Source organism: Streptomyces sp. NPDC090994, assembly GCF_044768905.1.
GTDB lineage: Bacteria > Actinomycetota > Actinomycetes > Streptomycetales > Streptomycetaceae > Streptomyces.
The window spans coordinates 194,688-243,021 of sequence record NZ_JBIVWS010000011.1 but is presented as its reverse complement, the minus strand read 5'-3'; the positions used below and the strand labels follow the sequence as shown (position 1 = coordinate 243,021).

44 protein-coding genes, 1 tRNA gene and 2 pseudogenes (1 of these 47 running past the window's edge) are annotated in these 48,334 nt (G+C 71.9%); 34 read left to right on the top strand and 13 right to left on the bottom strand.

The annotated features are described in order from the left end of the window. Positions 1–55: 55 nt before the first annotated feature. Positions 56–325 carry a hypothetical protein gene (locus ACIQR3_RS23570; protein ID WP_403541998.1) on the bottom strand — a complete coding sequence of 90 codons (270 nt, stop codon included), beginning with the start codon at positions 323–325 and terminating at the stop codon, positions 56–58. A 242-nt stretch (positions 326–567) separates the two neighbouring features. On the opposite strand from ACIQR3_RS23570, the gene ACIQR3_RS23565 reads away from it, so the two are divergent. The 4 genes and pseudogenes from ACIQR3_RS23565 to ACIQR3_RS23550 form a co-directional block, all read left to right on the top strand. Next, on the top strand, positions 568–1,014 hold the full coding sequence (locus ACIQR3_RS23565) for an ATP-binding protein (protein WP_403541995.1): 447 nt from the start codon (positions 568–570) through the stop codon (positions 1,012–1,014). 211 nt (positions 1,015–1,225) lie between these two features. After that, on the top strand, positions 1,226–1,423 hold the full coding sequence (locus ACIQR3_RS23560) for a hypothetical protein (protein ID WP_403541993.1): 198 nt from the start codon (positions 1,226–1,228) through the stop codon (positions 1,421–1,423). 90 nt (positions 1,424–1,513) lie between these two features. Then, the gene (locus ACIQR3_RS23555) at positions 1,514–1,693 is read left to right on the top strand and encodes an FxLD family lanthipeptide (protein WP_403541992.1); all 180 of its coding nucleotides are present in this window, start codon (positions 1,514–1,516) and stop codon (positions 1,691–1,693) included. A 218-nt stretch (positions 1,694–1,911) separates the two neighbouring features. Further along, positions 1,912–2,751 (top strand): annotated as a pseudogene (locus tag ACIQR3_RS23550) (lantibiotic dehydratase); the annotation flags it as partial. Positions 2,752–3,087: 336 nt separating this feature from the next. Here ACIQR3_RS23550 and ACIQR3_RS23545 read toward each other — a convergent pair. Continuing rightward, positions 3,088–4,161, bottom strand: a complete 1,074-nt coding sequence (locus ACIQR3_RS23545; RefSeq protein WP_403541989.1) for a hypothetical protein — start codon at positions 4,159–4,161, stop codon at positions 3,088–3,090. 390 nt (positions 4,162–4,551) lie between these two features. Continuing rightward, a tRNA-Gly gene (locus ACIQR3_RS23540) sits at positions 4,552–4,622 on the bottom strand. 510 nt (positions 4,623–5,132) lie between these two features. On the opposite strand from ACIQR3_RS23540, the gene dcd reads away from it, so the two are divergent. Both dcd and ACIQR3_RS23530 read left to right on the top strand, forming a co-directional pair. Next, positions 5,133–5,708 (top strand): dCTP deaminase, encoded by a 576-nt coding sequence (gene dcd, locus ACIQR3_RS23535; RefSeq protein WP_215168023.1) that lies wholly within the window; start codon positions 5,133–5,135, stop codon positions 5,706–5,708. A 14-nt stretch (positions 5,709–5,722) separates the two neighbouring features. Next, positions 5,723–6,220, top strand: a complete 498-nt coding sequence (locus ACIQR3_RS23530; RefSeq protein WP_215168022.1) for a phosphoribosyltransferase — start codon at positions 5,723–5,725, stop codon at positions 6,218–6,220. An 81-nt stretch (positions 6,221–6,301) separates the two neighbouring features. Here the strand turns inward: ACIQR3_RS23530 and ACIQR3_RS23525 are convergent, their stop codons facing one another. Both ACIQR3_RS23525 and ACIQR3_RS23520 read right to left on the bottom strand, forming a co-directional pair. Continuing rightward, on the bottom strand, positions 6,302–7,321 hold the full coding sequence (locus ACIQR3_RS23525) for a Yip1 family protein (RefSeq protein WP_403541986.1): 1,020 nt from the start codon (positions 7,319–7,321) through the stop codon (positions 6,302–6,304). 26 nt (positions 7,322–7,347) lie between these two features. Beyond that, entirely contained in the window at positions 7,348–7,587 is a 240-nt protein-coding gene (locus tag ACIQR3_RS23520) for a GntR family transcriptional regulator (protein ID WP_403541984.1), read from the bottom strand. A gap of 167 nt (positions 7,588–7,754) precedes the next feature. Between ACIQR3_RS23520 and ACIQR3_RS23515 the strand changes: the two genes are divergently transcribed. Then, positions 7,755–8,036, top strand: coding sequence for a hypothetical protein (locus ACIQR3_RS23515; RefSeq protein ID WP_403541981.1), 282 nt, complete (start codon positions 7,755–7,757; stop codon positions 8,034–8,036). 72 nt (positions 8,037–8,108) lie between these two features. Here ACIQR3_RS23515 and ACIQR3_RS23510 read toward each other — a convergent pair whose 3' ends face one another. Then, the gene (locus tag ACIQR3_RS23510) at positions 8,109–10,391 is read right to left on the bottom strand and encodes a heterodisulfide reductase-related iron-sulfur binding cluster (RefSeq protein ID WP_403541979.1); all 2,283 of its coding nucleotides are present in this window, start codon (positions 10,389–10,391) and stop codon (positions 8,109–8,111) included. Positions 10,392–10,840: 449 nt separating this feature from the next. On the opposite strand from ACIQR3_RS23510, the gene dnaK reads away from it, so the two are divergent. The 4 genes from dnaK to ACIQR3_RS23490 are packed head-to-tail and all read left to right on the top strand — an operon-like array spanning position 10,841 to position 15,032. Next, entirely contained in the window at positions 10,841–12,691 is a 1,851-nt protein-coding gene (gene dnaK, locus ACIQR3_RS23505) for a molecular chaperone DnaK (protein WP_403541978.1), read from the top strand. Further along, the gene (gene grpE / locus ACIQR3_RS23500) at positions 12,688–13,362 is read left to right on the top strand and encodes a nucleotide exchange factor GrpE (protein WP_403541976.1); all 675 of its coding nucleotides are present in this window, start codon (positions 12,688–12,690) and stop codon (positions 13,360–13,362) included. Before dnaK ends, grpE begins: the two co-directional genes overlap by 4 nt. A gap of 33 nt (positions 13,363–13,395) precedes the next feature. After that, a complete protein-coding gene (gene dnaJ, locus ACIQR3_RS23495; protein ID WP_403541973.1) occupies positions 13,396–14,574 on the top strand; it encodes a molecular chaperone DnaJ in 1,179 nt (392 codons plus the stop codon). A 5-nt stretch (positions 14,575–14,579) separates the two neighbouring features. Next, positions 14,580–15,032, top strand: a complete 453-nt coding sequence (locus tag ACIQR3_RS23490; RefSeq protein ID WP_403541970.1) for a heat shock protein transcriptional repressor HspR — start codon at positions 14,580–14,582, stop codon at positions 15,030–15,032. A 120-nt stretch (positions 15,033–15,152) separates the two neighbouring features. Here the strand turns inward: ACIQR3_RS23490 and ACIQR3_RS23485 are convergent, their stop codons facing one another. Next, entirely contained in the window at positions 15,153–17,585 is a 2,433-nt protein-coding gene (locus ACIQR3_RS23485) for a PA14 domain-containing protein (RefSeq protein ID WP_403541967.1), read from the bottom strand. Positions 17,586–17,880: 295 nt separating this feature from the next. Between ACIQR3_RS23485 and ACIQR3_RS23480 the strand changes: the two genes are divergently transcribed. Together ACIQR3_RS23480 and ACIQR3_RS23475 are read left to right on the top strand one after the other, a co-directional pair. Beyond that, complete coding sequence (locus tag ACIQR3_RS23480) at positions 17,881–18,984, top strand: sugar ABC transporter substrate-binding protein (protein ID WP_403541964.1); 1,104 nt, start codon at positions 17,881–17,883, stop codon at positions 18,982–18,984. Positions 18,985–19,064: 80 nt separating this feature from the next. Then, the gene (locus tag ACIQR3_RS23475; protein ID WP_403541963.1) at positions 19,065–20,072 is read left to right on the top strand and encodes a LuxR C-terminal-related transcriptional regulator; all 1,008 of its coding nucleotides are present in this window, start codon (positions 19,065–19,067) and stop codon (positions 20,070–20,072) included. Positions 20,073–20,136: 64 nt separating this feature from the next. Here the strand turns inward: ACIQR3_RS23475 and ACIQR3_RS23470 are convergent, their stop codons facing one another. Then, positions 20,137–21,123 carry a LuxR C-terminal-related transcriptional regulator gene (locus tag ACIQR3_RS23470; RefSeq protein ID WP_403541960.1) on the bottom strand — a complete coding sequence of 329 codons (987 nt, stop codon included), beginning with the start codon at positions 21,121–21,123 and terminating at the stop codon, positions 20,137–20,139. A 20-nt stretch (positions 21,124–21,143) separates the two neighbouring features. Further along, on the bottom strand, positions 21,144–22,130 hold the full coding sequence (locus tag ACIQR3_RS23465) for a helix-turn-helix transcriptional regulator (RefSeq protein WP_403541958.1): 987 nt from the start codon (positions 22,128–22,130) through the stop codon (positions 21,144–21,146). Between the two features lie 189 nt (positions 22,131–22,319). Between ACIQR3_RS23465 and ACIQR3_RS23460 the strand changes: the two genes are divergently transcribed. After that, positions 22,320–22,451, top strand: coding sequence for a hypothetical protein (locus tag ACIQR3_RS23460; RefSeq protein ID WP_403541956.1), 132 nt, complete (start codon positions 22,320–22,322; stop codon positions 22,449–22,451). A 5-nt stretch (positions 22,452–22,456) separates the two neighbouring features. Further along, positions 22,457–22,792, top strand: a complete 336-nt coding sequence (locus ACIQR3_RS23455; protein ID WP_215173044.1) for a hypothetical protein — start codon at positions 22,457–22,459, stop codon at positions 22,790–22,792. A gap of 127 nt (positions 22,793–22,919) precedes the next feature. Here ACIQR3_RS23455 and ACIQR3_RS23450 read toward each other — a convergent pair whose 3' ends face one another. Further along, the gene (locus tag ACIQR3_RS23450) at positions 22,920–23,315 is read right to left on the bottom strand and encodes a TIGR03618 family F420-dependent PPOX class oxidoreductase (RefSeq protein ID WP_403541954.1); all 396 of its coding nucleotides are present in this window, start codon (positions 23,313–23,315) and stop codon (positions 22,920–22,922) included. 154 nt (positions 23,316–23,469) lie between these two features. Between ACIQR3_RS23450 and clpB the strand changes: the two genes are divergently transcribed. Beyond that, the gene (gene clpB, locus ACIQR3_RS23445; RefSeq protein ID WP_403541953.1) at positions 23,470–26,067 is read left to right on the top strand and encodes an ATP-dependent chaperone ClpB; all 2,598 of its coding nucleotides are present in this window, start codon (positions 23,470–23,472) and stop codon (positions 26,065–26,067) included. A gap of 45 nt (positions 26,068–26,112) precedes the next feature. Here clpB and ACIQR3_RS23440 read toward each other — a convergent pair whose 3' ends face one another. Next, positions 26,113–26,631: a hypothetical protein gene (locus tag ACIQR3_RS23440; RefSeq protein WP_403541951.1), complete on the bottom strand. Its 519-nt coding sequence runs from the start codon at positions 26,629–26,631 to the stop codon at positions 26,113–26,115. Between the two features lie 118 nt (positions 26,632–26,749). Between ACIQR3_RS23440 and ACIQR3_RS23435 the strand changes: the two genes are divergently transcribed. Together ACIQR3_RS23435 and ACIQR3_RS23430 are read left to right on the top strand one after the other, a co-directional pair. Then, a complete protein-coding gene (locus tag ACIQR3_RS23435; RefSeq protein WP_215173038.1) occupies positions 26,750–27,280 on the top strand; it encodes a YbjN domain-containing protein in 531 nt (176 codons plus the stop codon). Between the two features lie 204 nt (positions 27,281–27,484). Continuing rightward, entirely contained in the window at positions 27,485–29,599 is a 2,115-nt protein-coding gene (locus ACIQR3_RS23430; RefSeq protein ID WP_403541948.1) for an acyltransferase family protein, read from the top strand. Positions 29,600–29,661: 62 nt separating this feature from the next. On the opposite strand, the gene ACIQR3_RS23425 is transcribed toward ACIQR3_RS23430, so the two are convergent. Together ACIQR3_RS23425 and ACIQR3_RS23420 are read right to left on the bottom strand one after the other, a co-directional pair. Then, entirely contained in the window at positions 29,662–30,846 is a 1,185-nt protein-coding gene (locus ACIQR3_RS23425) for a pyridoxal phosphate-dependent aminotransferase (RefSeq protein WP_403541945.1), read from the bottom strand. A gap of 125 nt (positions 30,847–30,971) precedes the next feature. After that, positions 30,972–31,274, bottom strand: coding sequence for a WGxxGxxG family protein (locus ACIQR3_RS23420; RefSeq protein ID WP_403541943.1), 303 nt, complete (start codon positions 31,272–31,274; stop codon positions 30,972–30,974). 1,171 nt (positions 31,275–32,445) lie between these two features. Here ACIQR3_RS23420 and ACIQR3_RS23415 point away from each other — a divergent pair. From ACIQR3_RS23415 to ACIQR3_RS23340, 16 genes and pseudogenes are all read left to right on the top strand, one after another. Beyond that, positions 32,446–32,961, top strand: a pseudogene (locus tag ACIQR3_RS23415) (DUF2617 family protein); the annotation flags it as partial. Between the two features lie 155 nt (positions 32,962–33,116). Next, positions 33,117–34,760 carry a polyamine aminopropyltransferase gene (locus ACIQR3_RS23410; RefSeq protein ID WP_403541941.1) on the top strand — a complete coding sequence of 548 codons (1,644 nt, stop codon included), beginning with the start codon at positions 33,117–33,119 and terminating at the stop codon, positions 34,758–34,760. 203 nt (positions 34,761–34,963) lie between these two features. After that, entirely contained in the window at positions 34,964–36,130 is a 1,167-nt protein-coding gene (locus tag ACIQR3_RS23405) for a hypothetical protein (RefSeq protein WP_403541938.1), read from the top strand. Between the two features lie 32 nt (positions 36,131–36,162). After that, positions 36,163–36,954 carry an aldose 1-epimerase gene (locus ACIQR3_RS23400; protein WP_403541937.1) on the top strand — a complete coding sequence of 264 codons (792 nt, stop codon included), beginning with the start codon at positions 36,163–36,165 and terminating at the stop codon, positions 36,952–36,954. Between the two features lie 9 nt (positions 36,955–36,963). After that, a complete protein-coding gene (pyrE, locus tag ACIQR3_RS23395) occupies positions 36,964–37,512 on the top strand; it encodes an orotate phosphoribosyltransferase (RefSeq protein WP_403541934.1) in 549 nt (182 codons plus the stop codon). A 102-nt stretch (positions 37,513–37,614) separates the two neighbouring features. Then, entirely contained in the window at positions 37,615–38,646 is a 1,032-nt protein-coding gene (gene fbaA, locus ACIQR3_RS23390; RefSeq protein WP_403541933.1) for a class II fructose-bisphosphate aldolase, read from the top strand. 68 nt (positions 38,647–38,714) lie between these two features. Further along, positions 38,715–39,128 carry a DUF3151 domain-containing protein gene (locus ACIQR3_RS23385; RefSeq protein ID WP_403541930.1) on the top strand — a complete coding sequence of 138 codons (414 nt, stop codon included), beginning with the start codon at positions 38,715–38,717 and terminating at the stop codon, positions 39,126–39,128. 148 nt (positions 39,129–39,276) lie between these two features. Further along, the gene (locus ACIQR3_RS23380; RefSeq protein WP_403541929.1) at positions 39,277–40,092 is read left to right on the top strand and encodes a tryptophan 2,3-dioxygenase family protein; all 816 of its coding nucleotides are present in this window, start codon (positions 39,277–39,279) and stop codon (positions 40,090–40,092) included. Then, positions 40,085–41,296: a kynureninase gene (kynU, locus tag ACIQR3_RS23375; protein WP_403541928.1), complete on the top strand. Its 1,212-nt coding sequence runs from the start codon at positions 40,085–40,087 to the stop codon at positions 41,294–41,296. Before ACIQR3_RS23380 ends, kynU begins: the two co-directional genes overlap by 8 nt. Before the next feature lie 74 nt (positions 41,297–41,370). Beyond that, entirely contained in the window at positions 41,371–42,258 is an 888-nt protein-coding gene (locus ACIQR3_RS23370; RefSeq protein ID WP_403541925.1) for an alpha/beta hydrolase, read from the top strand. Between the two features lie 143 nt (positions 42,259–42,401). Next, entirely contained in the window at positions 42,402–43,385 is a 984-nt protein-coding gene (locus ACIQR3_RS23365; protein ID WP_403541923.1) for an alpha/beta hydrolase, read from the top strand. Further along, positions 43,382–44,575: an acyltransferase gene (locus ACIQR3_RS23360; protein WP_403541921.1), complete on the top strand. Its 1,194-nt coding sequence runs from the start codon at positions 43,382–43,384 to the stop codon at positions 44,573–44,575. The genes ACIQR3_RS23365 and ACIQR3_RS23360 overlap by 4 nt, the downstream gene beginning before the upstream one ends. Further along, on the top strand, positions 44,572–45,912 hold the full coding sequence (locus ACIQR3_RS23355; protein WP_403541919.1) for a sensor histidine kinase: 1,341 nt from the start codon (positions 44,572–44,574) through the stop codon (positions 45,910–45,912). Before ACIQR3_RS23360 ends, ACIQR3_RS23355 begins: the two co-directional genes overlap by 4 nt. After that, complete coding sequence (locus ACIQR3_RS23350; protein WP_403541917.1) at positions 45,909–46,574, top strand: response regulator; 666 nt, start codon at positions 45,909–45,911, stop codon at positions 46,572–46,574. The genes ACIQR3_RS23355 and ACIQR3_RS23350 overlap by 4 nt, the downstream gene beginning before the upstream one ends. Positions 46,575–46,669: 95 nt before the next feature. Continuing rightward, positions 46,670–48,007: a sensor histidine kinase gene (locus tag ACIQR3_RS23345; RefSeq protein WP_403541914.1), complete on the top strand. Its 1,338-nt coding sequence runs from the start codon at positions 46,670–46,672 to the stop codon at positions 48,005–48,007. Further along, positions 48,004–48,334, top strand: the beginning of a protein-coding gene (locus ACIQR3_RS23340; protein ID WP_403541912.1) for a response regulator. 335 nt of this gene lie beyond the right edge of the window; the window shows 331 of its 666 coding nt (coding positions 1–331); its start codon is at positions 48,004–48,006; its stop codon lies off the right edge, out of view. Before ACIQR3_RS23345 ends, ACIQR3_RS23340 begins: the two co-directional genes overlap by 4 nt.

The following is a 48,334-nucleotide window of genomic DNA, read 5'->3' as shown; positions in this document are numbered from 1 at the left end:
CCTCCGTGCGGTGCAGTCCTAGACAGCTCCACCACACCGGAGGTCTTCGCCATGATCAAGCCCCGTCGGCGTTAACAACGCTCGTGATCAATACAGCTAGGGCGATGGCGGATAGGCCGCTGACGTCCTCAAGTGCTCTGCGGGTAGCCGATTTGGGCCAGGTGACTCGGCCTGCTTTCCAGTCCCGGACCGATGAGCCGTCGAGGCCGCCGTGTCTCCCGGTCAGCTGCTCTAAGGCCCTGTTCACAGCGTCAGCGAGGCTGTTGGAGCTGTAGCCGTGTTCGGCCGTCCACGCCTCAAGAACGGTGTTGCGCGTGGTGTCCATGTCCGCACGGTAGCCCTCACTTCCCCTCTCTCACCAGGTAAAGGGGAAGCCAAATCACCCTAGTTCCTTCCAGCGGACGGATGGCTGATCGCCCTAATCACCCTGCGCAGAAAGCGAGTTGGGTTGTTGTCGGTCGCCCGCTACGCCCCACCGTACGGGCGGCTGTTGACGGCCCGACCCGCCCCCGACGTTCCCCCGCGGGGGTGGGTCGGGCGCCGAGACGACGCGAAGGCTCAACCTCAATGACGAGTCTCATCAAGGCAGTTCAGGCAGCCCTCACCGACCAACCCGCCTACAGCCAGACCTTCCCGTGCAAGCCGGCCACGGCCGAGCTCGGCCGCAAGCTCGTCCGTGACGTCCTCGCTCTATGGCGCCTCGACCACCTGGCCGACGTCGCCACGCTGATCATCTCGGAGCTGATTGCAAACGCCGTCAGGCACACCTCGTGCCACACGCTCCGACTGATCGTTGAGCGGCCGAGCGCGACGCGGGTGCGTGTTGCGGTGGTGGACCGGGCGCCCTTGCGCCTGCCGGTGCTCGGGAAGATTGGTGAGAACGACGAGTCAGGCCGTGGTCTGCTCCTGATTGACTGCACTGCCGGCCGCTGGGGCTATGACCTGCGCGGCCCGGGCGGGCGCCCATGGGGCAAAGAGGTCTGGGCCGAACTCTTCATGAAGGGTGACGAGTGAACCCGGCCGTGGCGACCTCGCCCCTACCGGACGTCGCCCACCTCCGTCCCCGCCAGCAGATGGCCATGGAGTGCGCACGCTGCGCCCGGTACCTGGGCGCGAGCGGCGAGATATTGGGCGATGTGCGGCATCGGGGCCTGCTTTTCCGGCTCTGGGTCTGCGGGCCCACCTGCCGGTCGCCCACACCTGGGCTGAGGACGGGAACCGAGACATGACCGCCGTGCAGGAGCACTGGGTCACCGGTGACTGCTGGCTCGGGTGCGAGCGCACCGCAGTGCCCGTGATCTGGCTGGGCCCTCTGCAGTGGGACGGGCAGCACGCCCCGGTCCACGCCTGCAAGCGGTGCCTCGACCGGCTCAAGGCCCAGGCGCTCGCCTACTTCCTGCAGCGGCGGCCGGCTGCCGTCTGACCAGACTCCCGCCTCCTGCCGTGCGGACTGTGCCGTACGGCAGGAGGCGGGCACCACCGCACAACATCCCTTCCACTCAGATGAGTTGGCATGACACGCAGCACCGTCGTACCGAGCAGCACCCACGTGAACCAGCGGACCCCGGGGGCGTCGGACGGCTTCGACCTGGATGTCTCCCTCGTCGAGGTCGCCGACCCGGCGTGCCTGGTCAACCTGACCGACGACAACTGCGGAACCACTTGCGGCGCCTGCACCACCAACGTCGCCTGACCTGGGGTTCCAGGTCTCTACGGGCTGGTGTCGTCGCGCCTCGCGGCGTGGCGGCACCAGCCGCCCGTCCCTCACCCACGGAGGTAGTGGTGGCTTCTCCGTTCCCAGCGTTCCGAACCGGCACGGCCGCTCTCGTACGAGCCGTTGCCCGGCCGACACTGCCTGGTTCTCCGCTCCCTGACTTTGCCGATCGCTCTCCCAACGGGTTGGCGGCCACTATCGCGTGGCTGCGCGGGGTATGGGCGAACGGCAACTTCGCCGAATCCCTGGAGCACGCGAGCCCAGTCCTGGCCGCTCAAGTACGGACCGTATGCACGGCCAAAGAGCCGTCCACGCGTGACGTGCGGCGTACGGCGCTGTCCGTGGCCCGCTACCTGCTGCGCTCCCAGCACCGGGCGACGCCGTTCGGTCTCTTCGCCGGTGTGACCACTGCGGAGTTCGGTCCGGAGGCGCACGTCCACTGGGGTGGGGAACACGTGGTCGTCGGGCATGCGGGCGCAGAGTGGCTGGCCGCCGTCGTGGAGCGGCTGGAGTCCTGCCCTGATCTCTTCGAGCGGTTGCCCGTGGTCGTCAACAACACCGTCACGAGCCGCGGCGACCGGCTCATCGTGCCGTTTCAATCCGACGCCCAAGACAATCGGACTCGTGCGGTTGAGGTGTCCCTGGCCTTGACCGAGCCCGTGCGCGCGATTCTCGCCGCGACGCGGGCGCCGATACGAGTCGGAGCGCTCGCGGACAAGCTCCGGGCGGAGTTCCCCGAGGCCGGGCCCGAGAAGGTGCGCCGGCTGCTGGTGGAGCTGATCCAGCGGTGCGTGCTGATCACGAGCCTGCACGCGCCGAGCACGGAGACTGACGCCCTCGGGTATCTACTTGACCAGCTCGACGCGATCGACGCCGACGCCCTTCCCGGGGTCGCGGATACGGTGCGTGAGCTGCGGGCGATCCGGACCGGGCTGAACGAGTGCACCTCGCGCGGCGGGCAGCACGGCGTTGCAGCGCGGATGAGGACCCTCGTGCCGGGCCTGCGCCGCCACCCTGTCGCGCTCGACCTGCGCCTGGCCTCCCCCAAGGAGGTGTGGTCGGCGCACCGTGCCCAGACAGGGATCACTCGACGCGAGTACGACGCCTATATGAGCGGTGCCACTCAAGCGAGCGGTCTCACCCTGGAGGACCCCGTGTCCTTCGACGAGCCGGTGACGCTCACTGCGCTGCGTGCAGCGGGAACCTTCCACCCTCCGCAGAGCTACCGCTACCTGAAGAGTGATGACCTGCGTCAGGTGTCGGAGGCCGGCCCTGCCGTGGGAAGTGCGCTACGGCGAGTCCTGCCAGACGTGGTGCACGCGTAGCAAGCCAGTGCTGCGGCTGCTCGGTCGTCGGAGTCCTTCAGCCACCAGTCACCCGCCGAACACTGCTTGGTATGCCTCCTGCCCCTGCTGCGCCAACATCGTGAGACCGGCTGTCGTCGTTGTGATCGCGCCCAGAGCCTCCTGCACACGCAGGTATGCGGCCCTGATCCGCCCGGGCTCTGGCTGCTCGGCGGAGGTTGCCTCCTCCAGCACTTCGGCGTCCTGGATCAGTGCTTCCTGCTGTTCCGGTGAGGCTCCGAGCGTCGGAGCGAACTGACGAACTAGGGCCGCGAATTCGGTGAGCGCGGAGGTGTCGAGGCCGAAGTTGTTGTTCTGCACCACGCTCTCTTGGGACCCGGCGACGATGCCGGAGGAGTTGTTGAAGTTGTACGTGTCGCCGGCGCGCTGCTGGCGGCTCAGGTAGTCGCTCACTGTTCCTCCGGACAGCACGCAGTCGGTGCCTGATTCAGTGACTTCGGCTTTGATCGAACTCGTGGCGCTTGGGTCCTCGGGCGCGCGACGGACAAGCCCCCGCTGAGCGAGGTGCTCCAGGGCGCCGAGGATCTCGTCCACGGACAGAGAGTCGCCCGCGAAGTACGAGCCCGGCGCCTCCACGAAGGCCATGACCTCCACGACTTCCCGGCCGCGACCAGTCTGGAACAGCCAGTACAGCAGGGCGTCGCACGCGTGGACGAATCGTGCGACCGAGTCAGCTTGCAGTGCCCTCAACTGTCGAGCCGCCAGTGTCCCCTCGTCGGTGAGGAAAACCTGGGAGTCACGGCCCGACAAGTCCCGGGAGATCTGGACTAGCCCCTGCTGCTCCAGTTGTAGCGCCATGGTCTTGGCCTCGGCTGCGGGAAGCCCTTCCGAGTCGACGTACGACGAGACTTCAGCGGCCGCTCCGGGTTGGAGGGCAGCCAGATCGTCAAGCCACACGAGCAGGCGTGAGAGATGCGGGTCCTTCTCGATACCTGCATTCGCCGGTGATGCGGACGGGATCTCTGGAGCGTCCACCTGTACCGGAACACGGATGGGATGCTTACGGGCCGCACGCTCGAATTCCTTCGCGATGTCTCGCTGCATTTTTTCGATGGCCCGCTTGTTGATCTTGAACCCGGCCATGCGCGGCCTCCTGTCGTCGGTGACAACAAAAAGCCTAAAGAGCACCACTGACAACGCGGCCGCGAAGAGCCGACGGGACTGAGGCAGGCGGCGAGGAGCGGCCATCTCCTCGCTGGACCCGGCAGGTGCACGCGTCGGTGTGCCCACCTGCTGCGAACTGCGGGTTTGCGTAGGCGACTTGCCCGTCATTTGCCTACGCTGTGACCCAGATCACTGAAAATGTGTCTCATTATCTGAGATGCTCGGGTGCTCTGGTGATCCAAATCTGCGCCTGGGTGCGCCTGAAGGGGCGGTTTACCTGGACTTAGGGCACGCGGAGGGCACGCAACGCTCGAATTGGACTAGACAACAAATAAACCCCAGGCCACTGACCTGGGGTTTTCTCTCTAGAGCGGGTGACGAGAATCGAACTCGCGCTCTCAGCTTGGGAAGCTGATGTTCTACCATTAAACTACACCCGCGTAAGCAACGGACCGCCGGTCGAGCCGGTGTCCCGGTGCTCGCTCACTCTACCTCATGACAGGCTCCCGGTGTTCGTGCCGTGGGGCCTGTCGGCGTTCTGTGGGTGGGAGGACGGGGCTGCGGGGGGCCGGAGTTGGGGCGTACGGTGGGGGCCGCCGGAGAGGGTCGGGTGGGGCGGAGTGCCGCCTGGAGGGCCGTTCCTTTCATCCCGTACTGTGGCTTTTGTCGCCAGGTGAACCTGGTCAGACGCGGCTCTTGGGGAAGGGACTTGAAGGACTTGATGGAGCGCACCGTCGTCCGCTGTGCCGATGGGCACGTGTTCAGCACCTCTTCGTTCCCGATGCAGCAGGCCGAGCGGCTCGGTCCCGGGCGGCTCGTCCGGTGTCCGAGGTGTGCGCGGCTACGCAGCGTCGTGCCGGTGAGTTACGAGAAGCGGTAGCAGCAGGAAGGCTCCGGCGCGCGGAGTGGCCGATTGTGGTCGCTCTGCGCGCCTTGCGTATCCTCGGGGCGTGCTTCTCTCAGACAAGGACATCCGGGCCGAGATCGACGCCGGGCGGGTACGGATCGATCCCTACGACGATTCGATGGTGCAGCCGTCCAGTGTTGATGTGCGTCTCGACCGGTTCTTCCGGGTGTTCGAGAATCACCGCTATCCGCACATCGACCCCTCGGTCGAGCAGGCGGATCTGACGCGGCTGGTCGAGCCCGAGGGGGACGAGCCGTTCATCCTGCATCCCGGTGAGTTCGTGCTGGCCAGTACGTACGAAGTGATCACGCTGCCCGATGATCTGGCCTCGCGGCTGGAGGGGAAGTCGTCGCTCGGGCGGCTCGGGCTCGTCACGCACTCCACCGCCGGGTTCATCGACCCCGGGTTCTCCGGGCACGTGACGCTGGAGCTGAGCAATCTGGCCACGCTGCCCATCAAGCTCTGGCCGGGCATGAAGATCGGGCAGCTGTGCATGTTCCGGCTCAGTTCGCCGGCCGAGCACCCGTACGGGAGTGAGCGGTACGGGTCGCGTTATCAAGGGCAGCGAGGGCCGACCGCCTCCCGGTCCTTCCTCAATTTTCATCGGACCCAGGTGTGAAAGCGGACATAGGTGTGAGTGACGTTCGGGAGAATCTCAGTTACGAGCAGTTCGGCGTCGCCGTCCGGGAGCTGGCGCAGGCCGTGGCGGACGACGGGTTCGAGCCGGACGTCGTGCTGTCCATCGCGCGCGGTGGGGTGTTCGTGGCCGGTGGGCTCGCGTACGCGCTCGACTGCAAGAACATCCATCTGGTGAACGTGGAGTTCTACACGGGGGTGGGGACGACGCTGGAGATGCCGGTCATGCTGGCGCCCGTCCCGAACGCCATCGACTTCTCCGACAAGAAGGTCCTCATCGCCGACGACGTCGCCGACACCGGCAAGACGCTGAAGCTGGTGCGTGACTTCTGCCTCGAGACCGTCGCCGAGGTGCGCAGCGCGGTGATCTACGAGAAGTCCCACTCGCTGGTGAAGTGCGAGTACGTGTGGAAGCGGACCGACGACTGGATCAACTTCCCGTGGTCCGTCCAGCAGCCCGTGGTGCGGCGGAGCGGGCAGGTGCTCGACGCCTGAGCCGGGTTGGCCGGCACGGCACGGCATGTGCGAAGGGGCTCCCTCGGGATGAGGGAGCCCCTTCGCGTGTGTCCGTGTGTCTCAGAACGTGCCCAGCTTCACGATCGACAGCAGGGCGACCAGCTGGATCGCGGAGGCGCCCAGCGCCTTCGGCCAGGGCAGGTCGTGGGAGCGGCTGACCATCAGGGTGAGCAGGGCGCCGGCCGCGACCCAGGTGATCCAGCCCAGGATCTGGACGAAGGGCGCGTCGCCGCCGGCGAACATGGCGACGATCAGGCGCGGCGCGTCCGTCAGCGACATGATCAGCATGGAGAGGCCGACCGTGGGCTGCCACGCCCCGTCGCCGCCGAGCTGGCGGGCGAGGGTGTGGGTGACGACGCCCAGGACGAAGGCGGAGAGGACCATGGCGACGGCCGTCACCAGGACGATCGGGATGGCGTTCGAGAGCGTCGCGTTGATCGCGTCCTCGCGGGCGCCGTCGAAGCCGAACACCGCGATCAGGCCGTAGACGAAGGTCACGATGAGGGCGGGGATCCACATCGTGTAGTCCCGCATCTGGAGGAAGGTCTGGTTGGGGCTGGTGACGATGCCCTTCAGCAGGTCCTTCCAGTGCAGGCGGGGGCCGACCGGGCCGGCGGGCGGCGTGGACGCCGTACCGGCGCGGTAGGTGTCGCCCTGGGTGTAGGGGTCCTCGCCGATCGAGAAGGCCTGGGTGTGGCCGGGGTTGTTGGCGGCGTACGGGTCGTGCGGGGCGGCGCCGGGCGGGCCGCCCTGCGGGTAGCCGCCGTCACCGAAGTACTCCGGCTCGCCGTGTCCGCCGGCCTGGCCGCCGTAGCCGCCGCCGTTCGCCTGCGGCCACTGGCCGCCGCCGGTGTACGGCGGCTGCGGGGCGTACGGCTGCGGCGCCGGGGGATAGCCGTACGGCTGTCCCGGCGGCGTCTGCTGCCCGTGCGGGGGGTGTTGCGGTCGCGTCTGAGGAGCGCCGTTGTCCCGGCCGCGTCCGATCCTGAATCCAGCCACGCATCCGAACGTACCTGGTCCCGGTGAGTGACGTGCCGGACCCGGGCCCGGGGAGGGCCCTTTGCGGCCGAGCTGTGACATCCCTTACGGGGACGAGTCATATCCCCTTAAGGGGCTGTGCGTCGGGCGACGAAGGAGCCGAGGCCGGGCTCGGTGTAGGTCAGCCCTTCCTCACGCAGTGCGCGCAGTACCTTGTGGGCCGTCGCGTTGGCGATGCCGAACTCCGCCGTCAGTTGCACGACCGAGGGCACTCGCGTGCGTGGGGCGTAGGTGCCGTCCGCGATCCGGCCGCGGATGATGTCCGCGACCTGGCGCCAGCGCGGAATGTCAGGGGCGAACTCCATCATGCCAGCCATCATGCGTACCCCTGGACATCCGTGCGATTCACGGTATACCTAGCATGCCTAGTACGCATCGGTTACGGTGGGACAACGTGAAGCCCCCGCGACGGGTGGAGCCGTCCGGGGGTGTGGCCAGCAGCCCACACCCGTAACAACTGAGAGGGCCGATGACAATGACCGACCATATCCGCCTACTGCCCTGCTTCGCCGCCGAAGGCGCCAAGCCCGTCTACCTCATCACCGACCGGCACGGCGGGACCGTCTCCCGGCTCGCGGACGTCACCGAGTCCGTGCAGCTGGAGATGGGGGAGCGGCTGCTCGTGCATGCGCGCGGGATGCTGCCCAGTGCCCCCGACGGGGAGCTGCGGTATCTCGCCGTGCGGTTGGCCGAGTCACTTCAGCAGGTCCTCCGGATCGCGGAGAGCCGAGGGGAACGGCTGGGCCTGCTCAACTGAGGGACGTCGTCCGGACATGCCGACGCCCCGTGTCATCCGTTTCCGGGGACACGGGGCGTCACAAGCGGGGAGTTACTTCACCGGCTCCGGTTCCGGCGCCGTCTCCGGGTCCGGGGCGCCCGCCGGGTCGGCCGGGGTCTTCACGGAGTCCAGCAGGAGCTGGGCGACGTCGACGACCTGGATCGACTCCTTCGCCTTGCCGTCGTTCTTCTTGCCGTTGACCGAGTCGGTGAGCATGACCAGGCAGAACGGGCAGGCCGTGGAGACGATGTCCGGGTTGACGGAGAGGGCCTCGTCGACGCGCTCGTTGTTGATGCGCTTGCCGATCCGCTCCTCCATCCACATCCGCGCGCCGCCCGCGCCGCAGCAGAAGCCGCGTTCCTTGTGGCGGTGCATCTCCTCGTTGCGGACGCCGGGGACGGCGGCGATGATCTCGCGCGGGGGCGTGTAGATCTTGTTGTGGCGGCCCAGGTAGCAGGGGTCGTGGTACGTGATGATGCCCTCGACCGGGGTGACCGGGACCAGCTTGCCCTCGTCGACCAGGTGCTGGAGCAGCTGGGTGTGGTGGATGACCTCGTAGTCGCCGCCGAGCTGCGGGTACTCGTTGCCCAGGGTGTTGAGGCAGTGCGGGCAGGTGGCGACGATCTTCTTCGCCGACCTGGGCTTCGCCGACTCGGGCAGGACCTTGCCGTCGTCGTCCATCTCCTCGCCGAAGGCGGCGTTGAGGGACATGACGTTCTCCATGCCCAGTTCCTGGAACAGCGGCTCGTTGCCCAGGCGGCGGGCGGAGTCGCCGGTGCACTTCTCGTCGCCGCCCATGATGGCGAACTTCACGCCCGCCATGTGGAGCAGCTCAGCGAAGGCCTTGGTGGTCTTCTTGGCGCGGTCCTCCAGGGCGCCGGCGCAGCCGACCCAGTAGAGGTACTCGACCTCGGTGAGGTCCTCGATGTCCTTGCCGACGACCGGGACGTCGAAGTCGACCTCCTTGGTCCACTCCAGGCGCTGCTTCTTCGCCAGGCCCCAGGGGTTGCCCTTCTTCTCCAGGTTCTTGAGCATCGTGCCCGCCTCGGAGGGGAAGGAGGACTCGATCATGACCTGGTAGCGGCGCATGTCGACGATGTGGTCGACGTGCTCGATGTCGACCGGGCACTGCTCGACGCAGGCGCCGCAGGTGGTGCAGGACCACAGGACGTCCGGGTCGATGACGCCGTTCTCTTCGAGGGTGCCGACGAGGGGGCGTTCGGCCTCCGCCAGCGCCGCCGCGGGGACGTCCTTCAGCTGTTCCTCGGACGCCTTCTCCTCGCCCTCCATCGTCTTGCCGCCGCCGGCCAGCAGGTACGGGGCCTTGGCGTGCGCGTGGTCGCGCAGGCTCATGATCAGGAGCTTGGGGGAGAGGGGCTTGCCGGTGTTCCAGGCCGGGCACTGGGACTGGCAGCGGCCGCACTCGGTGCAGGTGGAGAAGTCCAGCAGGCCCTTCCACGAGAACTGTTCGACCTGGGAGACGCCGAAGACGTCGTCCTCGCCGGGGTCGGTGAAGTCGATCGGCTTGCCGCCCGACGTCATCGGCAGCAGGGCGCCCAGGGACGTGCCGCCGGCCGCGTCGCGCTTGAACCAGATGTTGGGGAAGGCCAGGAAGCGGTGCCAGGCCACGCCCATGTCGGTCTTCAGGGCGACCGTGATCATCCAGATGAAGGAGGTGGCGATCTTCAGGCCGGCGAAGAAGTAGGTGAGGTTCTGGAGGGTGGCCAGGTCCATGCCCTCCAGCCACGACACCACCGGGTACGAGATGAAGAAGGACGCCTCGTAGCCGTCCACGTGGTGTTGGGCGCCTTCGAGGGCGTGCAGCATGAAGATGCAGACGCCGACGATGAGGATGACGGCCTCGACGAAGTACGCCTGGCCGAAGTTGGAGCCGGCGAAGCGGGACTTGCGGCCCGGCTTGCGCGGGTGGCTCAGCTGCCGGATGCCGATCAGGACGAGGATGCCGAGCACGGTCATGGTGCCGATGAACTCGACGAAGACGTTGTACGGCGCCCAGTCGCCGAGGACCGGCAGCAGCCAGTCGGCCTGGAAGAGCTGGCCGATGGCGTTGACGATGGTCAGCAGCAGCGAGAAGAAGCCCACCGCCACGAACCAGTGCGCGACGCCGACGACGCCCCAGCGGTTCATCCGGGTGTGGCCGAGGAACTCCCTGACCACCGTGAGGGTGCGCTGCGCGGGCTGGTCGGTCCGGGTGCCGGCCGGCACGGGCTGGCCCAGCCGCATGTAGCGGACGATCTGGAGGACGGCGCGGGCGAAGAGTGCCACGCCGACCACGATCAGAACCAGCGACACGATGATCGCGGCGAGTTGCATTTGGGGGCTCCTCGGGCCTGCGAGGGTTTCGAGGGGGTGGGTGAGTGGTGAGTCGGTGGTACTGGGTTACTGAGCGGTAGCTTATGCAGTCCGTTCGAGACTACCCCTATCCTCCGCCGCACTGTAGTCGGGCGTGTGGTGATCTGTGTCGCTGAGGCGACCCTGAGTGGTCCCCTGCCCTGAGGGTCGCGGCGTCACGCCGAGCCGTAGGGGACATTCTTCTCGTATTGTGATATTCGGATCAGCTCGCGGTCGTGCTCCGCGTGAGAGTCGCGTGGAGCGGCATGGTCCTCGCTCGGCGCGCCGCACCGCATCCGCCCAGGCCGGCGGGGCGTTGCGCGTAAGGAGCGGATAAGAGTTGAGTCAGTCTGACTCAGGTCTGTTGACCCGGGGGGAGCCGTCGTGCACACTTGAGCCTGTTCCACTCAAGTCAGCTGGAGGAATCAACCATGGCACGTGCGGTCGGCATCGACCTGGGCACGACTAACTCCGTCGTCAGCGTTCTGGAGGGCGGCGAGCCCACCGTCATCACCAACGCCGAGGGCGCCAGGACCACGCCGTCCGTCGTCGCCTTCGCCAAGAACGGTGAGGTGCTGGTCGGCGAGGTGGCCAAGCGTCAGGCGGTCACGAACGTCGACAGGACCATCCGGTCGGTCAAGCGCCACATGGGCACCGACTGGAAGATCAACCTGGACGGCAAGGACTTCAACCCGCAGCAGATCAGCGCCTTCGTGCTGCAGAAGCTGAAGCGGGACGCCGAGGCGTACCTGGGCGAGAAGGTGACCGACGCGGTCATCACCGTCCCGGCGTACTTCAACGACTCGGAGCGGCAGGCCACGAAGGAGGCCGGTGAGATCGCCGGTCTGAACGTGCTCCGCATCGTCAACGAGCCGACCGCCGCCGCCCTGGCGTACGGCCTCGACAAGGACGACCAGACGATCCTCGTCTTCGACCTCGGTGGCGGCACCTTCGACGTCTCGCTGCTGGAGATCGGCGACGGCGTCGTCGAGGTGAAGGCCACCAACGGTGACAACCACCTCGGTGGTGACGACTGGGACCAGCGTGTCGTCGACTACCTGGTCAAGCAGTTCCAGTCCGGTCACGGCGTGGACCTGAGCAAGGACAAGATGGCGCTCCAGCGCCTGCGCGAGGCCGCCGAGAAGGCGAAGATCGAGCTGTCCTCGTCCACCGAGACCTCGATCAACCTGCCCTACATCACGGCCTCCGCCGAGGGCCCGCTGCACCTGGACGAGAAGCTCACCCGCGCCCAGTTCCAGCAGCTGACCGCGGACCTCCTTGAGCGCTGCAAGACGCCGTTCCACAACGTGATCAAGGACGCGGGCATCCAGCTCAGCGAGATCGACCACGTCGTCCTCGTCGGTGGCTCGACCCGTATGCCGGCCGTCGCCGAGCTGGTCAAGGAGCTGACCGGCGGCAAGGACGCCAACAAGGGCGTCAACCCGGACGAGGTCGTCGCCATCGGTGCCGCCCTGCAGGCCGGTGTCCTCAAGGGCGAGGTCAAGGACGTCCTGCTGCTCGACGTCACCCCGCTGTCCCTCGGCATCGAGACCAAGGGCGGCATCATGACCAAGCTGATCGAGCGGAACACGACGATCCCGACCAAGCGGTCCGAGATCTTCACCACCGCCGAGGACAACCAGCCGTCCGTGCAGATCCAGGTCTACCAGGGCGAGCGCGAGATCGCGGCGTACAACAAGAAGCTCGGGATGTTCGAGCTGACCGGTCTGCCGCCGGCGCCCCGCGGCGTCCCGCAGATCGAGGTCTCCTTCGACATCGACGCCAACGGCATCATGCACGTGACCGCGAAGGACCTGGGCACGGGCAAGGAGCAGAAGATGACCGTCACCGGCGGCTCCTCGCTGCCGAAGGACGAGGTCGACCGGATGCGCCAGGAGGCCGAGCAGTACGCGGAGGAGGACCACCGCCGCCGCGAGGCCGCCGAGACCCGCAACCAGGGCGAGCAGCTCGTCTACCAGACGGAGAAGTTCCTCAAGGACAACGAGGACAAGGTCCCCGGTGACGTGAAGACGGAGGTGGAGACCGCCGTCGGCGAGCTGAAGGAGAAGCTCAAGGGCGAGGACATCGCCGAGATCCGCACCGCCACCGAGAAGGTCGCCGCCGTCTCGCAGAAGCTGGGCCAGGCCATGTACGCCGACGCCCAGGGCGCGCAGGCCGCCGGCGGCGAGGCGCCGGGCGCCGGTGCCGGGCAGTCCAAGGCCGACGACGACGTCGTCGACGCCGAGATCGTCGACGACGAGCGCAAGGACGGTGCCGCGTGACGGAGGAGACCCCGGGTTTTGACGAGAAGCCCGACGTCCCCTCCGGCGCCACCCCCGAAGACGCCGAGCCGAAGGCCGCCCCCTCCGCTCCGGAGGCGGGGGCGGCCCCGGCCGGGGACGCGAGCCAGGACGCGGGCCTGGTGGCCCAGCTGGACCAGGTGCGCACCGCGCTCAACGAGCGCACCGCGGACCTCCAGCGCCTCCAGGCCGAGTACCAGAACTACCGCCGCCGGGTCGAGCGGGACCGGGTCGCCGTGAAGGAGATCGCCGTGGCGAACCTCCTGAGCGAGCTGCTCCCGGTGCTCGACGACATCGGCCGCGCCCGGGAACACGGCGAACTCGTCGGCGGCTTCAAGTCGGTGGCGGAGTCGACCGAGGCGGTCGCGGCCAAGCTGGGCCTCCAGCAGTTCGGCAAGGAGGGCGAGCCCTTCGACCCGACGATCCACGAGGCCCTGATGCACAGTTACGCGCCGGACGTCACCGAGACGACCTGCGTGGCGATCCTGCAGCCCGGGTACCGGATCGGCGAACGCACCATCCGCCCCGCGCGGGTGGCCGTGGCCGAGCCCCAGCCCGGGGCGCAGACGGTCAAGCCGGCCGAGGAGAGCGACAAGGCGGCCGGCGCGGAGTCCGCCGACGACAAGGAGAGCGGTGGCCCGGACGAGGGCTGAGCTTGTGAGCAGGAGGAAGGAGGGACGTCGGGGATGAGCACCAAGGACTTCATCGAGAAGGACTACTACAAGGTCCTCGGCGTCCCCAAGGACGCCACCGACGCCGAGATCAAGAAGGCGTACCGGAAGCTCGCCCGCGAGAACCACCCGGACGCCAACAAGGGCAACGCCAAGGCGGAGGAGCGCTTCAAGGAGATCTCCGAGGCGAACGACGTCCTCGGCGACCCCAAGAAGCGCAAGGAGTACGACGACGCCCGCGCGCTCTTCGGCAACGGGGGCTTCCGCCCCGGGCCCGGCGCGGGCGGCGGCACCTTCAACTTCGACCTGGGCGACCTCTTCGGGGGCGCCCAGGGCGGCGGACAGGGGGCCGGCGGCTTCGGCGGCGGACTCGGTGACGTGTTCGGGGGCCTGTTCAACCGCGGGGCCGCGGGCGGCGCCCGGACCCAGCCCAGGCGCGGCCAGGACATCGAGTCCGAGGTCACCCTGAGCTTCACGGAGGCCATCGAGGGCGCGACCGTCCCGCTGCGGATGTCCTCGCAGGCGCCCTGCAAGGCGTGTTCGGGCACCGGCGACAAGAACGGCACCCCGCGGGTGTGCCCGACCTGTGTCGGCACCGGCCAGGTGACGCGGGGTTCGGGCGGCGGGTTCTCGCTGACCGACCCCTGCCCGGACTGCAAGGGCCGCGGTCTGATCGCGGAGGACCCCTGCGACGTCTGCAAGGGCTCCGGGCGGGCCAAGTCGTCGCGGACCATGCAGGTCCGCATCCCGGCCGGGGTGTCGGACGGGCAGCGCATCCGGCTGCGCGGCAAGGGCACGCCGGGCGAGCGGGGCGGTCCGGCGGGCGACCTGTACGTGGTCGTGCACGTCAAGGAGCACGCCGTCTTCGGGCGCAAGGGCGACAACCTCACGGTCACCGTGCCGGTGACGTACGCGGAGGCGGCGCTCGGCGGGGAGGTCCGGGTGCCGACCCTGGGCGGTCCGCCGGTCACGCTGAAGCTGCCGGCCGGCACGCCCAACGGGCGGACCATGCGCGCCCGCGGCAAGGGCGCGGTCCGCAAGGACGGCACCCGCGGGGACCTGTTGGTCACCGTCGAGGTGAGTGTTCCGAAGGATCTGAGTGGGAAGGCTCGTGAAGCGCTGGAGGCGTATCGCGAGGCGACCGCGGGTGAGGATCCGCGGGCGGAGCTGTTCCAGGCCGCGAAGGGAGCTTGATGGGGATGGACGGCCGTCGACGCAATCCGTATGAACTGACCGAGGACACCCCGGTCTACGTCATCTCGGTGGCGGCCCAGCTGTCCGGTCTGCACCCGCAGACCCTGCGTCAGTACGACCGTCTGGGCCTGGTCTCCCCGGACCGCACCGCCGGCCGGGGGCGCCGCTACTCGGCCCGGGACATCGAACTGCTCCGTACGGTGCAGCAGTTGTCGCAGGACGAGGGCATCAACCTGGCCGGCATCAAGCGCATCATCGAACTGGAGAACCAGGTCGCGGCGTTGCAGTCCCGGGTGGCCGAGATGGAGGCCGCCCTGGACGGCGCGGCGGCGGCGATGCGCCAGCGCGAGGCCGCGGTGCACGCCTCCTACCGCCGGGACCTGGTCCCGTACCAGGAGGTCCAGCAGACCAGCGCGCTGGTGGTGTGGCGGCCGAAGGGGCGGCAGGCGTCGGACTGACGCCGCGTCCGCACGGAGAGAACGGAGCGAGGGGCCCGGAGACATCCGGGCCCCTCTCCTGTTTCCTGCCGGCGCTTTCCCGGCCGCGTTCTGTCCGCGCTTCTCCGCCCGCGCGGCCGGTCAGAGCCAGGAGTCCCAGATGCCGTACGCCTGCGACGTGGTGACGGCGTCGGCGCCGGACGCGTCGGTGCGGACGACACGGTAGTAGTAGAGGCCCAGCCGGTCCTCGTTGACCGTGGTGTCCATGAAGTAGGCGGCGTCGCCCGCCGTGCCCTGCGTCAGGACGGTGTAGGAGGCGGTGGCCGGGTCCCAGCGCTCCACGCGGTAACCGGCGAACCGAGCGCAGTCACCGAGGCCCGAGGACTCGGAACAGCCCACGTACAGCTCCGGGTACTGGTCCTCGCGGACCGAGGTGCCGGTCCAGCCGGGCGGCCGGGTGTCGGGCAGGGTGACGGTGATGTCGGCCGTGTTGTACGCGGCGGGACCGGCGTACGGGTCGATGAGCCCGGAGCCGTCCGAGGCGGCCACCCGGTAGACGTGGGCGGCGCCGTCGGGCACCGTCGGGCAGTAGATCTCGGTGGTGGTCAGGGAACTGCCGGTCCAGCAGTTCTCCTCCCAGACCGTCTCCCCGGTGTCCGGGTCGGTGACGCCCTGCCAGACGTGGTACTTCTGCACGTCGTCGTCGGCGGGCGGGGTCCAGGTCAGGTGGACGCCGAGCGGGATGGTCTCGGCGGTCAGGTTCTCCACCGGGGCCGGGCGTTCGGTGTCCGGGGTGGTGGCGGTGGCGGCCGGACCGGGCTGCGAGTCGTGTCCCTGGGGGCCGGTCGTCACCACCCGGTACTCGTAGGTGGTCTCGGACCTGCCGGAGACGTCCCAGCAGACCCCGTTGACCTGCTTGCGGCCGGCGTACGCGGGAGCGTCCGAGTCCGACCAGGTCCAGTACGTCCGCGGCGCTTCCAGCGGCAGGTCGACCGCGTTGTTCGGCTTGCACAGGTCGACGGTGGTGCTCTCGCCGGTGGCCGGGTCGGTGCGGACGAGGCGGTAGGTGAGCAGCGGGCCGTTCCCGTCGTACGCCCACGGGTCGGTGCCGCTCCACTCGACCATCACGCCCTCGCCGAACGGCACGGCGGTGGTGCGGAAGGCGGGGATGGCCTCCGGGCGGGCGGCCGTCTCCAGGGTGATCTCCGTGGGGGCGGCGGCGTTGCCCTTGGCGTCCACCGCGCGCACGGCGTAGCGGTAGGAACCGCTCACGGCGGCCAGTTGGCGCGGCACGATGTCGGTGCCGTCGGTGGTGCCCGGTACGGGCAGGGCGTCGAGCCAGCCGCCGGTCGCCGGGTCGTACTGGAGGACCTGGTAGGCGGTGGCGCCGTCGACGGGGGACCAGAGCAGGTGCGGGACGCCGGAACGGTACTCGACGCGGGCGTCGGTGACGGCGGACGGCGGGGTCCGGTCGGAGGTGGTGAAGGTGGCGGCGGCCGAATACGGCGACCAGTTGCCGGCGGCGTCGCGGGCCCGGCCGCGGTAGGTGACCTTGGCGCCGTCGGCCGGTGTGCCGGTGTCGCAGAAGGCGCCCTTGGTTCCGGTGGCGACGGTCGTCCAGGCACCGGTGGCCGCGTCCCGCCGCTGGAGCTCGTACAGGGCGATGTCGGCGGCGTTGGCCGCGGTGGTGACCAGTTCCGGGGCCGCGTAGGGCTGGTCGGCCGGGCAGGCGTCCATCTCGACGAACGGTGCGGCGGGCGGGGTCTTGTCCACCGTGGTGACGCCCTGGTCGGCCGTCCCCGGCGACTCGTTGCCCGCCTTGTCGTAGGCGCGGACCTCGTAGTAGTACGTCTCGCCGGTCTTCGGGAGGGTGGTGTCCGTGTACGACGTCGAGGTGGTCGTGGCGAGCGGCTCGGTGGCGTACGAGGTGCCCTTCAGGCGGCGGTGGACGCGGTAGCCGGCGAGGTCCATCTCCTTGTTCTTGGACCAGGTGACCTTGGTCTTGCCGGTGGCCTTGTCGTAGGTCACCTCGGGGGCGGCCGGGGTGAGGGGTTTGACCTTGTCGACGGAGGCGGAGGTCCTCGGTGTGTAGGAGAACTTGACGTTCGCCCTGCCGGTCCAGTTGACGAAGTCGACGCGGAGGGTGTGCTTGCCCTTGGGGACGGTGACGTTCACCGTCTTCTTCCGGGTCGACGACACGTTCTTCCACAGGTCGACCTTGCGGGTGCCGTCGAGGTAGACGCGGATGCCGTCCTGCGCGGAGGCGGCGAAGGAGAACGGGCCGCCGGAGCCGAAGTCGCGGGTGACGGACCAGCGGACGCCGAAGTTGTTGGCCGGCAGTCCCGTGGCCGGTGCCCCGGTGCCCCAGTTCTGGTCGATCGCGGAGTCGCAGTCGGTCTTCTTGGGGGTCCCCGAGAACGTGGTGTTCGCGAAGAACTGCCGCTTGAAGACGGGCGAGGAGCAGCTCACGGCTGCGGAGGCGGGCGCGGCGGCGACGGTGAGCAGTCCGCCCGCGGTGGCGAGCACGACGGCGGTCGAGGCGACGGCCGTGGTCGTGCGTCTGGCTGAGTTCATTCGGTCCTCTGATCGAAAAAACGGAGGCGAGGAGCAGCCTCCGTGATCACGACTCGTGACGATTGGACTTGGTTGTACGGATCTTGTGCGACCGGTTGTGATCATGCAACGGCCGTTGTGTGAAGGAAAGTTGAGGGTCCGGTCGCCTGTGCTTCAGGTCGGCTGCACAGCGTGATGTTGCGATCTCGTTAAGTGGTATCGCTTGACGGGTGGGTGGGTGTGCGCGTTGTCTTTTCAGTCACCTGGGTCGCAAAGCGGCCACCGCGTCCGGAAGGCACCAGAAGTGATCTCCTGCATGCGCCGTATCGCCATATCCGTGGCGGCGTCCACGATGACCGTTTCGCTGACGGCCTGCGGAGCGCTGAACGTGTCGGGCGGCAGTGACGACGCGAGCCCGACCAAGGGCGACGACCTCATGGTGGGGCTGCTGCTCCCGGAGCGGGACAACACCCGCTACGAGGAGTTCGACCGGCCCATCTTCACCAAGAAGGTGGACGCGCTGACCGACGGCCAGGGCATGGTCCAGTACGCCAACGCCGAGGCGAGCGCGAGCAAGCAGGCCACGCAGATGGCGAAGATGGTCGACGACGGGGTCGACGTCATCGTGCTGGACGCGGTCGACTCGCACGCCATCGCGGACAGTGTGAAGAAGGCCAAGGACGCGGGTATCCCGGTGATCGCGTACGACCGGCTGGCCGAGGGCCCGATCGACGCCTACATCTCCTTCGACAACGAGCTGGTGGGCGAGGTCCAGGGGCGCTCCCTGCTGGAGGCGCTCGGCAAGGACGCCGCCGGCGACACCATCGTCATGATGAACGGCTCCTCCACGGACCCCAACGCCCGCCAGTTCAAGGCCGGGGCCCTGACCGAACTGGCCGGGAACGTGCGGGTCGGCGCCGAGTACGACACCGTGGACTGGAAGCCGGAGAACGCCGAGCAGAACATGGCCGAGGCGATCCAGAAGCTCGGCGCGGACCGGATCGCCGGTGTCTACTCCGCCAACGACGGCATGGCGGGCGGCGTCATCGAGGCGCTCAAGGCCGCCGGTGTCACGGAGCTGCCGCCGGTCACCGGGCAGGACGCGGAACTGGAGGCGGTGCAGCGGATCGTCTCCGGGGAGCAGTACATGAGCGTCTACAAGTCCTACCCGCAGGAGGCGGAGAACGCCGCCGAGATGGCCGTGGCCCGGGTGCAGGGCAAGGACATCCAGTTCGACGCGCTCACCACGGACCGGGTGGACAGCCCCACCCACCAGGACATCCCCGCCCAGTTGGTCTCCGTCACCGCCCTGACCGAGAAGAACATCGAGGAGACCGTCGTCGCCGACGGCATCCACAAGGTCTCCGACATCTGCACCGCCGCGTACGAGGCGCGGTGCGCGGAGATCGGCCTGAAGTAGGCCCCTTGTTGCACAGCCGGTCCCGGCCCGCGCATAGTGGCGCTGCGGAGAGCGGGCGGGATGCGGGGGTGGGCTGGGCGATGGCCGGGCACGGGACGGACGGGCATCCACACGGTGCTGACCGACTGTGCGAAGCCGGGGACCGCGTGTACTCCCGGGCCGTGCGGCGGGGCCGGGTGGAGCGCCGGGAGGCCGAGGCGGCGCCCTGTCTGCTGGACCTCGCGCTGCTGCACCCCGACCCCGGCGCCATGGACTGGCTGGTGCCGACCGCCCCGCAGGAGGTCGTGACCCGGCTGCTGCGCGAGGTGTACGACGAGGTCAGCGCCGGTCAGCGGCGGGTGGGGTCGGCGGTGGCCGCCATCGAGCGGTACGCCGCGCTGGGCGGGGGAAGCGGACAGCGGCGGCCGGCGGCGGGGGCCGAGGGCACGGCGATCCGGGTGCTGGACGGGCTGGCCCGCATCCAGGCCGCGATGGACGAGGCGACCCAGGCGTGCACCACCGAGGTGCTGACCGTGCAGCCCGGCGGCATCCGGCGCGAGCACGAACTCTCCGAGGGGCTGCACCGGGCGCTGGCGCTGCGCGGGCGCGGGGTGCGGATGCGCGACCTGTACACGCACGTCGCCCGGCACGGGCAGGGACTGCTCCACTACATGGAGCTGATGGGCGACGCGGTGGAGGCGCGGACGCTGGACGAGGTGATCGACCGGCTGATCCTCTTCGACCGCACGGTGGCGTTCGTACCGGCCAACGCCGAGCGGACGATGGCACTGGAGCTGCGCCACCCGGCGCTGGTGGAGTACCTGGTCACCGTCTTCGAACGGCTGTGGCGCCTCGCGCTGCCGATCACCGCTCCGCTGCCCGACACCGGCATCGAGGGCATCTCGCACCGGGAGCGGTCCATCGCGGCGCTGCTGGCGGAGGGGCACCAGGACGCGGTGATCGCCGAGCGGCTGGGGATCAGCGTGCGCACCTGCCGGGCCCACATCGCCCGGCTGTCGGAGACGCTGGGCGCGGCGAGCCGTACGCAGCTGGGGGTGCGGATCGCCCAGGCGGGACTGGACGGGCCGCCTCGGGCCCGGGTGCCGTAGCGGGGGCGGGGCGGGGCGGGGGTGGCTCGGCTCGGGCCAGGGTGCCCGGGTCCGGGGTGGTCGGTCAGGGGGCCCGGTCGAGGATGCCCGAGCGGGCGATGAGATAGCCGAGCTGGGCGCGGCTGTCGCTGCCCAGGGTGGCGGCGAGCTTGGCGATGTGGACGCGGGCGGTGCGGACGTTCATGCCGAGGCGGTCGGCGATGACGGCGTCGGTGTGCCCCTCCACCAGCAGGGCGGCGACGGCGCGCTGGCGCGGGGTGATGCCGTCCAGGGTGGGCACCTCCTCGGCCTGCGGATACATGGGGACGGCCAGCCGCCACAGGCGGTCGAAGACGGTGACCAGGTACTCCACCAGCGCCGGGTGGCGGATCTCCAGGGCGAGGGTGCGGTCCCCGTTGGCGGGGATGTAGGCCACCGTGCGGTCCACGATGATCAGCCGTTCGGTGACCTCGTCCAGGGTGCGGGCCTGCACGTCGCCGGTGAGCCGCTCGTAACGGGCCAGGACGGTGGGCGCGTACCGCAGGGTGTGCTGGTACAGGGCGCGGATGCGGCCGCCGCGGGCGAGGAAGGCCTGGTCGCGTTCGAGGACGGGTTCGTGCACCTGGGGCGGCGGGCCGATGTGGGCGCTGTGCGGCTGGATGGTCAGCACCTCGGCGGTGGCCTCGGTCATGACCTCGGCGATGGCCCGGCTGATCCGGTCCTTGCCGCTGAGCAGCCGCAGCGCCGGGGAGTCGTCGGCCGGCGCGTCCGGGCCGCCGAGCCGCAGCAGCGGGGCGAAGGTCTCCGCGAGCCGCTCGCCGCGCCGCCGTTCACCGGCGACGCGCTCCTCGGAGGCGCGCAGCAAACGGTGCAGGGCGACGGCCGGGGCCACCGGCTCCAGCCGGTCCGGGGCCGCGACGGCGGGACACAGCAGGCCGGCGTCGAGCAGACACGGCGCCGCGTCGGCCGCCGCGGCCGGGAGCGGGCCGTCGCGCAGCGCGCGGCTGTACAGCTCCAGTCCCGCCGGGCACAGCTCCTCGCCCGCGTGGTCCTCGTGTGCCGTCGCGGTCACGCGTGACTGCCCCCTTGGCGTCAGTGGTCCTGGTTCAGTATCCCGGACTGCGCGATGAGGTAGCCGAGCTGGGCCCGGCTGCCGCTGCCGAGGGCGGCGGCCAGCTTGGCGATGTGGGCCCGGCAGGTGCGGACGTTCATGCCCAGGCGGCGGGCGATGGCCTCGTCGACGTGGCCCTCCACCAGCAGCTTGGCGATGGAGTGCTGGACCTCGGTGATGCCGTCGGGGGCGGTCTCGTAGGGGACGCCGGCGGTGAGCGGGACGGCCCGGCTCCACATGAACTCGAAGACCTTGATGAGGTAGCGGACCAGTCCCGTGTGCCGCAGTTCCAGCGCGGTCTGCCGGTCGTCGCGGATCGGCAGGAAGGCGACCGTCTCGTCGAGGATGATGAGCCGCTCCACCAGTTCGTCGATGGTGCGGTACTCGGCCTTGCCGTTGGCGAACTGCTCCACGTAGGCCAGCCGCTCGGAGTTGTAGCGGGCGGTGTGCTGGTAGAGGGTGCGGATCCGCACCCCGCGTTCGATCAGGGGCTTGTCCCGCTCCAGCGCCTCCAGCAGCCTCTTCTCCGTGCTGCGGGGGCCGCTCGGCTGGATGGTGAGCATCTCGGAGGCGCACTCGGCGGTCGCGAGGTCCAGGGCCGCGTTGATACGGTCCAGTCCCTCCAGCACGGTGATGGAGTGGCCGGAGGAGGTGTCCTGGGCGCTGAGGGTGAGGAACGGCTCGAAGGCCTCGGTGAGGGCGATCGACGCGCGCCGGTGCTCGGAGATCTCGCGTTCGATGGGGGTCAGCCGCTGGGCCAGGGCGACCGACGGGGGCACGGGGCGCAGCCAGTCGGGATCGTCCGGGTCCGGGTGGAGAAGGGCGAACTCCGTCAGGCAGGGCGCGGGCTCCGCGTCCGCCCGCAGGATGCGTCCGCTGCGCAGGGCATTCGCGTACAAACGGCTCCCTGCCTCGCACAGCTCCGTGACCGCATGGGGATGCGTCGGCCTTGTACCTTTTTTACCCATAACTCCACCCCCCAGGGTCATGAACGTGCAGGAACATGATGCACCGTTTGTGTGGCCACGACGTACCTGAATGAGCCATCGTCTTATCCGACGGGGGAGTGAGGGGACCTTCAAGTGAGGACGAAGCCAACTATGCGTAAGAGAATGCTTCGCTCGGTGCTTGTTGCCGCCTTCTCCGCCGTTGCGGCCTTGGGAACAGTGGCCGGCCTCTACGGCGTGCAGGGCGACACGCACGAGACGGGCGGCGGACGGACCGTTGTCGCCGTGGCCGTCGGCGACGAGGTGCCGTCGTACCTCCCGGCGGACAGCAAGTGGGACTGATACGCATGTCCACCCCACCCGACGACCGCTCCTTCCGGCGCGAGATGGCGACCGCCTACCGCTCCGGCTGGCACTTCATCGACCTGGTCACCGCCATCCCCCACAGCGGTGACTCCCTGATGGTGACCGTGTTCGGCGAACCGGTCGTCGTCACCCGGGACGATGACGACGACGTCCGGGCGTACCGGTGTCTGCGGCGGCCCCGGGGGGCGCCGCAGCCCGTGCGGTGTGCCATCCGGTACGGAATGATCTTTGTGAACCTGGACCAACGAGACCATCGGCTGGTGGAACCGGAATCCCCCACCTCACGGACCATCTCAGCCACCCCCCGCAGTGCCTGACGCGATTCCCCCGTCGTAAAAGATCGCTCAGGCGCTTCCCCCCGCAGCGGCGTCACCGTGACCTGAACACGGTGACGCCGCTGCAGTTTTTCGTGTTTTACGGGTACGTGTCCCGGGCCGCCCGGCCTCACCCGTTCCCCAGCGCGCGCTCCACCGCGATCTCGATCACCACCCGGGTCGGATTCGGCCGGGGCGGCCGGTACCGCTCCGTGTAGCGCCGCTCGGCCTCGGCGACCGCCTCCGGGCCGGTCCGTACGAAGGCCCGCCCCTCCAGCGTGGACCAGCGCCGGCCGTCCACCTGGCACACCGCGGCGCGGGCGCCCTCCGCCCCCGCGGCCAGCACGTACCGCGCCTTCGCGCTCGCCCGGTCCGTGATCACCCGCACCACGCGCGCCCGCGGGTCGTAGGTCGCGCCGACCGGGACGACGTGCGGGGAGCCGTCCGGGCGGAGCGTGGTCAGGGTGCACAGGTGGCGTTCCCGCCAGAAATCGAGGTCGATGGGGAAGTCCACGGAGAGGTCCATGGACGGGAACCTATCCGGGCTGCCGGGCACTCGTTCCCCGTGGTGCTCCCGCCCGCGACTTGAGTGGAATAGACTCAACTTTGTGTACGTTGCTTGAGTCAGCACCACCGCCGTCGACAAGGCTTGAGACTGGCACCAGGAGGAGAACCCGAACGTGGACGCCGAGCTGACCAACCGGAGCCGGGACGCGATCAACGCGGCCAGCAACCGGGCCGTGACCGAGGGACACCCGGACCTCACCCCCGCCCACCTGCTCCTCGCCCTGCTCCAGGGCCAGGAGAACGAGAACATCACCGACCTGCTGGCGGCCGTCGAGGCCGACCAGGCCGCCGTCCGCACCGGCGCCGAGCGGGTGCTCGCCGGGCTGCCCAGCGTGACCGGGTCCACGGTCGCCCCGCCCCAGCCCAGCCGTGAGATGCTCGCGGTCGTCGCCGACGCCCAGACACGGGCCAAGGACCTCGGCGACGAGTACCTCTCCACCGAACACCTCCTGATCGGCATCGCCGCCAAGGGCGGGGCGGCCGGTGAGGTGCTCCAGGGGCAGGGGGCCACCGCCAAGAAGCTGCAGGAGGCCTTCCAGAAGGCGAGGGGAGGGCGCCGGGTGACCACCGCGGACCCGGAGGGCCAGTACAAGGCGCTGGAGAAGTTCGGCACGGACTTCACGGCCGCCGCACGGGACGGCAAGCTGGACCCGGTCATCGGCCGGGACACCGAGATCCGGCGGGTGGTGCAGGTGCTGTCCCGCCGTACGAAGAACAACCCGGTGCTGATCGGTGAGCCGGGCGTCGGCAAGACCGCCGTCGTGGAGGGGCTCGCCCAGCGGATCGTGAAGGGGGACGTGCCCGAGTCGCTGAAGAACAAGCGGCTGGTCGCGCTCGACCTCGGCGCGATGGTGGCGGGCGCCAAGTACCGCGGCGAGTTCGAGGAGCGGCTCAAGACCGTCCTGGCCGAGATCAAGGACTCCGACGGCCAGATCATCACCTTCATCGACGAGCTGCACACGGTCGTCGGCGCGGGCGCCGGCGGCGACTCCGCGATGGACGCGGGCAACATGCTCAAGCCGATGCTGGCCCGCGGCGAACTGCGCATGGTCGGCGCCACCACGCTCGACGAGTACCGCGAGCGCATCGAGAAGGACCCCGCGCTGGAGCGCCGCTTCCAGCAGGTCCTGGTGGCGGAACCGTCCGTCGAGGACTCCATCGCGATCCTGCGCGGACTCAAGGGCCGCTACGAGGCCCACCACAAGGTCCAGATCGCCGACAGCGCGCTGGTGGCCGCGGCCACCCTCTCCGACCGGTACATCACCTCCCGCTTCCTGCCCGACAAGGCCATCGACCTGGTCGACGAGGCGGCCTCCCGCCTCCGCATGGAGATCGACTCGTCCCCCGTGGAGATCGACGAACTCCAGCGCGCCGTCGACCGGTTGAAGATGGAGGAGCTGGCGATCGGCAAGGAGACCGACGCCGCCTCCCTCCAGCGGCTGGAGAAGCTCCGCCGCGACCTCGCCGACAAGGAGGAGGAGCTGCGCGGCCTCAACGCCCGCTGGGAGAAGGAGAAGCAGTCCCTCAACCGGGTCGGTGAGCTGAAGGAGAAGCTCGACGAACTGCGCGGGCAGGCCGAACGGGCCCAGCGCGACGGCGACTTCGACACCGCGTCCAAGCTGCTGTACGGCGAGATCCCCAACGTGGAACGGGACCTGGAGGCCGCCTCCGAGGCCGAGGAAGAGGTCGCGCAGGACACCATGGTCAAGGAGGAGGTCGGCGCCGACGACATCGCCGACGTCGTCGCCGCCTGGACCGGCATCCCCGCCGGGCGCCTGCTGGAGGGCGAGACGCAGAAGCTGCTGCGCATGGAGGACGAGCTGGGCAAGCGGCTCATCGGCCAGACGGAGGCGGTCCGCGCGGTCTCGGACGCGGTACGGCGCTCCCGGGCCGGCATCGCCGACCCCGACCGCCCCACCGGCTCCTTCCTCTTCCTCGGCCCGACCGGCGTCGGCAAGACCGAGCTGGCCAAGGCGCTCGCGGACTTCCTCTTCGACGACGAGCGGGCGATGGTCCGCATCGACATGTCGGAGTACAGCGAGAAGCACAGCGTGGCCCGCCTGGTCGGCGCGCCCCCCGGCTACGTCGGCTACGAGGAGGGCGGCCAGCTCACCGAGGCGGTCCGCCGCCGCCCGTACAGCGTGGTCCTGCTGGACGAGGTGGAGAAGGCCCACCCCGAGGTCTTCGACATCCTGCTCCAGGTACTGGACGACGGACGGCTGACCGACGGCCAGGGCCGGACCGTCGACTTCCGCAACACCATCCTGGTGCTCACCTCCAACCTGGGCAGCCAGTTCCTGGTCGACCCGGTCACCACCGAGGCGGAGAAGAAGGAACAGGTCCTGGAGGTCGTCCGGGCCTCCTTCAAGCCGGAGTTCCTCAACCGCCTCGACGACCTGGTCGTCTTCTCGGCGCTCACCAAGGCCGAGCTGAGCCGCATCGCCCGCCTCCAGATCGACGCGCTGTCGCGGCGCCTGGCCGAGCGGCGGCTCACCCTGGAGATCACCGAAGAGGCCCTGGAGTGGCTCGCGGACGAGGGCAACGACCCGGCCTACGGCGCGCGCCCGCTGCGGCGCCTGGTCCAGACGGCCATCGGCGACCGGCTGGCCCGGGAGATCCTGTCCGGGGAGATCAAGGACGGGGACGCGGTACGGGTGGACCGGTTCGGCGACGACCTGATCGTGGGACCGGCGTCGGGCAAGACGCTCTGACGGACGGCGCCGGGCAGGGCCCTCCCCGCACCGCGGGGAGGGCCCTCACACCGTGAACGCCGAGAAGCGCACCAGCGCGGTACCGGTGCCGTCCTCGGCCACCACGCCGATCTGCACGGCGTCGGCCTCCACACCGTCCGGCAGCCCCTGCCCGGGGCCCAGATCCAGACACAGATCCGCCTCCCGCTCCGTGCCCTGGTCCGCGGCGTAGGCCGGGCAGGACTCCGTCCCGGGCGCCGGAGCGGCCGGGTAGGTGTGCGCGAGCCAGCCGCGCACGTCCGCACGCGGCATCCGGAACTCGGCCCGGTAGGCCAGGTCCAGCCCGACGAACTCCTCGCAGGCCCCGACGGTCCGGGCGCCGGACGGCAGCGCCGCCCCGCCGAAGGCCAGGGCCCGGGCGCAGCCGGTCTCCCGCACCGCGCCCCGGTCCTGCCGGTCGTCGCCGTCGGACAGGACGAACCACAGGAAGCCGACGAGGAACGGCAGCAGGGCCAGCGCGGGCACCGCGGCGATCGCCGCGACCAGCCACCACCGGGTCCGCCCCGCCGTCGTCCCCGTCCCCACCGCGCCTCCCCGACCGGCCGGATCATGTCAGCCCTAGGCTGACAGGCCCCGCGGAGGGTTGCCACCCCCCTCCCCGCATGGGAGAGGATGGCGGAATCCGTACGAAGGGAAAATCACGGTGAGCATCGACCCGTCCTCGATTCCGAACTTCGGGGGCAAGCCCGAGCCGCAGCCCCAGGGCCCGGCGGGCCCCGTGGTCCCGGATCAGGACCTCGTGAAGCAGCTTCTCGACCAGATGGAGCTGAAGTACGTCGTCGACGACGAGGGTGACCTCGCGGCGCCGTGGGAGCAGTTCCGCACGTACTTCATGTTCCGCGGCGAGGGCGACCAGCAGGTCTTCTCGGTGCGGACGTTCTACGACCGGCCGCACGACATCGAGACCAAGGCGCAGCTGCTGGAGTCCGCCGACGACTGGAACCGGCGCACCCTGTGGCCCAAGGTGTACTCCCACACCCACGACGACGGCACGGTCCGCCTGATCGGCGAGGCCCAGATGCTGATCGGCACGGGCGTGAGCCTGGAGCACTTCGTCTCCTCCACGGTCAGCTGGGTGCGCGCCGCCATCGAGTTCGACCGGTGGCTGGTGGAGCAGCTCGGCCTGGAGCAGGAGGTCGACGGGGCGGAGAAGCCCGAGGACGACGACGAGTAGACCTGTCGCACGGGCGGGAGCCCGGTCCGGGGCGTGTCCCCGGGCCGGGCTCCCGTGCGTCGGGCCGGGCTCCCGTGCGTCGGGCCGCCGGTCGCCGCCGCTGTTCCCGATGTTGAGGCGGCGTTCACCCGGAGCGCCCCCGGACGGCCGGACAGTACAGGGGGAGAACCCTGTCCGCCCCGTCCGTGAGGAGCCGTCCCCGCGATGACCTGCGCCGCCCCCGCCGAGGTCCGTACCGCCCCGACGGGCGGCACCGCCGCGCCACCGCGGCGGCACCCCGCCCCACGCCCGGACATCCAGGGACTGCGCGCGGTGGCCGTCGGGCTCGTGGTGCTCTCCCACGCAGGGGTGGCGGGGGTCGCGGGCGGATACGTCGGTGTCGACGTCTTCTTCGTGATCTCCGGGTTCCTCATCACGTCCCTGCTGCTGCGCGAGCTGACCGCCACCGGCCGTGTCTCGCTGCGCGCCTTCTACGCCCGCCGGGCCCTGCGGCTGCTGCCCGCGTCGGCCCTGGTGATCGTCACCACCCTGGCCGGCGCGTGGCTGTTCCTGTCGCCGGCGCGGTTCGCCGAGTACGCGGGCGACGCCCTCGGCAGCGCGCTGTACACGGTCAACTTCCGGCTGGCGGCGGCCGGCACCGACTACCTCGCGCAGACCGCACCGCCCTCGCCGTTCCAGCACTTCTGGTCGCTGGCGGTGGAGGAGCAGTTCTACCTGGTGTGGCCGCTGCTCCTGCTGCTCGGCACGCGCCTGGTGCGCGGCCGGCGCCGGCTGCTCGCGGCCGGGCTCGGGGTGCTGTGCCTGGGGTCGTTCGCGTTCGGCGTGCGGATGACGGACCTCTCGGCGCCCTGGGCGTACTTCTCCTCCCTCACCCGGGCCTGGGAACTGGGCGCCGGCGCCCTGCTCGCGCTGTGCGCGGCCCGGCTGCGGAAGCTGCCCGGCGCCGTCGCGGGCCCGCTGAGCTGGCTCGGCCTGGCCTGCATAGCCCTGGCGGCGGTGGTGTACGACGACGGGACGCCGTTCCCGGGACCGTACGCCCTGCTGCCGGTGCTGGGCGCGGTGCTGGTGCTGGCCGGCGGCTGCGCGCCCGCCCCGCACGGCGCGGGCCGGCTGCTCGGGCGGCGGCCCCTGGTCATGCTCGGCGGGCTCTCCTACGGCTGGTACCTGTGGCACTGGCCGCTGCTGGTCATCGCCCCGGCGGCGCTGGGCCGCACGGACGGCACCGCCGGGGTGCCCCTCGCGCTCGGGCTGTGCGCGGCGGCGCTGGGGCCGGCCTGGCTGACGCTGCGCCTGGTGGAGGACCCGGTGCGCTTCCACCGGGCGCTGGCGGGACGCTCCGGGCGCGGCCTGGCGCTCGGCGCCGCACTGTCGGCGGGGACCGCGGCGCTGGTGCTGACGGCGGCGGCCGTCCCGCCGGCCATCGAGACCGGCCCGCCCGCGCCCCCGCTCGCGCGGGAACTGGCCGCCGCCGCGGACCCCGGGGCCCGGCTGACCGGCCTGCTGACGGCGTCCCCCGGCGTCCTGCCGGGCAACCTCTCCCCGGCGCTGCCCGAGGTGAAGACCAACCGCTCCGCGGTCTACCGGGACGGCTGCCACATCGACCACGGCACCACCCGGGCCACGCCCTGCTTCTACGGCGACCGCACCGCCTCCCGCACGGTCGTGCTCTTCGGCGACTCCCACGCGGCGCAGTGGTTCCCGGCCCTCGACCGGCTCGCGACCGCGCGCGGGTGGCGGCTGGTCTCGCTGACCAAGGCGTCCTGCAAGGCCGCCGAGGTGACCATCGTGCGCCGCGGTGAGCCGTACACCGCCTGCGACACCTGGCGGGCCGACGCCGTCGCGCGGATCGGTGCCCTCCGCCCGGACCTGGTCGTCGTCTCCTCCTCGGACGCGGGCGACCCCGTCCGGCCCGCGGCCGACCTGGCGGGGCAGTGGACCACCGGCCACGCGGACACCTTCCGGCGGCTCGGTGCCTCCGGCGCCCGCGTCGTCGCGCTGCTGGACACGCCGTGGCCGCAGGGCGACCCGGTCGACTGCGCCGCCGCCAACTCCGGGCAGCTGCACGCCTGCGCCGCCCGGCTGCCGGACGCCGTCCGCGACCCCGTCCGGCACACCGCCGTCCGCGCCGCCGCCGACGCGACCGGCGTCCCGGTCGTCGACCCCGCCCCCTGGCTCTGCGCCGCCCGCACCGGCGTCTGCCCCGTGATCGTCGCCGACACCTCCGTCTACCGGGACGACAGCCACCTCTCCGAGGCGTACGCGGAGGCGCTGACACCGGTGCTGGGGGGTGCGCTGGACCGGCTCCTGGACCGGCTCTGAACGGCTCTGAACGGTTCTGAACGGCTCTGACGTACGCCGCTCAAGGCGTACTCGGCCGGCCTCTACACGTGCGGCAGGGCCTTCAGCCGCCGCACCGCGTCCTCCAGGACGGACACCCGCTTGCAGAACGCGAACCGGACGAACGGGGCGCCCTCCTCGCGGTGGTCGTAGAAGACCGCGACGGGGACGGCGACCACGCCGGCGTGTTCCGGCAGGGCGCGGCAGAAGGCGAAGCCGTCCTCGTGGCCCAGGGGGCGGATGTCGGTGGTGACGAAGTACGTGCCGGCGGGGCGGTGGACGCCGAAGCCCGCCTCCGCGAGGCCCGCCGACAGGAGGTCCCGCTTGGTGCGCAGGTCGTCGCGGAAGGCGGTGAAGTAGGAGTCGGGGAGGGCGAGCGCCTCGGCGACCGCGTACTGGAAGGGGCCCGCCGACACGTACGTCAGGTACTGCTTGGCCGAGCGGACCGCCGTGAGCAGGGCGGGGGCGGCGGTGATCCAGCCGACCTTCCAGCCGGTGAAGGAGAAGGTCTTGCCCGCCGAGCTGATGGTGACCGTGCGTTCGCGCATGCCGGGGAAGGACGCCAGCGGGACGTGTTCGGCGTCGTCGTACACCAGGTGTTCGTAGACCTCGTCGGTGACGACCAGGAGGTCGCGCTCGACGGCCAGTTCGGCGATGGCCGCCAGTTCGGGGCGGGTCAGGACGGTGCCCGTCGGGTTGTGCGGGGTGTTGATCAGGAGGAGGCGGGTGCGGTCGGTGACCGCGTCGCGCAGCTCGTCGAGGTCGAGGCGGAAGCGTCCCTCGTGCGGGCGCAGGGTGACCGGGACGCGGGTGCCGCCGGCCATCGCGACGCAGGCCGCGTAGGAGTCGTAGTACGGCTCCAGGGCGATCACCTCGTCGCCGGGTTCCACCAGGGCGAGGAGGGCCGCGGCGATCGCCTCGGTGGCGCCGGCGGTGACCAGGACCTCGGTGTCGGGGTCGTAGGACAGGCCGTACCAGTGCCGCTGGTGGGCGGCGACGGCGGCGCGCAGCTCCGGGACGCCGGGGCCCGGCGGGTACTGGTTGCCGCGTCCGTCGCGCAGGGCCCGTACCGCCGCCTCCCTGACCTCCTCGGGGCCGTCCGTGTCCGGGAAGCCCTGCCCGAGGTTGATCGCGCCGGTCCGTACGGCCAGGGCGGACATCTCGGCGAAGATCGTCGTCCCGAACTCGGCGAGCCGGCGGTTGAGCAGGGGGCGTGCGTGGGAGGTCATCCGGCCATCCTGCGCCGAAGTCCCGGGGTCCTCAACTCACCGGGCGTACGGCCGCGGCCGGCGTGGCGCCGCCCTCCGGCCGGGGGCGGCGCCACGCGAGGGCCGGTCCGGTCCGGGCCGTCGGCTCAGATGCGGTCGTCGGGGTGCGCGCCGGTTCCCGGTCCGCGATGGGTTCCCGGGGTGGGGCGCGTCTTCTGCCGGCGCGGCATGAGACCGAGCAGACCCAGGAGGCCGAGGAGGCCCCACAGGCCCCAGCCGCCTCCGCTGTCGTCGTCGTTGTTGTCGTCCTCCTGCGCCTGCGGCTGCGGTTGGGCGGCTTGCACGGCGACCGTCTGGGACGTCACCGGCACCTGCGCCTGCGCGGTGACCGCGGTGGGCCCCGCGAGGAGAGCGGCGGTCAGAAGAGCACCGATAGTCATGCGACGCATAGTTCCTCCTTGCACGACCCGTGGACGGGGCCCTGACGGGGTCCTGACGGGGTCCTGACGGGGTCCTGACGGGGTCCTGCTACCCATCTCGGGTGAAACCGGGGCATCGCGCAACCCCGGAGGGCGCGGTCGGCCCTCGGGGAGCGCGGCGGCCGGGCCCGCTTGCCGGGGCGGCCCGCCCGTCCCGGTCGTTGGGCCGAACGGGTGAGCCGAGCGTGCCGGGGCCGTCACGGCCACGCCCGCGGGCCCCGTCTCCCGGTGTCCGCGCGGGCCGGGAACGCCGGCCGCGCGTCGACCCTCAGAAGTTGCTCAACTCTGCTTTGGGGTGCGGCGGCCCCGGGCATCTCCGGTGCACGCAACGAGCGGGTCACCCACGGGGGGTTGCTCGACGGGGTTGCTCAACGGAAGGAGGGTGACGTCATGCTCGTCGGCATCATCCTGGCAGTGGTCGTGATCGTGGTCGTCGCGCGGGTCGTGTCCACCTCGCGCCGGAGCACGCGCGCCGGTCGCGCGCGCGGGCGCGGGTACACGTACGGCAGCGGGGGCGTGGCCGTCGGCGGGGCCGACGGCGGTGGCGGTGGCGGCGGTGACGTCAGCTGGTGGGTGGGCGGCGCGGACGGCGGTCCGTCGTCCGACGGCGGTCATTCCGGCGGTCACTCGGGGAGTCACTCGGGGGGTCACTCGGGGGGTGACTCCGGTGGTCACTCGGGGGGTCATTCCTGCGGGGGCGGGTCGTCCTGCGGTGGTGGCGGGGGCGGCGGCTGCGGCGGTGGCGGCGGCTGACACGGGGCAGCCGGGCCTCCGGAGAAGGGGGACCGCGTCTCCTCCCCAGGGGCCCGCACAGGGGTCCCGCACCGAGCGTCCGCCGGGCAGCACGCCCGGCGGACGCTTTCGCATACCGGCGTGCGCCGCACGGGGCGGGGCGCACGCGGGGGTTGAACAGGTGAGCTGGTGAGCCCCCTGAGGGATGGAAATACCACGAACTTGGGTAAAAACGCTGTGGCGCCGCCACTGTCCATGATTCTCTCTCATTCGCCCAAGCAGCCTCTCGGGCGTCCTGCGGCCCCCTCCTGACCGGTCGACCGGGCGGTGACAGGGCCGCACCCCCCGGCGCGGCCGGGATGCGCGGGACCCTGCCCCTTCCTCCCCTGTGTGCTTGCGGAGCCCATCCATGCTCACGACCCTGAACACCGCCTACACCGACACGCGCGCGGCCGACCTCGCCTGGGCCCTCGGGCGGGAACCGCTGCCGGCCCTGGCCACCCTCGAAGTCGAACTGGCGGACAGCAATGTCGAGTTGAGACTTCTCGGCGCCTCCCACCAGGTACTCCTGGAGGAGGGGCGGGGCATCTGCTCGGAGACGGTCGCGTGCATCCCCGGCAGCAGGACCCCGCTGCCGCTGGGCGTCGCCAAGCGGGTGGGCGACTGGGAGTACGAGTTCGCCGCCCATGTGGAGCTGCTGTCGCCCGACGCGTTCGCGGGCCGCGCCCAGGAACTGCTCGCCCTGGTCTCCGACCATCCGCACGGACTCGTCGGCGTCTTCCCGGGCAGCCCGTACGCGTTCACGGCGCTGCTGGTGCAGGGGCAGGTGGGCCAGGTGTCCTGGCGCACCTGGCACGCCTATCCGCAGGAGGGCCGTCTGGTGGCCACCCGGACCAGGGTCGGGGTCTGCGCCGAGGCGGCCCGGCCCGGCCGTCCGGGCGGGGGTGGCCGCCCCGGCGCGTGCTGCTGTCCGGCCGTTCCGGTGTCCGCGCCGGATAAACCCGGAATCCCCGCCAGGAGGGGCAGTTCCACACGTGTGGGTGACGAAGCGTAGTGCTGAAGTAACGTAACGTCACAATCGTGATCGAACCGCACGTGCCCGCTCCGCCCGGCTCCCCGCCGCCCTGGGGCGGCCCGGGCGGCCGGGGCCGCCACCGCGTCGCCGCACCGCCCGTCGACGCGCCGCCCGCCCCCGCGCCGCCCCTGCCCGTGCGGCCGGGGACCGGGCGGTTCCTGGTCCTGGCCGGCGTCTTCGTCTGCGCCGCCTGCGGGCTGGTGTACGAACTCGAACTGGTCGCCGTCGCCTCCTATTTGACCGGCGACTCGGTCACCCAGGCGTCCATCGTCCTGTCGGTCATGGTGTTCGCGATGGGCATCGGCTCGCTCGTCGCCAAGCGGCTGCGCCGGCTGGGCGCGGCCGGCTTCGGCGCGGTCGAGGCCGCCCTGGCCCTCGTCGGCGGGTGCAGCGCCATGATGCTGTACGCCGTGTTCGCCTGGACCGGCGACTGGGGCGGCCTGTGGGCCGACGCGCCCCGCGTCCTGCTGGTCGCCTTCTCGCTCACCATCGGCGTGCTGATCGGCGCCGAGGTGCCGCTGCTGATGGAGCTGATCCAGCGCATCCGCCGCCAGGACGTGGGCGGCGCCGTCGCCGACCTGTTCGCCGCGGACTACACCGGATCGCTCATCGGCGGGCTGGCCTTCCCCTTCCTCCTCCTGCCGTTCCTCGGCCAGTTGACGGGCGCCCTGGTCACCGGGACCGTCAACGCCGTGGTCGGCGCCGCGCTGGTGCTCGGGCTGTTCCGGCGCGACCTGACCGGCCGGGCCCGCCGGCTGCTGCTGACCGCCAACGTCGTCGTCATCGCCGTCCTCGCCACCACCGCCGTCCTCGCCGACGACTTCGAACGGGCCGCCCGGCGCGCCATGTACGGCCAGGATGTCCGGGTGGCCGTGCGCACCGACGTCCAGGAGGTCGTCCTCCTCGGCGACGCCGACGGCCGCCCCCTCGACCTCTTCCTGGACGGCCGGCTCAGGGTCACCGGCGGGGACGAACGCCGCTACCACGAGGCGCTGGTCCACCCCGCCATGACCGGCCCGCACGCCCGCGTGCTGATCCTCGGCGGCGGTGACGGACTCGCCGCCCGGGAGGTGCTGCGCCACCCGGGGGTGCGGCGGGTGGAGATCGTCGAGGTGGACGCGGAGCTGACCCGGCTGGCCCGCCGCGACCCCGGCCTGTCCGCGCTCAACGAGCACTCCTACGCCGACCCCCGCGTCCGCGTGACGACGGACGACGCCTTCCACCGGCTGCGCCGGGCGCCCGTCGCGGCGTACGACGTGGTGATCTCGGACCTGCCCGACCCGGGCGTCACCGCGGGCACCAAGCTGTACTCGCAGGAGTTCTACGGCCTCGCCCGCCGGGTGCTGGCGCCCGGCGGGCGGCTGGTGGTGCACGCCGGGCCGTTCGCCGCGCGCACCCGGGTGTTCCGCACCGTGGAGTCGACCCTGCGCGCGGCCGGGCTGCGGACCGCCGCCTACCGGGTCACCGGGTCCCCCGCCGGTGACTGGGGCTTCCTCCTCGCCGCGCGCACGCCACCGGTCCTCCGCCTCGACCCGCACGGTCCGCGGCCGGTCACCCTGACCCCCCGCTCGCTGGCCCGCGCCGCCCGCGCGGCGGCCGGTACGCCTGGGCTGCCGCCGGCTTCGACGCTGGTGCATCCGCGGTACTGACCCGGCGCCTGGTGGCGGCGTTCACTCGTACGGCGTACGCGGCGTCGGCGTACGCGGGTCCGCCGCCCGGCTGTTCACCGGCTAGGCCACGGTCGCTCAACCGGGCGGCGGCCGAGCTCGGGCCGGCCGGGCGGGCCCAGGCAGCGGGTGAGTTCCCGCCGGCCGGGCGTGTTCCCGCCGCCCGCTGGGTAGGCTCGGCTGACATGGAGCATGAGGTGTTCGTTCCGGTTCCGGCCGAGCGGCTCAGGGAGGCGCTGGCCGACCCCGCCCGGGTCGCCGGTGCGGTGCCCGGGCTCCAGCAGGAGGCCGGCGCCGAGCCCGTCACGGGCCGGCTGAAGATCCGCGTCGGCAGCCACTCCGTCACCTACCGCGGCACGGTGCGGTTCACCGCGCGGGACGACGGCACGTACGCGGCCGAGGGCGAGGCCGTCGAGGCGCGCGGCACGGGCACGGTGACGGTGGCGCTGACGGTGCGGGTCGCCCGTGCGGGCGGCGGTGGGGATGCCGGTGCGGGCGGTGGTGCGGGCGGTGGTGCGGGCGGCGGCGCGGACGGTGGTGCGGGCGGTGGTGCCACGCTGACGTTCGCCGGGACGGCGACCGTGACCGGGCGCCTCACCGAACTGCCGCCGGACGCGGTGACCGCGGCGGTGACGCGGCTGCTGACCCGGTTCGGGGAGAACCTGGGCCTGGCGGCACAGCGGGACGAGCCGGCCCCTTCCGTTTCCGGGACCGAGGTCTCCTCGGAACCCGAGAGGGAGGGGACGGCCGACCGACCTCCCGCCGCCGAGCCTCCGGCCCCCGAGCCGCCTGCCGCCGACCAGCTCCCCACCGCCACCGACGAGCCGCCCACCGCCGGGCCCTCCGCCGAACCCCCCACCGCCGAGCCCTCTGCCGGGCCCACCGCCGCCGAGCCCTCCGCCGGGCCCACCGCCGAACGTCCCACCGCCGAGCCCTCCGCCGGGCCCTCCGCCGAACCCCCCACCACCGAGCCCTCCGCCGAACCCCCCACCGCCAAGTCCTCCGCCGAGCCCCCCACCGCCGAACCCCCCACCGCCGAGCCCCCCACCGGCTCCTCCCCCGAGCCCCCCGCCGCCGAACCCCCCACCGCCGAGCCCCCCACCGGCTCCTCCCCCGAGCCCCCCGCCGCCCCCCTCCCCGACCCCCCCGCCGAAGCCGCCCACGCCCGCCGCACGATGATCGGCCGCAGTGCCGAGGAGGTCGACCACGCCCCGCCCCGCGGCCGGTACGCCCCCGTGCCCGCGCCGCAGGCCGCCGCCTCCGGTACCCCGCTGCGCTGGGCCGCCCCCGCCGCCGCGCTGGTCGTCGCCTCGGCCATCGTGGTCGGCCGCGCCCTGCGCCGGCGCCGCTGAGGCGGGGCACGCCCGCCCAGTAGGGTCGGAACGTGAGTAACGAAGAGATCACTCTGACCGCCGGCGGCGCGGAGGCGACCGTACGGCCCGGCAACGGCGGCCGGATCGGCTCGCTGCGCGTCGACGGTGTGGAACTGCTCCGCCAGGGCGACCGCTACGGCTGCTTCCCGATGGCCCCCTGGGTCGGCCGCATCCGCGACGGCCGCTTCCGGGACGGCGCCACCGTCCACCAGATGCCGCTGAACTCCCCGCCGCACGCCATCCACGGCCCCGCCCGCGACGGCGCCTGGACCACCGCCCGCGCCACCGCCGACGAGGCGGTCATCACGTACGACCTCGGCGACCCCTGGCCCTACCCGGCCCGCCTCACCCAGGTCGTCGCGCTGGCGCCCGACGCGCTGACGCTCACCCTGGCCATCGAGACGTACGGCTCCTCCTTCCCGGCGCAGCTCGGCTGGCACCCGTGGTTCAACCGGACCCTCGGCGACAGCGACGGCGTCCGGATCGCCTTCGACGCGGCCTGGCAGGAGGAGCGCGGCGCCGACCACCTCCCCACCGGCCAGCGGATCGACCCCCGCCCCGGCCCCTGGGACGACTGCTTCGGCATGCCCGACGGCGTCGACGTCACCCTCACCTGGCCCGAGCGGCTGGAGCTGAAGGTGGCCAGCCGGGAGGAGTGGGTCGTCGTGTACGACGAGCAGGAGGCCGCCGTGTGTGTGGAGCCGCAGACCGGGCCGCCCAACGGGCTGAACACCCTCCCGCGCCTGGTCACGCCCCTGGAGCCGCTGGAGGCGACGACGACCTGGAGCTGGCGGCGCCTTTAAGCTGGCCCCATGAGTGACGTACGCGGCGCGCTGCTGCAGCAGATCAAGGACAAGGCCGTGGTGCACGGCAAGGTGACGCTCTCCTCCGGCCTGGAGGCGGACTACTACGTCGACCTGCGCCGCGTCACCCTGGACGGCGAGGCCGCGCCGCTGGTCGGGCAGGTGCTCCTGGACCTGACCGCCGACCTGGAGTTCGACGCGGTGGGCGGGCTCACCATGGGCGCCGACCCGGTCGCCGCGAGCATGCTGCACGCCGCCGCCGCGCGCGGGCAGCGCCTCGACGCGTTCGTGGTCCGCAAGGCCGCCAAGGCGCACGGCATGCAGCGCCGCGTCGAGGGCCCGGACATCGCCGGCCGCCGCGTCCTGGTGGTCGAGGACACCTCCACCACCGGCGGCTCCCCGCTCACCGCGGTCGAGGCGGTGCGGGAGGCCGGTGCCGAGGTGGTCGCGGTGGCCACCATCGTCGACCGGGCGACCGGTGCCGCCGAGAAGATCCAGGAGGGGGCGGGTGTGCCGTACCGCTACGCCTTCTCCAAGGACGAGCTGGGCCTGGACTGAGCCGTCTGGGAAGATGGGGCCGACAATGACGTCGCCCCCAGGTCAGGGCCGTAAGCACGCACGCACGACACAGCCCACCCGCACATATCAAGGAGCGGACTCATGCCCATCGCAACTCCCGAGGTCTACAACGAGATGCTGGACCGGGCGAAGGCGGGGAAGTTCGCCTACCCGGCCATCAACGTGACCTCCTCCCAGACGCTGCACGCGGCCCTGCGCGGTTTCGCGGAGGCGGAGAGCGACGGCATCGTCCAGATCTCCACCGGCGGCGCCGAGTTCCTGGGCGGCCAGCACAACAAGGACATGGTGACCGGCGCGGTCGCGCTGGCCGAGTTCGCGCACATCGTCGCCGAGAAGTACGACGTGAACATCGCGCTGCACACCGACCACTGTCCCAAGGACAAGCTGGACACGTACGTGCGTCCGCTGCTCGCGCTCTCCGCCAAGCGCGTCCAGGCCGGTATGGGCCCGCTGTTCCAGTCCCACATGTGGGACGGCTCCGCCGAGACCCTGGCCGACAACCTCTCCATCGCCACCGAGCTGCTGGAGCAGGCCCGCGCCGCCAAGATCATCCTTGAGGTCGAGATCACCCCGACCGGCGGCGAGGAGGACGGCGTCTCGCACGAGATCAACGACTCCCTCTACACCACGGTCGACGACGCCCTGCGCACCGCCGAGGCCCTGGGCCTGGGCGAGAAGGGCCGCTACCTGCTCGCCGCGTCCTTCGGCAACGTGCACGGCGTGTACAAGCCGGGCAACGTCGTCCTCCGCCCCGACCTGCTGAAGGAGCTGAACGAGGGCGTCGCCGCCAAGTACGGTCAGCCCGCCGGCGCCAAGCCCTTCGACTTCGTCTTCCACGGCGGCTCCGGCTCCACCGCCGAGGAGATCGCCACCGCGCTCGACAACGGCGTGGTCAAGATGAACCTCGACACCGACACCCAGTACGCCTTCACGCGTCCGGTCGCCGGTCACATGTTCGCCAACTACGACGGCGTCCTGAAGGTCGACGGCGAGGTCGGCAACAAGAAGACCTACGACCCGCGCACCTGGGGCAAGCTGGCCGAGGCCGGCATGGCCGCGCGCGTCGTGGAGGCCTGCGGCCACCTGCGTTCCGCGGGCACCCGCATCAAGTAACGCCTCGCGTACGACGGGCCCGGCACCCTCGCGGTGCCGGGCCCTCGGCATGCCGCAGACTGGACCGCATGGCCATTCACGAGAACCTGCTCGGGGGACCGCCCCCGACCCGCCTCCCCGACGACCCCGAGCCGCGCGAGCTGCTCGCCGCCGGCACCTCGCCCGCCGAGGTCGCCGCCCGGTACCCGACGTCCTCGCTGGCCTGGGCGCAGCTCGCCGACGACGCCTTCGAGCGGGGCGGCGTGGTCGAGTCGTACGCGTACGCCCGGACCGGCTACCACCGGGGCCTGGACGCCCTGCGCCGCAACGGCTGGAAGGGCCACGGGCCCGTGCCGTGGGAGCACGAGCCGAACCGCGGCTTCCTGCGCGCCCTGCACGCCCTCGCCCGCGCCGCGCAGGCGATCGGCGAGAAGGAGGAGTACGAGCGCTGCTCGCAGTTCCTGCGCGACTCCTCGCAGGAGGCGGCCGACGTCCTCGGCTGACCCCGCGCCGATCCCTTTCGGGCCCGTCCCCAGGGGCGGGCCTTGCGCGTACCTGGGACGATTGCGGAAGATGCTGGTTCGGGGACCGGGGCCCCGTGCCGGTAACGGCAGGGCGGACCGCTACCCGGAGTGCCATCAGGAGACAGAAATGTCCCACGACGCCCCGAACCTCGACTTCGCGGGCAGCACGCCGTACGAGGACTATGTCAAGGCGGACGTGCTCACCCACCTCCAGCACACCCTCTCCGACGACCCCGGAGAGATGGTCTTCCTGGTCACCACCCAGGTCATGGAGCTGTGGTTCACCGTCATCGTCCACGAGTGGGAGACCGCGGCCCGCGCCCTGCGCGAGGACCGCACCGACGTGGCGAAGGACGCCCTGAAGCGCTCGGTACGGGAACTGGAGGCGCTGAACGCCTCCTGGAAGCCCCTCGCGGGGCTCACCCCGGCGCAGTTCAACTCGTACCGCGGCGCCCTCGGCGAGGGGTCCGGCTTCCAGTCGGCCATGTACCGCCGGATGGAGTTCCTGCTCGGTGACAAGTCCGCGTCCATGCTCGTCCCGCACCGCGGCACCCCCCGCGTCCACGCCGAGCTGGAGAAGGCGCTGCACGAGCCGAGCCTGTACGACGAGGCGGTCCGGCTGCTGGCGCGGCGCGGACACGAGATCCCGGAAGCGGTACTGCGCCGGGACGTCTCCCGGCCCTACGAGCCGTCGCCCGAGGTCGAGGCCGCCTGGGCGGCGGTGTACGCCGGGGACCAGGACGGCGAGCTGGTGCGGCTCGGCGAGGCGCTCAGCGATGTCGCCGAGCTGGTGTGGCGCTGGCGCAACGACCACCTGGTCGCCACCCGCCGCGCGATGGGCGCCAAGACCGGCACCGGCGGCTCCGCCGGGGTGGCCTGGCTGGAGAAGCGGGCCCGCAAGAACGTGTTCCCCGAGCTGTGGACGGCGAGGTCGTATGTCTGAGCTGATGAGCGCCGCGCAGGAACGGGACGCGGCGGACGGGCTGGCCGGGCTGCGGGAGCGGTTCGTCCTCGGTGACGACGTGGTCTACCTGGACGGCAACTCGCTGGGCGCGCTGCCCGCGCACGTGCCGGGCCGCGTCGACGACGTCGTACGGCGGCAGTGGGGCGAGCTGCGCATCCGGTCCTGGGAGGAGAGCGGCTGGTGGACCGCGCCCGAGCGGGTCGGCGACCGGATCGCCCCGCTGGTCGGGGCGGCGCCCGGACAGGTCGTGGTCGGTGACTCCACCAGCGTCAACGTCTTCAAGGCGGTCGTGGCGGCGGTGCGGATGGCGGGGGAGGGGCGGGACGAGATCCTCGTCGACGCCTCCACCTTCCCCACCGACGGGTACATCGCCCGGTCGGCGGCCCGGATGACGGGGTGCGCGCTGCGGCCGGTGACCCCGGCCGAGGTGCCCGCGGCGCTCGGTGACCGCACCGCCGTCGTGCTGCTCAACCACGTCGACTACCGCACCGGCCGGCTGCACGACCTGCCCGGACTCACCGCCGCCGTGCACGCGGCGGGGGCGTACGCCGTGTGGGACCTGTGCCACAGCGCGGGCGCGCTGCCGGTCGGGCTGGACGAGCACGGCGTCGACCTGGCCGTCGGCTGCACGTACAAGTACCTGAACGGCGGCCCGGGTTCGCCCGCGTACCTGTATGTGCGCGAGGAGGTGCAGGACCGCTTCGACTCGCCGCTGCCGGGGTGGAACTCGCACGCCGAGCCGTTCGGGATGGCCTCCGCGTACACCCCGGCCGCCGGCGTGGTGCGCGGGCGGGTCGGTACGCCGGACATCCTGTCGCTGCTCGCGCTGGAGGCGGCGCTCGACGTGTGGGAGACCGTGTCCGTGGCTCAGGTGCGGGCCAAGTCGCTGGCGCTGACCGACTTCTTCCTGCGCTGCGTCGAGGAGTACGTGCCGGGCGGCCGGGTCGAGAACCTGACGCCGGTCGCGCACGCCGAGCGGGGCAGCCAGGTGGCGCTGCGCTGCGACGGCGCCGGGGACGTGATGAAGGCGCTGATCGGGCGCGGGGTGGTCGGTGACTTCCGGCACCCGGACGTCCTGCGGTTCGGCTTCACGCCGCTGTACGTCGGGTTCGCGGACGTGGAGCGGGCGGCGCGGGTGCTGGGCGAGGTCGTCGCGGGGAGCGGTCACCCTCACCCTGCGTGACAACCCCTTGTTCACGCACGTCACGGGCCTGATAGCGTCCGGCCAACACCGTTACGCCGCTGAGAGGTTGGAGCATGCCGGAGACCACTGCGGGCAACGACGCGGAGGAGAGGTCCGCCTTCTCGCACCCGGCGGTCGATCCCGACAGCAGCGCCGCGTACGGCGGCCTGCCCGACCAGGTGATCGACTTCTACGCGCCGCGCGGCCGGGGCGGGCCGGGCGGTCCGGCGCCCGTGGTGGTGGCCCTGCACGGGGGTGCCTGGCGGGCCCCGTACGACCGGCGGCACCTCAGTCCGTTCGCGGCCTTCCTCGCCCGCCGCGGGTTCGCCGTGGCCAGCGTCGAGTACCGGCGGGGCGCGGCGGACCCGGCTGCGGCATCGGCTGCGGCGGGCCCGGCTGTGGCCGGCCGCTGGCCCGACACCTTCGACGACGTGGCCGCGGCCCTCGACGCCCTGCCCGCCCTGGTCAAGGAGCACCTGCCGGACGCCGATCCGCGCCGTACGGTGCTCACCGGGCACTCGGCGGGCGGTCACCTCGCCCTGTGGGCGGCGGCCCGGCACCTGCTGCCCGCCGACGCCCCCTGGCGCACCGACCGGCCCGCGCCGCTGCGCGGTGTCGTCGCCCTCGCCCCGATCGCCGACTTCGCGGTCGCCGACAAGCTGGACGTGTGCGGCGGCGCCGTACGCCAACTCCTGGGCGGGGACGACCACTTCGCGGCCCGCGTGCCGTACGCCGACCCCGCGCTGCTGCTGCCCACCGGCATCGCGACCACCCTCGTGCAGGGCCGTACCGACACGACCGTGCCGCAGGAGGTCTCCGAGGCGTACGCCGACGCGGCGGCCAAGGCCGGGGAGGTGGTGGGCGTGACGCTGCTGGAGGACGTCGGCCACTTCCCGCTGATCGACCCGGCGGCGGACGCGTGCGCGGTGGTGGCGGAGGAGATCGCCCAGCTGGCGTGGTGAGCCCGCCGCCGACCCGTCGTACCTCTCATACCTGGGAGCTACCCGGCAGATGAGCTCTCTGGCGGGACGCCGGTTACCCGTGACGCTCCGTAATTTCCCTTCTGGACGGGCCCGATGGACGGGCCGTCGGGAGGTGAGCGCCCATGACATGGCGGCGAACGACGGGACGGCACCGGGCGCGATGGTGGCGTGGCGGGCTGGCGGTGCTGCTCACCGGCGCCGTCGTCCTCCCCCTCTCCGGCGCCGCCCGGCCCGTGATCCCCGCCCCGGCCCCCACCGGCCTGCCCCCGGTGACGGCGGCGACCCTGGACGCCGCCTACGCCGCCCACCGGGCCGACGCCGCCGAGGCGTCCCGCACCGCCGCCGCCCACGGCGACCGGCACCGGGCGGCGGCCGACCGCGCGCTGGCCGCCCCCGGCAGGCAGCTCCTCGCCTTCGACGGCCGGGGCGCCGGGCTGGCCACGGAGGTCTTCGGCGACCTGGCCCACGCCGACCGGGTCGCCGTCCTGGTGCCGGGCTCCGACACCGGCCTCGACACCTACGGCCGCTTCCGTGCCGCCGCCCTCGCCCTGTATCACCGGCTCGCCCCCGGCCGTACGGCGGTGGTGGCCTGGCTCGGCTACGAGACCCCCGGCACCGTCAGCACGACGGTCGCCACGACCGGCCGCGCCGAGGAGGCGGCGCCCGCGCTGCGCGCCCTCGTCCGCACCCTGCACCGCGTCAGCGGCCCCGGCACGGACGTCTCCCTGCTGTGCCACTCCTACGGCACCGTCGTCTGCGCCCGCGCCGCCCACGGCCTGGCCGTCACGGACATCGCCCTGCTCGGCAGCCCCGGCACCGGCGCCGACACCGCCGCCCGGCTGGGCACGGACGCCCGGGTGTGGGCGGCCCGGGGCGGCGGCGACTGGGTGGCGCACGTCCCGCACCTCAGCGCGGAGCTGTTCGGCACGACCGTCGGCTTCGGCACCGACCCGCTCTCCCCGTCCTTCGGCGCCCGGGTCTTCGCGGCCGGGGACGGCGGCCACAGCGACTACTTCGCCCCGGGCTCCCTCTCCCTGACCAACCTGGCCCGGATCGTCCTGGGCGAGACCGTGCCGGACACGACCACGGAGGTGAAGCGACCGTGACCGCAGCGACCGTGACCGAAGCGACCGCACCGCCCGGACTGTGCGCCCGGATCGACGCCTCCACCCCGGCCGGCCGGGACCGGGCCGTCGACGCCCTGCGGGCCGCCGCGATCCTCGGTGTCGTCCTCGGCCACTGGCTGGTGACGGCCCTGGTCGCCGACGGCGGCGCACTGCGCGCGGCGAGCCCGCTCGGCGAGCTGCCCCAGCTGGCCCCGGTCTCCTGGATCCTCCAGACCCTCGCCGTGTTCTTCCTGGTCGGCGGACATGTCGCCACCCGCGGCCACGCCTCGGCCCGCGCCCGCGGCACCTCCTACCTCCGCTGGCTGCGCATCCGCCTGTCCCGGCTGTTCCGCCCGGTCGGGGCCCTCCTCACCCTGTGGACAGCGATCGCGGCGCTCCTGCTGCTGACCGGCGCGGAGCAGACGACCGTCCACACCCTGGTCAAGCTGGCGCTCTCCCCGCTGTGGTTCCTGCTGGTCTTCGCCGTACTGACCGCCGCCACCCCGCTGCTGGCCCGGCTGCACCCGCTGTGGCCGCTGGCCGTGGTCCTCCACGTCGACCTGCTGCGCTTCGGCCTGGACGCCCCCGACGGGCTCGGCTGGATCAACCTGGCCGCGGGCTGGCTGGTGCCGTACACCCTCGGCGCCGCCTGGACCCGCGGCGAACTGGAACACCCCCGCGCCGGTGTGCTCCTCCTCGTCGGCGGTACGGCGGCCACCGCGGCGCTCGTCGCCTTCGCCGGCTACCCGGCGTCGATGGTCGGCGTCCCCGGTGCCGAGGTGTCCAACCTCGACCCGCCGACGCTGGCCGCCGTCACCTTCGGCCTGGCCCAGTGCGGTCTGGCCCTGCTGCTGCGGGAGCCGCTGCGCCGGGTGATGCGGCGACCGGTGGCCTGGGCGGCGGTGGCGACGGCCAACCTCTCCGCCATGACCGTCTTCCTCTGGCACCAGACGGCGCTGATGGCGACCACGGCCACCGGCCTGTTCGCCGGCCGCCTGCCCGGCCTGCACACCCGCCCCGACGGCCTGGACTGGGTGGCGGCCCGGCTGGCCTGGCTGCCGGTGTTCGCGCTGGTCCTGGCGGGAAGCTGGGCGGTGTTCCGGACCTGGGAACTGCCGCGCCGTACCCGCACGGTGCGCGCCCACCGCCCCCGCCCGTCCCGGACGCCCGGTCCTAAGGTGGACGCGTGACACACGGGGGGAACCGGGTCCGGCACTGGGCGGGAGTGCTGCGCGACGACCTGTGGACCGTACGGGCCGACCCGCTGCCGCCGTCCACCTGGCTGCGCTGGCTGCCGCACGGGATCGTGTGGCTGGCCGCGTTCGCGGTCCTGGCCGGGGGACTGCCGCAGATGCAGGAGCGGGCCGGGCTGGCCTTCGGGTACGCCCTCGCGGTCGCCCTCGGCCAGAGCGGCGCGATGGTCCTCGCCCTGTGGCGGCCGGTCCTGGCGTGGTGGCTGTCGCTGACGGCGACCGTGCTGGGCGGGGTGGCCGTGCACCACATGCTGGTGGCCGAGGGACCGGCGCAGGGGTTCACCTGGCCCTGGACCGTGGCCGGGATGGTCGCCCACCTGTTCGTCCTGCTGTTGCTCGCCCTGCGGGTGCCGGGCCGCGTCGCCGCCGAGGCACTCGCCCTCACGGCGCTGACCACCTATGTCCTCCAGGGACTGTGGGGTGCCCGCGACTACCAGTCCACCGGTGTTCTCACCCTGACCCTGTCGTCGGTCGCCGTGGTGCTCGGCACCGCCCTTCGGGGCCGCCGCGAGGCCCGTACCGCCCTCGCCAGGCAGACCACCCTCACCGCCGAGGAACGTGCCCGCCGCACCCTCCTGGAGGAGCGCAGCCGCATCGCCCGCGAACTGCACGACGTGGTCGCCCACCACATGTCGGTCATCTCCATCCAGGCCCAGGTGGCCCCCCACCTCGTCCAGAACCCCTCGGACGAGCTGAAGGAGAACCTCGCGGGCATACGGGAGAACGCGCTTGAGGCGCTGACCGAACTCCGCCGAGTCCTGGGCGTCCTGCGCTCCGAGCACCCCGACCTGCCGCCGGACGCGGAGCGGGGCCCGGCCCCGCACGCCCCCCAGCCGACCCTCGACCGGCTGGACGCGCTGGTCGCCAACACCAGGGCCGCCGGTCTCACCGTCACCACCGAGGTGACCGGCGGGCGCCGCCCGCTGACGCCCGGCCTGGAGCTGTCGGCGTACCGGATCGTGCAGGAGGCGCTGAGCAACGTCCTGCGGCACGCGCCCGGCGCGCACGCCCGCGTCCACCTCGCCCACCTCCCGCAGGGCCTGCGCGTCGAGGTCACGAACTCCCGCCCCCTCCACACCCCGGCCCCCTCCCCGGGTGCCGGGCACGGGCTGCTCGGCATGCGGGAGCGGGCGGCGATGCTGGGCGGCACCCTCACCGCGCACCCCCTGCCGGACGGCGGCTACCAGGTGACCGCCTTCCTTCCGGCCGACGGCACGAAGCCCTCGGCCGACCCGCACTCCTCCGCCGACCCCGCCACCAAGGACCAGGCATGACCATCCGCGTACTGATCGCCGACGACCAGCAGATGGTCCGCCAGGGTTTCACCGTGCTGCTGAACACCCAGCCCGACATCGAGGTGACCGGCCAGGCGGTGGACGGACTGGACGCGGTGGCCAAGGCCGGCGACATCACCCCGGACGTCGTCCTGATGGACATCCGCATGCCCGACCTGGACGGCATCGAGGCCACCCGCCGCATCACCGCCGCCCACCCCGGCATCCGGGTACTGGTGCTCACCACCTTCGACCTAGACGAGTACGTCTACGAGGCGCTGCGCGCGGGCGCCTCCGGCTTCCTCCTCAAGGACGCCTCCGCCGACCAGCTCGCCGAGGCGGTCCGGGTGGTCGCCGCCGGGGACGCGCTGCTGGCTCCGAACATCACCCGGCGGCTGATCACCGAGTTCTCGCGGCTGGACGGGCGTCCGCGCACCCCGCTGAAGAACCGCGTCGGCGACCTCACCGAACGGGAGACGGAGGTACTGACCCTGATAGCGCAGGGCCTGTCCAACGCGGAGATCGCCGGCCGTCTGGTCGTCGCCGAGCAGACGGTGAAGACCCACGTGGGCCGCATCCTGGTCAAGCTGAACCTGCGCGACCGTACGCAGGCGGCGGTGTTCGCGTACGAGAGCGGGCTGGTGCGGCCGTCGGGATACTAGGGAGCTCTCTGGCTCGGTAGTACTTGAGACGGACCCGGAAGGACCCTTCTCGCTGCGGACGACGGCCCGGTGCGGTGCCCCCTACGGTTCTGTACGTGACCGAGACGACCCAGACACCGCCCTCCACACCAGGCACCCCGGAGGTCCGGCTCGCCGCGAGCGCCCTGCGCGGGCTGCGGCAGGACCTGATCGAGGACGCCTTCGCCTACCGGCCGCTGCCCCGGCGGCGCGTCGACGGCCCGCTGACCCGCCGGCTGCCCGGACGGCTGCGGGAGTACGCGGCATGGGCCCCGCACGCCGTGCTGCTGACGGCCGGGCTGCTGATCATGGCGTTCGCCGCCAGCGAGGTACAGGGTCACGACAACGCGCGGCGGCTGCTGAACGGCGCCCTCGCGCTGATCCCGATCCTGCTGCTCCTGGTCCGCCCCGTCGGTGCCTTCTGGTGCTCACTGATCGCCGCGCCGATCACCGCCCTGTTCGCCGACCGGTGGGACATGTGGCCGTGGGCGCCCGGCAGCTTCGCCTGCCACCTGATCGTGCTGACGGTGGTGGCGCTGCGGACCCGGCCGCGTACGGCGGCGTGGATGTGGGTGCTGACCGCCGTGTACAGCCTGGGCGCGGACACCCTCCTCGGCTGGGACTACTACAACTCCAACAGCGGCCCGCTGCTGGTCGTCGCCGCCCTGGTCCTGCTGGTGGTCGCCGTGCGGCACGTCCGCCGCGAGGCACGGCAGGAGGTGATCGCCCAGCGGACGGTGACGGCCCACGAACGGTCGCGCCGTACGTTGCTGGAGGAGCGCACCACCATCGCCCGTGAGCTGCACGACGTGGTCGCCCACCACATGTCGGTGGTCGCCATCCAGGCCGAGGCGGCGCCCTACCGGGTGGAGAACCCGCCGGAGGAACTGGAGCGGGCGTTCGCCACGATCCGCGAGAACGCGGTGGCCGCGCTCACCGAACTCCGCCGCGTCCTGGGCGTGGTCCGCGCCGAGGACTACGAGGCCCCGGACGCCCCGCAGCCCACCCTGGCCGACCTGGACGCGCTGCTGGCCAACGTGCGGGACACGGGCCTCGACGTCTCGAAGGCCGTCACCGGCGCGGTGCGCGAACTGCCGCCCGGCGTCGAGCTGTCGGCGTACCGCATCGTCCAGGAGGCGCTGAGCAACACGCTGCGGCACGCGCCGGGCGCCGGCGCCCGGGTGGAGGTGTCCTACGTCCTGGGCGGCCTGGGCCTGCGGGTCGTCAACGGCCCGACGCCCGCGACATCGCTGGTCAAGCCGTCTCCGGGCGCCGGGCACGGGGTGACCGGCATGCGGGAGCGGGTGTCGATGCTGAACGGCGAGATGACGGCCGGCCCGACCGACGAGGGGGGCTACGAGGTGACGGTCTTCCTGCCCGTCCCGGCGACGCGCACGGACGAGGACGACGTATGACCATCCGCGTACTGATCGCCGACGACCAGATGATGGTGCGGGAGGGCTTCTCGGTCCTGCTGAACGCGATGCCGGACATCGAGGTCGCCGGCGAGGCGGTCAACGGCCGCGAGGCGGTCGCCAAGGTCCGCGAACTCGCCCCGGACGTCGTCCTGATGGACATCCGCATGCCGGAACTGAACGGCATCGAGGCGACCCGCGAGATCGTCGCGGCCGACACGACGTCGAAGGTGCTGGTCCTGACCACGTTCGACCTGGACGAGTACGTGTACCAGGCGCTGCGCGCGGGCGCGTCCGGCTTCCTGCTGAAGGACGCGTCGGCCCGCC

Coding starts and splice junctions, on each gene's coding strand:
- dnaJ (WP_403541973.1), top strand. CDS start 13,396: ATGAGCACCAAGGACTTCATCGAGAAGGACTACTACAAGGTCCTCGGC.
- ACIQR3_RS23455 (WP_215173044.1), top strand. CDS start 22,457: ATGTCCACCCCACCCGACGACCGCTCCTTCCGGCGCGAGATGGCGACC.
- ACIQR3_RS23560 (WP_403541993.1), top strand. CDS start 1,226: ATGACCGCCGTGCAGGAGCACTGGGTCACCGGTGACTGCTGGCTCGGG.
- fbaA (WP_403541933.1), top strand. CDS start 37,615: ATGCCCATCGCAACTCCCGAGGTCTACAACGAGATGCTGGACCGGGCG.
- ACIQR3_RS23370 (WP_403541925.1), top strand. CDS start 41,371: ATGCCGGAGACCACTGCGGGCAACGACGCGGAGGAGAGGTCCGCCTTC.
- pyrE (WP_403541934.1), top strand. CDS start 36,964: ATGAGTGACGTACGCGGCGCGCTGCTGCAGCAGATCAAGGACAAGGCC.
- ACIQR3_RS23510 (WP_403541979.1), bottom strand. CDS start 10,391: ATGCAACTCGCCGCGATCATCGTGTCGCTGGTTCTGATCGTGGTCGGC.
- ACIQR3_RS23380 (WP_403541929.1), top strand. CDS start 39,277: ATGTCCCACGACGCCCCGAACCTCGACTTCGCGGGCAGCACGCCGTAC.
- ACIQR3_RS23350 (WP_403541917.1), top strand. CDS start 45,909: ATGACCATCCGCGTACTGATCGCCGACGACCAGCAGATGGTCCGCCAG.
- ACIQR3_RS23565 (WP_403541995.1), top strand. CDS start 568: ATGACGAGTCTCATCAAGGCAGTTCAGGCAGCCCTCACCGACCAACCC.
- ACIQR3_RS23485 (WP_403541967.1), bottom strand. CDS start 17,585: ATGAACTCAGCCAGACGCACGACCACGGCCGTCGCCTCGACCGCCGTC.
- ACIQR3_RS23475 (WP_403541963.1), top strand. CDS start 19,065: ATGGCCGGGCACGGGACGGACGGGCATCCACACGGTGCTGACCGACTG.
- ACIQR3_RS23545 (WP_403541989.1), bottom strand. CDS start 4,161: ATGGCCGGGTTCAAGATCAACAAGCGGGCCATCGAAAAAATGCAGCGA.
- ACIQR3_RS23480 (WP_403541964.1), top strand. CDS start 17,881: ATGCGCCGTATCGCCATATCCGTGGCGGCGTCCACGATGACCGTTTCG.
- ACIQR3_RS23465 (WP_403541958.1), bottom strand. CDS start 22,130: ATGGGTAAAAAAGGTACAAGGCCGACGCATCCCCATGCGGTCACGGAG.
- ACIQR3_RS23425 (WP_403541945.1), bottom strand. CDS start 30,846: ATGACCTCCCACGCACGCCCCCTGCTCAACCGCCGGCTCGCCGAGTTC.
- ACIQR3_RS23385 (WP_403541930.1), top strand. CDS start 38,715: ATGGCCATTCACGAGAACCTGCTCGGGGGACCGCCCCCGACCCGCCTC.
- ACIQR3_RS23520 (WP_403541984.1), bottom strand. CDS start 7,587: ATGATGGAGTTCGCCCCTGACATTCCGCGCTGGCGCCAGGTCGCGGAC.
- ACIQR3_RS23430 (WP_403541948.1), top strand. CDS start 27,485: ATGACCTGCGCCGCCCCCGCCGAGGTCCGTACCGCCCCGACGGGCGGC.
- ACIQR3_RS23555 (WP_403541992.1), top strand. CDS start 1,514: ATGACACGCAGCACCGTCGTACCGAGCAGCACCCACGTGAACCAGCGG.
- kynU (WP_403541928.1), top strand. CDS start 40,085: ATGTCTGAGCTGATGAGCGCCGCGCAGGAACGGGACGCGGCGGACGGG.
- ACIQR3_RS23420 (WP_403541943.1), bottom strand. CDS start 31,274: ATGCGTCGCATGACTATCGGTGCTCTTCTGACCGCCGCTCTCCTCGCG.
- ACIQR3_RS23365 (WP_403541923.1), top strand. CDS start 42,402: ATGACATGGCGGCGAACGACGGGACGGCACCGGGCGCGATGGTGGCGT.
- dnaK (WP_403541978.1), top strand. CDS start 10,841: ATGGCACGTGCGGTCGGCATCGACCTGGGCACGACTAACTCCGTCGTC.
- ACIQR3_RS23450 (WP_403541954.1), bottom strand. CDS start 23,315: ATGGACCTCTCCGTGGACTTCCCCATCGACCTCGATTTCTGGCGGGAA.
- ACIQR3_RS23405 (WP_403541938.1), top strand. CDS start 34,964: ATGGAGCATGAGGTGTTCGTTCCGGTTCCGGCCGAGCGGCTCAGGGAG.
- ACIQR3_RS23525 (WP_403541986.1), bottom strand. CDS start 7,321: ATGTCACAGCTCGGCCGCAAAGGGCCCTCCCCGGGCCCGGGTCCGGCA.
- ACIQR3_RS23490 (WP_403541970.1), top strand. CDS start 14,580: ATGGACGGCCGTCGACGCAATCCGTATGAACTGACCGAGGACACCCCG.
- ACIQR3_RS23570 (WP_403541998.1), bottom strand. CDS start 325: ATGGACACCACGCGCAACACCGTTCTTGAGGCGTGGACGGCCGAACAC.
- ACIQR3_RS23515 (WP_403541981.1), top strand. CDS start 7,755: ATGACCGACCATATCCGCCTACTGCCCTGCTTCGCCGCCGAAGGCGCC.